Source organism: Agromyces albus (genome assembly GCF_004134825.1).
Classification (GTDB): Bacteria; Actinomycetota; Actinomycetes; order Actinomycetales; family Microbacteriaceae; genus Agromyces; species Agromyces albus.
Genome location: NZ_SDPN01000012.1, coordinates 57,672 through 100,046, shown reverse-complemented (window position 1 = coordinate 100,046; position 42,375 = coordinate 57,672). Strand labels below are relative to the sequence as shown.

Genomic DNA, 42,375 nt, shown 5'->3' with positions numbered 1-42,375 from the left:
CCGAAGCCCGCCGACGCGGCGCCGGCCGCGCGCGAATCGGCTGCAACGGCGACGACGGCCGGCGCACCCCGGCGGACGGCCGGGTCGAAACCGCCATCCGATCGCGATCGCGTCGCCACTGAGCCGATCCCGGTCGTCGCGGCATCCGGCAGCACCATGTCGCGCACTCCCGATGCCGAGCGCGGGCGACCCGGCCCGACATCCGGACTGGCCGTGCCCGGCGACCTTCCGCGTGACGTCCGCTCGACCAAGCGCGCCCTCGCGGCAGCCGCGCGAGAACGTCGCCGGTATGAGCGGCAGGAGGTGCGCCGCTTCACGAAGCGGTCGCGCCGCCGCCGGCTCGTCTGGAGCGTGGTGCTCGGCTCGATCGCGGCGCTCGTCGTGGTCGTCATCGGCGGCGCATACTCGCCCTTGATGGCTCTGCGCGACGTGCGCGTCGAAGGCGCCCAGCGTATTCCGGCCGCAGAGGTGCAAGCAGCGTTCGCCGGCACGCTCGGCACGCCGCTGCCGCTCATCGCCTCGGCCGACGTGCACGACGCGCTCTCGGCCTTCCCGCTGATCGAGACGTATTCGACCGAGACGATTCCGCCCGGCACGCTCGTCGTGCGAATCGTGGAGCGCACCCCCGTCGGCGTCATCGACACCGGCGAGGGCCTGGAGCTCGTCGACGCGGCGGGCGTGGTGATCGAACGGCCGGAGACGCGGCCCGATGGACAACCACTCATCGAGGCGGAGGGCGGCATCGCGGGCGAGGGGTTCCGCGCCGCGGCCGCCGTCGTGCGGAGCCTGCCCGCCGAGGTGCGCGGGCAGCTCATCGGCGTGCACGCGGCGACGGCAGACGATGTGCGGCTCCAGCTCGCCGCGGGTGCGACCGTCGTGTGGGGGAGCGCAGAGGAGTCCACGCAGAAGGCGGCTGTGCTCGCGAGGCTCATGGTCGCGGCGCCTCCCGACACCGTCGCGTCCTACGATGTGTCGTCTCCGCAGAGCGCCGTCACGCGCTGAGACGACGCCCCGGGTCATCCCATCGGGCCAATTTCCGGCGGCGGATCGCGACACGCGGGCCGTCCTTGCGCCGCGGCGGGCGCGTGGCCCGTACCGTCAAGTCAGGAATTGCATACTCAGCAAGACTTTAACCTTCGACTAGAGGTTCAGAGTTTCGACGGAGGCCGGACGTGTCAACAAATCAGAACTACCTCGCCGTCATCAAGGTCGTCGGTATCGGCGGCGGTGGTGTCAACGCCGTCAACCGCATGATCGAACTCGGTCTCCGCGGAGTCGAATTCATCGCCATCAACACCGATGCCCAGGCGCTGCTCATGAGCGACGCCGACGTCAAGCTCGACGTCGGCCGCGATCTCACCCGCGGACTGGGTGCCGGGGCCGACCCCGAGGTCGGTCGCCGTGCCGCCGAAGACCACGCCGAGGAGATCGAGGAGGCGCTTGCGGGCGCCGACATGGTCTTCGTCACGGCCGGCGAGGGCGGTGGCACGGGCACGGGCGGCGCGCCCGTCGTCGCGCGCATCGCGAAATCGATCGGCGCCCTGACCATCGGTGTCGTCACCAAGCCGTTCGGGTTCGAGGGCAAGCGTCGCCAGACGCAGGCCGAGCAGGGTGTGGCGCGGCTGAAAGAAGAAGTCGACACGCTCATCGTCGTGCCGAACGACCGCCTGCTCGAGATCAGCGACCGCGGCATCTCGATGCTCGAGGCATTCGCGACGGCCGACCAGGTGCTGCTCGCCGGTGTGCAGGGGATCACCGACCTCATCACCACGCCGGGCCTCATCAACCTCGACTTCGCCGACGTCAAGTCGGTCATGCAGGGCGCGGGTTCCGCGCTCATGGGCATCGGCTCCTCGCGGGGAGCCGATCGTGCGATCAAGGCGGCCGAACTCGCTGTCGCGAGCCCGCTGCTCGAGGCATCGATCGACGGTGCACATGGCGTGCTCCTCTCGATCCAGGGCGGCTCCAACCTCGGCATCTTCGAGATCAACGACGCAGCACGCCTCGTGCAGGAGGCCGTGCACCCCGAGGCGAACATCATCTTCGGCGCCGTGATCGACGACACCCTCGGCGACGAGGTTCGCGTCACGGTCATCGCCGCGGGATTCGACGGGGGAGAGCCGAGCTCGAGCGCGAAGCCCGTCGAGGCACGGCGCTCGAACTTCGCCACTGCGGCCGTCGGCGCCGGCATCGGCGGCTCCGCGCTGTCGGGTGACACCGGCGACGCCATCGGCGAGATCAACATCGACGAGCTCGTCGAGACGGCGAACTGGGGCGAGGCGTCGACCGGTACCGGCGACCAGATCGTGTCCGACCCCGCCTTCGACAGCGGCGACGACGACCTCGACATCCCCGACTTCCTGAAGTGAGCGGCGCGTTCCAGCCCGGCAGGCGGTGCGCATGAGCGCACTCGCCGACCGGCTGGCCGCCGTGCGCGCGGCCATCGCCGAGACCGCTGCCGCGGCCGGGCGATCGCCCGATGAGCTCACGACCGTGGTCGTCACGAAGTTCCAGCCCGCCTCGCTCGTGGCCGAGCTCGCCGAGCTCGGCGTGCGAGACATCGGCGAGAATCGTCACCAGGAGGCGCAGGCCAAGGCCGCCGAGCTGGCAGGGCTCGGGCTCCGCTGGCACTTCGTGGGCCAACTGCAGAGCAAGAAGGCCAGGCAGGCGCTCGCCTACGCGTCGGTGATCCACTCGGTCGACCGGCCCGGGCTCGTCGACGCACTCCGGTCGGATGCCGCATCCGTCGACTGCTTCGTCCAGGTGAACCTCACCGACGACCCGGGTCGGGGCGGCGTCGCGCCGAACGAGCTCGACGCCCTCGTCGAGCGCGTGCTGGCGACATCCGGACTCCGCCTATTGGGGCTGATGGCGGTCGCACCGCTCGGCGAACCCGCCCGCCCCGCGTTCGCCCGCATGAGGGAATACTCGGAACGCATTCGTCGAATCGCTCCGGAAGCACGAGGATTGTCCATGGGAATGTCCCACGACTACCACGACGCGATATCGGAAGGTGCGACACACCTCCGGATCGGCACCGCAATCACCGGGAATCGGCCGGTCGCCGGTTAGCCTCGAAGAGACGGAAAACAGACGGAGGCAGCGATGTCGAACCCGCTCAAGAAGACCATGGTCTATCTCGGACTCGCCGATGAGGAGTTCGACGACGAGACCCCACAGGCGCACCCGCAACCATCGGCTGCGCCGATCGTGCACGCGGCCCCGGCGCCGAAGACCGGCGCGGCGGTGACGCCGCTGCGAAAGCACCATGTACAACCGAGCACACCGCAGGCGGAGATGAACGAAATCCTGACCGTGCACCCGCGTCAGTATCGCGACGCGCAGGTGATCGCCGAGTCCTTCCGTGATGGAGTGCCGGTGATCATCAACCTCTCGCAGATGTCGGATGCCGATGCGCGACGCCTGATCGACTTCGCGAGCGGTCTCTCGCAAGGTCTCTACGGCAAGATCGAGCGCGTGACGAGCAAGGTGTTCCTGCTCTCGCCCGCACATGTGGTGGTCTCGGGGGAGACCGGCGAGGCCGAAGGCGACGTGGACGCGTCGTTCTTCACGCACGCGTAGCTGCACGTGGGCGCGTTCTCCGTCGTCTGGAGCATCCTCTACACGTTGCTCCTGATTTACTTCTTCGTGATGTGGGGGCGCTTCATACTCGACCTCGTGCGCACGTTCAACCGATCCTGGCGACCCCGGGGGGCGTCGCTCGTGATCGTCGAGGCCGTGTACAGCGTCACCGACCCCCTGGTCCGGTTCTTCCGGCGGCTCGTGCCGCCGATCCGCATCGGCCAGATCGCACTCGATCTCGGGTGGAGCCTTGCGATGCTCGTCATCATCGTGGCCATGACCGTGGTGTCATGGCTCGCTGCTGCGGGCTGATGATCTCCTGCGAGGAGTGACGCTGAGACGATCGGCGCTGCACCTCTCAGGTTCTCTTTGCTAGCGTTAGCTGAACGTGTTCGAAACAGTTCGACAGATTTGAGGGTGGAAAGCCATGGCGCTAACTCCGGAAGATGTGGTCAACAAGCGCTTCCAGGCGACGAAGTTCCGGGAAGGGTACGACCAAGACGAGGTCGATGACTTCCTCGACGAGGTGGTCGTCGAGCTTCGCCGGCTCAACCAGGAGAACGAGGAGCTGCGCCAGCGAGTGACCGCGGCAGAGGCCCGTGCCGCGGAGGCCGGCAAGGCATCCGCCGCGGCGCCGGCGCCTGCCGCGGTGTACGCCGAGCCCGCTGCGCCGCCGCCCACGGTGGCCGTGCAGACGCAGCCTCCAGCCGCCCCGCAGTCGGACTACGACGAGCAGACCAGCACGACGAACCTCCTGCAGCTGGCCCGCCGGCTGCACGAGGAGCACGTGCGCGAGGGCGTCGAGAAGCGCGACGCGCTCATCGCCGAAGGCCACGCCACGGCGGCTCGCGTCGTCGCCGAGGCCGAAGCGAAGCAGCGTGCCCAGATGGGCATCCTCGACCAGGAGCGACTCGCACTCGAGAAGCGGGTCGACGAGCTCCGGGTGTTCGAGCGTGAGTACCGCCAGAAGCTCAAGAGCTACATCGAGGGTCAGCTGCGCGATCTCGACACGGCGGCACCCGTCTCCGTGTCGGGCAACCAGGGCTTCTCCTCGCCGGTGAGCGCCGGCGTCCCGGCCGAGCAGCCTGCGCCGACCTTCCAGGGCTTTGGAGGCTGAGCGGGCCGCAAAGGTCGGCATCGCCAGTGCTCTCCTGGTCTTGGCCGGCGCCGCGATCGCGGCGTACGGCCTCGACCAGTCCAGCAAGTTCCTCGTCGTCTCGAACCTGACCGAGGGCGAGATCGTGCCGGTGCTCGGGTCGGCGCTGCAGTGGCAGTTCGTGCGCAACCCGGGCGCAGCGTTCTCACTCGCGAGCGGCATGACGTGGATCTTCACGATCCTCGCCGCCGCCGTGATCACGTTCATCGTGTGGTTCGCCCGCCGCATCCGCTCCATCGCGTGGGCGGTCGTCTTCGGGTTGCTCCTCGGCGGCGTGCTCGGCAATCTCACCGATCGGCTCCTTCGGGAGCCGAGTTTCGGCTTGGGGCACGTCGTCGACTTCATCTCGACGCCCTGGTTCATACCTGCCATCTACAACTTCGCCGACATCGCGATCGTATCGAGCATGGTGCTCTTCATGATCCTCACGATCCGTGGCGTCGGGCTCGACGGCAACCGCGAAGTGAAGGCCAAGGTCTCCACGGCGACGCCCGAGGCCGCGACGAGCGACGCGGCTGCGAGCGACGGTCGCGCGTTCTCGGCGAGCCCTGAGCTCGCGCGCGAGTCCTGAGCATGGAGCATCGCTCGTTCCCCGTTCCCGACGGGCTCGACGGCGTGCGCGTCGACGCGGGACTCGCCAAGCTCCTCGGTTTCTCGCGCACGCTCGCAGCGGAGATCGCGGGCTCCGGCGGCGTGATGCTCGACGGGACATCCGTCGACAAGTCCGACCGTCTTCGCGCCGGGGCGTGGCTCGAGGTGAGCTGGGAGCCGCCGCGCGCGCTCGCGATCGAGCCGATCGCGGTCGCCGACCTCGGCATCGTCCATGACGACGATGACCTCGTCGTGGTCGACAAGCCCGCCGGCGTCGCCGCGCATCCGTCGCTCGGCTGGAACGGGCCGACCGTGGTCGGCGCCCTTGCGGCTGCCGGCTTCCGCATCTCCACTTCGGGCGCACCCGAGCGCCAGGGCGTCGTGCACCGACTCGACGCGGGCACGAGCGGGCTCATGGTCGTCGCGAAATCCGAGCGGGCCTACACCGAGCTCAAGCGTCAGTTCCACGACCGCGAGGTGGAGAAGATCTACCACACCGTGGTGCAGGGTCGCCCCGACCCCCTGGCCGGTACGATCGACGCACCTGTTGGGCGGCATCCGCGCTCGGAGTGGAAGTTCGCGGTCCTCGCGGGCGGCAAGCACGCCGTGACGCATTACGAGACCCTCGAGGCCTTCCGCGCCGCGTCGCTGCTCGAAGTGCACCTCGAGACCGGGCGCACACACCAGATCCGGGTGCACATGGCGGCGCAGCGGCATCCGTGCGTCGGCGACACCATGTACGGCGCCGACCCCACGCTCTCGACGCGTCTCGGCCTCACCCGGCAGTGGCTGCACGCACGGCAGCTCTCGTTCACGCACCCCGCCGACGGAGAGTGGGCGACCTTCGTCTCGGAGTACCCGAGCGACCTCGCGCACGCGCTCGAGGTTCTCCGCGGCGACTGACCGGCGCGAGCACGCGCGTCCTGATGCCGCCGGGTCGCAGGGTCGCCATAGACTTTGAAGACCCCCCGGAACCGAACTTGCAGCACCCCGATTTGGAGCCCAGTGGCCACCGATTCCTTCGTCCACCTGCACGTGCACAGCGAGTACTCGATGCTCGACGGTGCAGCACGGGTCGGCGAGCTCATCCAAGCCGCGAAGGGCGAGGGGATGCCTGCCGTCGCCATCACCGACCACGGCAACGTGTTCGGTGCGTACGACTTCTGGAAACAGGCGACGGAGGCCGGCATCAAGCCGATCATCGGCACCGAGGCCTACATCACGCCGGGCACGGCCCGTGGCGACAAGACCAGGGTGCGCTGGGGCAACGGCGGCGGCGACGACGTGTCGGGTTCGGGCGCCTACACCCACATGACCCTGCTCTCGGCGTCGACGGAGGGCATGCACAACCTCTTCCGGCTCTCGAGTCGCGCGTCGATCGAGGGCTACTACTTCAAGCCGCGAATGGACCGCGAGCTCCTGCAGACCTATTCGAACGGGCTCATCGCCACCACGGGCTGTCCGAGCGGTGAGGTGCAGACCCGGCTCCGGCTCGGGCAGTACGACGAGGCCGTGAAGGCGGCATCCGACTATCGCGACATCTTCGGCCGCGAGAACTACTTCGCCGAGATCATGGACCACGGGCTCGGCATCGAGAAGCGCATCATGGACGACCTGTTGCGCCTCGCGAAGCAGCTCGATCTCCCGCTCGTCGCCACGAACGACCTGCACTACACGCACGCGCACGACGCGAAGAGCCACGCTGCACTGCTCTGCGTGCAGTCGGGCTCGACCCTCGACGACCCGAACCGATTCAAGTTCGACGCCGACGAGTTCTACCTGAAGACCGCGGCCGAGATGCGCCACCTCTTCCGCGATCACCCCGAGGCCTGCGACAACACGCTGCTCATCGCCGAGCGCTGCGACGTGAAGTTCAACACGAACGCGAACTTCATGCCCCGTTTCCCGGTGCCAGAGGGCGAGAGTGAAGAGAGCTGGTTCGTCAAGGAGGTCGAGCGCGGCCTCCACGTGCGCTATCCCAACGGCATCCCCGACGAGGTGCGCAAGCAGGCCGACTACGAGGTCGGGGTGATCCTGCAGATGGGGTTCCCCGGATACTTCCTCGTCGTCGCCGACTTCATCAACTGGTCGAAGAACAACGGCATCCGCGTCGGACCGGGGCGCGGCTCCGGTGCGGGCTCGATGGCGGCCTACGCGATGCGCATCACCGACCTCGACCCGCTCCAGCACGGCCTCATCTTCGAGCGGTTCCTGAACCCCGATCGCGTCTCGATGCCCGACTTCGACGTGGACTTCGACGAGCGTCGTCGCGGTGAGGTCATCAGGTACGTCACCGAGAAGTACGGCGACGAGCGCGTCGCGCAGATCGTCACCTACGGCACGATCAAGGCGAAGCAGGCGCTGAAAGACTCATCGCGTGTGCTGGGATTCCCGTTCGGCATGGGCGAGAAGCTCACGAAGGCCATGCCGCAGGCCATCATGGGCAAGGACATCCCGCTCACGGGCATCCTCGACAAAGATCACCCGCGCTACAAGGAAGCGGGTGACATCCGGGCGATCATCGAGACCGATCCCGAGGCGAAGACGGTCTTCGAGACGGCCCTCGGCCTCGAGAACCTCAAGCGGCAGTGGGGTGTGCACGCTGCGGGCGTCATCATGTCGAGCGATCCGCTCATCGACATCATCCCCATCATGAAGCGGGAGCAAGACGGCCAGATCGTCACGCAGTTCGACTATCCCGCGTGCGAGGCCCTCGGCCTCATCAAGATGGACTTCCTGGGCCTGCGCAACCTCACGATCATCGACGACGCCCTCGACAACATCGAGGCGAACCGCGGGTTCCGGCCGGTGCTCGAAGATCTCGCCCTCGACGATCGCGGTGCGTACGAACTGCTCAGCCGGGGCGACACGCTCGGCGTCTTCCAGCTCGACGGCGGGCCGATGCGGTCGCTCCTCCGACAGATGAAGCCTGACAACTTCGAAGACATCTCGGCCGTCATCGCGCTGTACCGCCCCGGCCCCATGGGCGCGAACTCGCACATCAACTACGCCCTGCGCAAGAACGGCCTGCAGCCGATCACGCCGATCCATCCCGAGCTCGAGGAGCCCCTGCGAGAGATCCTCGACACGAGTTACGGCCTCATCATCTACCAGGAGCAGGTGATGGCGATCGCCCAGCGCGTCGCGGGATTCTCCCTCGGCCAGGCCGACATCCTGCGCCGTGCGATGGGCAAGAAGAAGAAGTCCGAGCTCGACAAGCAGTACGAGGGCTTCCGGGGCGGCATGAAGGCCAACGGGTTCTCGGATGCCGCGATCAAGATGTTGTGGGACATCCTCCTGCCCTTCTCCGACTACGCCTTCAACAAGGCGCACTCGGCCGCCTACGGCGTGCTGAGCTACTGGACCGCCTACCTCAAGGCGCATTTCCCCGCCGAGTACATGGCGGCGCTGCTCACGAGCGTGGGCGACGCCCGCGACAAGCTCGCGCTCTACCTCAACGAGTGCCGCCGCATGGGCATCAAGGTGCTGCCGCCCGATGTGAACGAGTCGATCGGGTACTTCGCCGCCGTCGGCGACGACATCCGCTTCGGCCTCGGCGCGGTGCGGAACGTCGGCTTCAACGTCGTCGACGCGATCAGGGCTGCCCGAGAGCAGAAGGGGCGGTTCGAGTCGTTCCACGACTTCCTGAAGAAATCGCCGCTCCAGGTCGCCAACAAGCGCACGGTCGAATCGCTCATCAAGGCCGGCGCGTTCGACTCGCTCGGCGCCACGCGGCGCGCCCTCGTCGAGATCCACGAGAGTGCGGTCGAGTCCGTCGTGAAGGAGAAGCGAGCCGAGGAGGTCGGCGACTTCGGGTTCGACTTCGACAGCCTGTTCGAGGAGCACGAGAAGCACGCGGTGACGCTCGTTCCCGACCGGCCCGAATGGGCCAAGCGCGACAAGCTCGCGTTCGAGCGCGAGATGCTCGGCTTGTACGTCTCCGATCACCCGCTCGCCGGACTCGAGGCGCCGCTCGCGAAGCACGCCTCGACGACGATCACCGACCTCCTGAGCTCGGACTCCACCCAAGACGGCGACACCGTCACGGTTGCCGGGCTCGTCACGAGCGTGCAGCATCGCGTGGCGCGCCAGAGCGGCAACCAGTACGGCATGATCCAGGTCGAGGACTTCTCGGGCGACATCACGGTGATGTTCATGGGCAAGGCCTACCAGGAGTTCGCACCGGGGCTGAAGGGCGACTCGATCGTCGTGGTGCGCGGCCGAGTGAGCATGCGCGACGACGGCATGAACCTGCACGCCTACAGCGTCTTCTCACCCGAACTCGGCCAGGGCGACGAGGTCGGCCCGGTCGTCATCTCGTTGCCCGACGTGCGCGCCACGACCGACACGATCTCGGCGCTCGGCGACGTGCTCATCCGGCATCGTGGTGAGACCGAGGTGCGCTTGCGGCTCGTGAAGGGCCGCTCGGCGCGCGTGTTCGAATTGCCCTACCCCGTGCGCGTCACTGCCGACCTCTACGGCGAGCTGAAGAGCCTGCTCGGCCCGAACTGCCTCGTGTGACGGCGGGCGACCGCCCCGTCCGACGCGCTCGCTAGGCTGGATCCGCCATGCTGCGAACCATCGACCTCCGCGGAACCCGTCCGACCCAGCGAGAGCTGCTCGCGCTCGTGCCGCGTGCCGCGACGGATGTCTCCGCCGCGCTCGAGGTCGTGCGCACGCTCATCGACGACGTGCGAGAGCGGGGTGAGGCTGCGCTCCTCGACCAGGCCGAGCGACTCGACCGGGTACGACCGTCGGCGGTGCGAGTTCCCGCCGAAGAGCTCGAGGAGGCGCTCGCCGGTCTCGCCCCCGACATCCGCGACGCCATCGAGCGCACGATCGCCCGGGTGCGCGCGGCGAGTGCGGCGCAGGTGCCGCCGCCGGAGACGACCGTGCTCGGCGACGGCGCGGTGATCGAGCAGCGCTGGCAGCCCGTCACCCGCGTCGGCCTCTACGTGCCCGGCGGCAAGGCCGTCTACCCCTCGAGCGTCGTCATGAACGTCGTGCCCGCGCAGGTCGCCGGCGTCCGGTCGATCGCGCTCGCCTCGCCTCCGCAAGCCGCGTTCGGCGGGCGGGTGCACCCCACGGTCGCCGGCGTCGCCGCGCTGCTCGGCATCACCGAGGTGTACGCGATGGGCGGTGCCGGGGCGATCGGAGCGTTCGCCTACGGCGTCGACGGCATCGGGCTCGACCCCGTGCAACGGGTCACCGGCCCCGGCAACGTCTACGTGGCGGCGGCCAAGCGGCTCGTGCAGGGCGTCACCGGCATCGACGCCGAAGCCGGCCCCACCGACATCCTCGTCATCGCCGACGACTCCGCGAACGCCGACTTCGTCGCGGCCGACCTCGTGAGCCAGGCTGAGCACGACGAGCTCGCGGCAGCCGTCCTCGTCACCGATTCCGCCGCCTTCGCCGATGAGGTGCTCGAGCGGCTGGCCGAGCGCGTCGCGGCGACGAGGCACCGCGATCGCGTGCGTGAGGCGGTCATCGGCGCGCAGTCCGCGCTCGTGCTCGTCGACGACCTGGTGCAGGCGACCGACTTCGCCAACGCATTCGGACCGGAGCACCTCGAGATCCAGGTGCGCGACACCGACGATGTGCTCTCGCGCATCGAGAACGCGGGCGCGATCTTCGTGGGCGCCTACTCGCCGGTCAGCCTCGGCGACTATGCCGCGGGCTCGAACCACGTGCTGCCCACGGGAGGCCAGGCACGCTATGCCGCCGGGCTCTCGGCTGCGACGTTCCTGCGCCCGCAGCAGGTCATCCGCTACGACGAGGCGGCCCTTCGAGAGGTCGCCCCCGTCATCGCGGCGCTCTCGAACGAGGAAGACCTCCCCGCGCACGGCGAGGCCGTGACGGCGCGCTTCGACCGCCGCTGACGCCGGCGGGAGGCATCCGCCGCCCGGCTGACAGCCGCTCGGCGCGGCCGCCCGGTCGTCCACCGCCGCTAGGCTGGAAGCACCATGTACTGTCCGTTCTGCCGTCACCCCGATTCCCGTGTCATCGACTCGCGCACGAGCGACGACGGGCTCTCGATCCGTCGCCGTCGGCAGTGCCCCGAGTGCGGGCGTCGGTTCTCGACCACCGAGACGGCGAGTCTCGTCGTGATCAAGCGCAGTGGGGTGGTCGAGCCGTTCAGCCGCGAGAAGGTCGTGCTCGGCGTCAAGAAGGCCTGCCAGGGGCGGCCCGTCACCGACTCGGACCTCGCCGTGCTCGCACAGAAGGTCGAGGAGACCATCCGTTCGACGGGCGCATCGCAGATCGAGGCGAACGACATCGGTCTCGCCATCCTGCCGCCGCTCCGCGAACTCGACGAGGTGGCCTACCTGCGGTTCGCGAGCGTGTACCAGGCCTTCGAGTCGCTCGACGACTTCGACGCCGCCATCGGCCAGTTGCGCGCCGAGCACGGCCGGCTTCCGGCCCGCCCGGTCGAGTGAACGTCGGCCGCACGTTGCGGCTCCGATAGCCTGAGTCCGGCATGTATCGACTTCTCTTCTCCCTCTTCCTCTCGCGAATGGATCCCGAAGACGCCCACCACCTGGCGTTCCGGCTCATCCAGCGGCTCCCGGCGATCGGTCTCGGCCGGCTCGTCGAGCGCTTCACCGCTCCCGATCCGGCACTTCGAGTCGAGGCGCTCGGGCTTCGGTTCCCATCGCCGTTCGGCGTCGCCGCGGGCTTCGACAAAGACGGCTTCGCCGTGCGCGGGCTCGGCCAGCTCGGCTTCGGCCATGTCGAGGTCGGCACCATCACGGCGGTCGCACAGCCCGGCAATCCACGCCCGAGACTGTTCCGGCTCACCGCCGATCGTGCGCTCGTGAACCGCATGGGGTTCAACAACGGCGGTGCGGATGCCGCAGCCGGGCGGCTCTCGCGCCTGTCGCGCCGCACCGATCGACCGGTGCTCGGCGTCAACATCGGCAAGAGCCGCGTGACGCCGGTCGACGAGGCCGTCGCCGACTATGAGCGCAGCGCACGCGTGCTCGCGCCGTTCGCCGACTACCTCGTGGTCAACGTGAGCTCCCCGAACACGCCGGGACTGCGCGGGCTGCAGGAGCTCGACGCGCTCGCGCCACTGCTCGAGTCCGTGAAGCTCGCTGCGGGGCAGACCCCGTTGCTCGTGAAGATCGCGCCCGATCTCGCCGATGACGAGATCGTGCGCATCTGCGAACTCGTCGTGAGCCTGGGGCTCGACGGCATCATCGCCACGAACACCACGATCGCTCGCGATGGCCTGAAGGCGCCGGCATCCGCGGTCGAGGCGATCGGTGCGGGCGGCCTGTCGGGCGCCCCCCTCGCGGCTCGCTCGCTCGCCGTACTCCGGCTGATCCGCGACCGCGTGCCGGCCGAGCTCTGCGTCGTGTCGGTCGGCGGCGTCGAGACAGCGGCCGACGTGCAGGACCGCCTCGACGCCGGCGCCACGCTCGTGCAGGGCTATACCGCGTTCATCTACCGCGGGCCGTTCTGGGCGCGGCACGTGAATCGAGGGCTGCTTCGGTTCCGTCGCAACCGCGCCGCGATGGCGTCATCGCGGGCGGCATAGCGGCCGAAAACACCCGGCGTAACTGAGGACTTCTCGACCGTGTACCCCGATCAGAGCATGCCGACATCGGCGAGCCGGTCGGCGATGGTCGAGCCGTCGCTCGCCGAGACCCACGGCACGTCGTCTGCTCCGTGCTGCTCGGCCTTCGTTCGGCCGCCGGCGAGCACGGCCTCACCGGTCGACAGGCGGCGGATGGCGATCGCCGCGACGCGGCCCGGGTGCTCTGCCGCGAATCGCGCGTAGAGCTCTTCGTCGTGCTGGCCATCGTCGCCGATGAGCAACCACCGCACGTCGGGGAATTCCCCGGCGAGCCGCCTGAGGTTCTCCTCCTTGTGCGCACGGCCGCTGCGGAAGAGGCGATCGTGGGTCGGTCCCCAGTCGGTGAGGAGCAGCGGCCCGGCCGGATAGAGGTTTCGTGAGAGGAACCTCGTGAGCGTCGGCGCGACGTTCCAGGCGCCCGTCGAGAGGTAGATCACCGGCGCTCCCGGGTGGGATCGCACGAGGCGCTCGAAGAGCACGGCCATGCCGGGGGTCGGGATGCGTGCGTGCTCGTCGAGCACGAACGTGTTCCACGCTGCCAAGAGAGGTCGTGGCAGCGCGGTGACCATGACGGTATCGTCGATATCGGAGATGATGCCGAAGTGCACATCGGGGCCGACGATCCAGATGGGCGCCTCGACCGCCTTGGAGCCTTCTGTGTGCAGCGTCGCCTGGTGCCAGCCGGGAGCGAGCTGCACCGGTACCCGCGTGTCGACGACGCCGCCGCGGTCGGCGAGCACCTCGATGCGCTCACCGCCGACCTCGATGACGACGGAAACGTCGCCGATCGGCACGCTCGTGAAGCTGCGCCAGCCGCGGATGCCCTGCTCGCCGCGACGACGGCGGCGCTTCGATGGCTCATTCGGGTCGACCGGCCGGCTGAGCAGCACACGGCAGAAGATGCGCGCCCAATCGGTGGAGCCATACCCGGTGTACGGGACGACCGTGGGCACCTGTCCGCGACGGCGAGCCCAGCGTTCGCGCACCTCGTGCACCCAGTCTTCGAGGCGCGCGGCGCGATGCCGGACCTGGTGCTCTACGGATCCGGCCGGAGTTGGGGAGCTCGCCGGCATCCCCTCAGTCTGGCATGCAGCCACCGTGGGTTGCGAAACGCGCTCGGCGTGGTTGGTGTCGTGTACCCCGGCCATCCCGGTAGAGTGGACGCGCAACTGAGGAGGTTCCGTGCCGAATATCGACGTGATTCTGGGGGCCGAGTCCGATCGGAAGCGGCCGGTTCGCACAGAGCCCACGCAGCGTCGCAGCACGCAGCGGCTGGACGCCCTGCTCGATGCCGCTGCAGAGATCGTCGACGAGACCGGCTTCGAGCGGCTGACGACGCAGATGGTCGCCGAACGAGCCGGCGCTTCGATCGGCACCGTCTACCGATACTTCCCCGATCGTGTCGCCGTGTTGCACGCGCTCCGTGAGCGTTCGATCCGGCGCTATCGCGAGCGGGTCGCCGACGAGCTGGCGCGTGTCGAGCTCACCAACTGGTGGGATGTCGTCGACGTCGCACTCGAAGCGAGCGCGGCCTCGTATCGCGAAGAGCCGGGCTTCAGCGTCGTGTATGGGGCCGCGCGCGAGACCGCGGCCGACGACATCGAGCCCGAGTTCGCGCACCGCATCGCACGTCTCATCGAGGCGGAGTTCGGCGGCGAGGCCGAGCCGACCGAATTGCGTTTCCGGTTGGGCATCGCGATCGAGCTCGGCGACGCGCTCATCAGCCGCGCGTTCGAGCGCGAGGCATCCGGCGACGAGCGCTATCTCGCCGAAGCGAAGCGCCTCGTGCACGCCTATCTCGCCGAGCACCTCGGTGAGGCGCTGCGCGCGAGCACCGCCGCCTGACGACGCGAGGCATCGCCCGACGACTCCGTGCTGTTGTGAGGTTTGCCTCCCGGCGCGAATGGTGTTTGGCTTGAATCCGCACGTCGAATGACCGCCCGACACGGGGATTGAGGCCAGATGATCGAGTTCCGCGGCGTCACCAAGCAGTTCCCCGATGGCACCGTGGCCGTCGCCGGCGTCGACATCGTCATGCCACCGCACAAGACGACCGTGCTCGTGGGTTCCTCCGGGTCCGGCAAGACCACCCTGTTGCGCATGATCAACCGCATGGTCGACCCCACGAGCGGCCAGGTGCTCATCGACGGAGCGGATGTCGCGACCGTCGACCCGGTGCGGTTGCGTCGCGGCATCGGCTACGTGATGCAGAACTCGGGCCTGCTGCCGCACCGCAAGGTCGTCGACAACATCGCGACCGTGCCGCTCCTGCGTGGCACGAGCAAGGCAGAGGCACGCGCGCACGCGCTCGAACTGCTCGACACGGTGGGCCTCGATCGCTCCCTTGCCGATCGGTATCCGAGCCAGTTGTCGGGCGGCCAGCAGCAGCGCGTGGGCGTGGCGCGAGGCCTGGCGGTGGATCCGAACATCCTGCTGATGGACGAGCCGTTCGGGGCGGTCGATCCGATTGTGCGGGCCGAACTGCAACAGGAGTTGCTGCGCCTGCAGGGCGAGCTCGGCAAGACCGTCGTCTTCGTGACGCACGACATCGACGAGGCGTTCCTGCTCGGCGACCAGGTGGTGATCATGCAGCAGGGTGGCAAGATCTCGCAGGCGGCCTCGCCGACGGAGATCCTCGCGAACCCGGCCGACGACTTCGTCGCGGACTTCGTCGGGGCGAACCGTGGCAAGCGGGCGCTGCATCTCGCCCAGGTCGACGGCCGCAGCGTCGTCGTCGACGCCGACGGTCGCCCGGCTGGGATCCTGGCCCAGTGAACTGGCTCTGGTCGAACCTCGACCAGGTCGGCGAGCTCATCCTCGTGCACCTGGCATTGTCGGTGCCCGCGATCATACTGAGCTTCGTGTTCTCGGTTCCGATCGGATGGGTCGCCCACCGATCTCGGTGGGCGCACAGCGTGCTGCTGTCGCTCGTGGCACTCCTCTATGCCGTCCCGTCGCTCGCCCTGTTCATTGCGCTGCCCGCAGTGACCGGACTCACCCTCCGATCGCCCGTGAACCTCGTGATCGCACTCACCCTCTACGGCATGGCCGTGATGGTGCGAACGGCGGCCGACGCGTTCGACGCCGTGGAGCGCGACGTGCTCCAGTCGGCCACGGCGATGGGCTACTCGACGACCGGGCGCTTCTGGGTCGTGGAGCTTCCGCTCGCGGGCCCGGTGCTCCTTTCAGGCCTTCGGGTCGTCGCGGTGAGCACGGTGAGCCTCGCGACGGTCGGGGCGGTGATCGGGGTGCAGAGCCTCGGCAGCCTCTTCACCGACGGATTCCAGCGCGGCATCGAAGTCGAGATCATCGCCGGCATCGTCGCGACCATCGCGCTCGCGCTCGGACTCGATTGGGTGCTCGTGCACGTCGGGCGGTTGCTCATGCCTTGGTCACGGCCCGAGGTGAAGAACGTCCGCGGCGAGCCGACGCCCGTCGTCAAGCGGGTGGATGTCGCATGAACCTCTTCCTCGACGCCCTGGCGTGGCTCTTCGACCCTGCCCAGTGGAGCGGGTCCGGCAGCATCCCGCAGCGCATCGGCGAGCACGTGTGGATCTCGCTCGTCGTGCTCCTGATCGCGTCGGCCATCGCCCTGCCGGTGGGCGCGATCATCGGACACAGCGGCCGGGGCCGCGAGGTCGCCATCAGGGTCTCGGGCGGGCTCCGCGCGCTTCCCACGCTCGGCGTGCTCACGCTCTTCGGCCTCTGGATCGGCATCGGCCTGTCCGCGCCGATCCTCGCCCTCGTCATCCTCGCGATCCCACCGCTCCTCGCCGGGGCGTATGCGGGGTTCGAGTCGGTCGACCGGCACACCATCGACGCGGCGCGGGCGGTCGGCATGCGTGAGAGCCAGATCGTCGGCAAGGTCGAGCTGCCGCTCGGGATGCCGATCCTCGTCGGAGGCATCCGCTCGGCGACGCTCCAGATCATCGCCACGGCGACGCTTGCCGCATTCATCGCCGATGCAGGTCTCGGCCGGTTCATCTTCGAGGGCCTGAAGATCCGGGACTACGGCGAGATGCTCGGCGGCTCCATCCTCGTCATCATCCTCGCCCTCGTCGTCGACGGATGCTTCGCCGTCACCCAACGCCTCGTGGTGCCCGCCGGGGTGCGGGCCGCGAGATCTCCAGAGCTCCGCTCCGCGCCCGCCCGGCCACGAGCGGTCGTGGGTCACGCCATCAATGAAGGGAATCAGTAAATGATCACAGCAGGAAAAGGCCGGCTTGCTGCCCTCGCAGCCGTCGCGGTCGGGGCGACAGTGGCCCTGGCAGGGTGCGCATCCGGTGATCCACTCAACGGGGGATCGGCCAACGGGAGCACCAGCGAGACGATCGTCGTCGGTTCGCAGGACTACTACTCCAACGAGATCATCGCCGAGCTGTACGCCCTGGCGCTCGAGGAGAACGGCTACACCGTCGATCGCCAGTTCCGGATCGGCCAGCGCGAGGTCTACATCCCCGAGATCGAGGGCGGCGGCATCGACGTCTTCCCCGAGTACACGGGCAACCTCCTCCAGCACTACGTGCCCGACACCGAGGCCACGACGAGCGACGACGTGTACGCCGAGCTCGAGACGTCTCTGCCCGAGGGGCTGCGAGTGCTCGACCAGTCGCCTGCGACCGACCAGGACTCCTACAACGTCACGCGGGAGTTCTCCGAGGCGAACGGCGTCACGAGTCTCGCCGATCTCGCGAGCGTGACCACGCCGCTGACGCTCGGGGGCAACTCCGAACTGGAGACCCGACCGTACGGCCCCGATGGGCTCAAGGAGGTGTACGGCGTCGACGTCGCCTTCACTCCGATCGAAGACAGCGGCGGGCCGTTGACGATCAAGGCCCTGGAAGACGGCCAGGTGCAGCTCGTCAACATCTACAGCGCCAACCCGGCGATCGCTTCGAGCGACCTCGTGACGCTCGAGGATCCCGAGGGGCTCTTCCTCGCGTCGAACGTCGTGCCCGTCGTGAGCGAGAAGGTCACCGACGAGATCGCCGAGATCATCAACACGGTCAGTGCCGCCCTCACCGCCGAAGACCTCGTGGAGCTCAACGCCCTGAGCGTCGACGAGCAGCAGTCCGCCGAAGACATCGCCGCCGACTGGCTGGCCGAGCAGCAGCTCTTCTAACGGTTCGCGTCGAGATTCGAGGGGTCGGATGCCGCGGCATCCGGCCCCTCGTCGGCTGGTGCCGCCGCCTCTGCCATGTGCTTGGCTTCCGAGCGCATGAGGAGCTTCTTCACGCCCCAGACGCCGAAGAGGAAGATCGCGATCACCCCGACGAAGAGGTAGCCGGCCCAGTGCAGCTCACGGCTGAGCTCGCGGTAGCCGCCTGCGGCGAGCGAGCCGACACTGACGTAGGCGAATGACCAGACGACGCAAGCGGGCACGGTCCATGCGAGGAAGCGCCGGTACCGCATCGTGCTCATGCCGACCGTGAGCGGAACGAGCGAGTGCAGCACGGGCAGGAAACGCGAGATGAAGACCGCGGGACCGCCGCGCCGATCGAGGTAGCGCTGGGCCCGGTGCCAGTTGTGATCGCCGATCCGCCGGCCGAGCCGCGAGTGCAGGAGGTGGGGCCCGAACCACCTTCCGAGCCCGAAGCCGATGGTCTCGCCCGCGAGTGCGCCGAGGATGACGGTGAAGATGAGGGCGAAGTACTCGACCGGGCCCGCCACCGCCGTCGAGGCGACGAGCACAACGGTGTCGCCCGGCACGACGAGCCCGATGAGCACCGAGGTCTCGAGGAGGATGCCGACGCCCGCGAGCAGGGTACGGGCGATCGGATCGACGCTCTGCACAGTGTCGAGGATCCAGTCGAGGATCTCGTTCATACGCTCGAGCGTATCGATGCGCGTGACCGCGCGCGTCCGACTAGAGGAGGATTCCGAGCATCGCGGCGACGGGCAGAGCGATGAGGGCGGCGGATACCGCGATCACCGCCACGCGCAGGCCGAACGCCGGCTCGCCGCGACGGGATCGGAGCCGGGCGAGCCGCGCGTCGAGCATCGCGGCATCGGGACTCACCCCGCCCGCGTCGACGTAGGCGCCGAGCTCGCCTTGGCTGCCGACGCGTTCGATGGCTCGCCGGAGCGGATCGGCACCCACATCGCGCCGAGCGCGATCGTCGGCGAGCATCTCGGTGAGCCATGCCACGGAACGCTCAGCGCGATTCGCGATGGGGAACCAGGGGAGTGCGCTGTGCCAGGCACGGAACGCCAGGAGCACGAGGTGGTGGAACTGGTCGAGGTGGGCTCGCTCATGTGCGATGACCGCGGCGAGCTCGTCGTCGTCGAGCGCCTCGACGAGCCCGGCGGTGAGCACGGTGGCGGTGCGGATGCCGGGCACGCAGTACGCGAACGGCACGGAATGGGCCAGCACCCGCGTGTGCGGCTGGCCGGGCAGCGGGTCGCTCAGCACGTCGATCAGCTGGTGCTGCCGGCGCCGTTCGCGCTCGGCCCGCGCCGCGGTCGACACGAGATTCAACGCGAGGTGCACGGCGAGCAGTACCGCGAGTGCGAGCGCGGCGAGCTGTGCGAGGCCGAAACCCGGCGGGATGGGCCCGGTGACGAGACGCGGGAGGAGTTGCACGGCGGCGTCGAGCAGGGAGCCCGCCGGCGCGGCTCCGAAGGCGAGGAGGCATCCGATCATCGACAGGCCGCCCGCGAGGGCGATCGCCTGCCACAGCGCGACGGCGACCGCAGGGGAGCGGGCGGTCCACGAGGCACGGGAGAGGGCGACGGGGATCGGCCAGGCGAGGGCGAAGGCCAGCGCGCCGAGCGATGCCGCGACGACGAGCACGGTCAGCGGTGGGTGTGCTCGTCGAGCAGGCGCCGAAGGATGGCGGCCTCGCCGTCGCTCACCGAGCCGACGAAGCGGGCGAGCGCTGCGTCGCGGTCGCTCGCGCGGTCGAGCACCTCGTGCATGAGCTCGGCCGTGTGCTCTTCGCGGCTGAGCAGCGCACGGTAGCGGTGGGGACGCACGTCGCGTGCGCGGGAGACGAAGCCCTTTCGCTCGAGTCGTGAGAGCACGGTGAGCACCGTCGTGGTCGCGACGGCCCGGGCCGGCCCCTCGCCGCGCTCGGCGAGACGGTCGCGCAGCTCGTTGGCGGTGAGGGCGGCGTCGCTGTTCCACAAGAGCTCCATCACGGAGCGCTCCAATTCACCGAGACTCGCCATGCCACCAGACTACCGTCGGCGCGCCAAATGTTCTACGCTCTGTAGAAGAATGTTCTACACGCTGTAGAACAGCGAGGCCGCGAGGCGATCGTGAGAAGGGGCATCCGTGAACGAACTGCTCGACCCCCTGCTGCTGTCGAGATGGCAGTTCGGCCTCACCACCATCTACCACTTCCTCTTCGTCCCGCTCACGATCGGCCTCGCGAGCACCGCCGCCGTCTTCCAGACCGCCTGGTACCGCACCGGCAAGGCTGAATACCTCCGCATCACGCGGTTCTTCGGCTCGATCTTCCTCATCAACTTCGCGATGGGCGTCGTCACGGGCATCGTGCAGGAGTTCCAGTTCGGCATGAACTGGTCGGAGTACTCGCGCTTCGTCGGCGACGTCTTCGGCGCACCGCTCGCGCTCGAGGGCCTGCTGGCGTTCTTCTTCGAGGCGACGTTCATCGGCCTCTGGATCTTCGGCTGGGACAAGCTGCCCCGCGGACTCCATCTCGCGACGATCTGGGCGACCGCGATCGGCAGCATCATGTCGGCGTACTTCATCATCGCGGCGAACGCGTTCATGCAGAACCCCGTCGGCTACGAGCTGAATACCGAGAAGGGGCGCGCTGAACTCGTCGACATCTGGGCGCTGCTCACGAACCCGGTCGCCGTCGCCGCGTTCCCGCACACGATCGCGGCGAGCTTCATGGTCGCCGCGGGGCTCATCATCAGCGCCGCGGCCTGGCACCTCGCCCGCAACCAGCACCTCGACACGATGCGCACCGCACTGAAGTTCGGCTTGTGGACGATGGTCGTCGCGGGCGCGCTCACGACGCTGTTCGGCGACCAGTTGAGCCTCGCCATGGTCGAGACCCAGCCCATGAAGATGGCTGCCGCCGAAGCCACGTACGACACGGTGTGCGGCGCGGATGCCTCGTTCTCGCTCTTCACCCTCGGCACGCCCGACGGCTCCACCGAGCTGTTCTCGATCCGGGTGCCCTACTTGCTCTCGTTCCTCTCGACGCACACGTTCGACGGATGCGTCGAGGGCATCAACGACCTCCAGGCGCAGTACACCGAGCTCTACGGACCGGGCGACTACGCGCCGATCATCTGGGTCACCTACTGGGCGTTCCGGTGGATGATCGGGCTCGGAATGCTGCACGTCTTCATCGCTGTGGTCGGCCTCTGGCTCACCCGCAGGGGGCGGATGCCGCGGCATCCGCTGGTCTGGAAGGCCGCGATCTGGAGCTTCCCGCTCTCGCTCGCCGCGATGATCGTCGGCTGGGTCTTCACCGAGATGGGGCGGCAGCCGTGGATCGTGTTCAGCCTGATGCCGACGGAGTCGGCGGTCTCGCCGAACGTGAGCGGGCTCGAGGTGCTCATCTCGCTCGTCGCTTTCACCCTGATCTACGGTGTGCTCGCGGTCGTCGAGGTGCGGCTCGTCATCCGCGCGATCAGGAGCGGGCCGCCCGAGGTGGGCGAACCCGATCCCGAGACCGGCCGCGTCGAGCCGGCCACGACGGTGTACTAGGAGGAGTCGGACATGGATCTGCCTGTGCTGTGGTTCTGGATCGTCGCGTTCCTCTTCGTCGGCTACTTCGTGCTCGACGGGTTCGACTTCGGCGTCGGGATGTCGCTGCCGCTGCTCGGTCGCGACGAGACCGACCGACGCGTGCTCATCAACACGATCGGCCCGGTGTGGGACCTCAACGAGACGTGGGTCATCGTCGCGGGCGCCTCGCTGTTCGCGGCGTTCCCGGAGTGGTACGCGACGCTGTTCTCGGGGTTCTACCTCCCATTGCTGCTCATCCTGCTCGCGCTCATCGCTCGCGGCGTCTCGTTCGAGTACCGTCACCAGCGCCCGGAGGCAGCGTGGAAGCGCCGGTTCGACGGCATGATCACCGTGGGCTCGGCGGTACCTGCGCTGCTGTGGGGGGTCGCCTTCGCGAACATCGTCCAGGGCGTGCCCCTTGATGCCGGGCACAACTACACCGGTTCCGTCGTCGACCTGCTGAATCCCTATGCCCTCCTCGGCGGGGTGACGACACTGCTCCTCTTCCTCACGCACGGCGCGGTGTTCGTCTCGCTGAAAACGGAGGGGGAGCTGCGGCAGCGGGCGCGGCTCCTCGCCACCCGAGCCGGCGCGGTGACCGTCGTCGTCGCTGCGACGTTCCTCCTCTGGACGGGGCTCGCCTTCGGCACTGCGTGGTTCTGGGTCTTCGCCCTCGTCGCCGCGGTCGCCCTCGTCGGCGGCTGGCTCGCGAACGCGCGCGCGGCGGAGCGCACAGCCTTCACCCTGCTCACGATCACCGTCGCGTCCGTCGTGCTCGCGCTGTTCTCCGCGCTGTTCCCCGAGGTCATGCCGGCATCGAACGACTCCGCGAACAGCCTCACGATCGCGAACGCGTCGAGCTCGACGTACACGCTCACCGTCATGAGCTGGACGGCGCTCATCTTCCTGCCCCTCGTGCTCGTCTACCAGGGCTGGACCTACTGGGTGTTCCGCAAGCGGGTCAGCCGGGCCTCGATCGACGCTGCTGCGCACTGACCGTGAAGCCCCTCGACCCGCGACTCGTGCTGCGCTCCCGCGCCGCTCGCGGCTTCCTCCTGTCGGGTGCCGCGCTCGCCCTCCTGCAGGCCGCAGCCACGATCGCATTCGCGTGGGCGCTCACCGCCCTCGTCACGGGATTCATCGGCGGCGAATCGCCCGCGGGCAGCGGTGGTGCGCTCGTGGTGCTGCTCGCCGCGGCATCCGTGCGCGCCATCGCGGGGTGGCTCTGGGAGTGGGTCGGCTCCGCCGGGGCGATGCGGGTGAAGTCGGAACTGCGCGACGACCTGCTCGCAGCGCTCGAACGGCGGCCCGGCGGCATCCGGAGCCTCACGACGGCAGGCGCCGCGACGCTGCTGGGCCCGGGGCTCGACGCGCTCGACGAGTACTTCGGACGCTACCTGCCGCAACTCGTGCTCACCGTGGTCGCGACTCCCGTGCTCGTCGTCTCCGTCTGGGTGGCCGACTGGCTCTCGGGGCTCATCCTGGTCATCGTGCTGCCGCTCATCCCGGTGTTCATGGCGCTCATCGGCATGGCGACGGGCGCGGTGCAGCGGCGGCAGTGGCGGCGGCTGGAATCGCTGTCGAAGGGATTCCTCGAGGTGGTCGGCGGACTGTCGACGCTCATGGTGTTCGGCCGGGCCGAACGCCAGGTCGGCCGCATTCGCGACGTCACCGACGCGTACCGGTCGAGCACGATGAAGGTGCTGCGCGTGACGTTCCTCTCCGGCTTCACCCTCGAGCTCGCCGGCAGCCTCTCGGTCGCGCTCGTGGCGGTGTCGATCGGGCTCCGCCTCGTGGCAGGGGACTTCACGCTCGCGCCTGGTCTCTTCGTGCTCGTGCTCGCGCCCGAGGTCTTCCTCCCGATCCGCAACGTCGGAGCCGCCTTCCATGCCTCGACGGCCGGCCTCGAGGCCTCGCGCGACGCGCTCGACGCGCTCGAGCAGGCGGATGAAGCGGACATGCCTTCGACTGTGCTGGCGGCTGATGCGGCGGGAGCCGCGGATGCCGCGGGCCTCCGGGTCCGCGACCTGCGGGTGATCCGCGACGGCGCCGTCGTGCTCGAGGGCCTGAACCTCGACGTCGCGCCGGGTGAGTTCGTCGTCGTGACCGGTGACAGCGGCTCGGGCAAGTCGAGTCTCCTCTCGGCGATCCTCGGGTTCGCCGATTTCGAGGGCGAAGTGACCATCGATTGCATGCCGGTCGGTGCAGCGACGCGCTCGAACACCGCGTGGGCCGGCCAGGCACCACACCTGCTCGGGGGCACCATCGCCGAGAACGTGCGGTTGGGGCATCCGGATGCCGCGCCGCAACTGCTCGAACGGGCCCTCCGCCTCGGCGGCGTCGACCTGCCGGGCCGTCGCACACTCGGACCGAGCGGCGCGGGGCTGTCGGGCGGCCAGGCGCAACGCGTCGCGACGGCACGCGCCGTGCACCGCCTGCTCGCCGCCGACGCTCGCGTCCTCCTGCTCGACGAACCGAGCTCCGCGCTCGATGCCGATCGCGAGCAGGAGCTCGGCCGATGCCTCCGGGAGATCTCCCGCGACGGGCGGGCCGTGCTCGTGACGACGCACCGACCGGGACTCGCGGAGGCGGCGGACCGTACCGTGGCGTTGTCGGAGGTGGCCCGTGTCTGATCGTTCAACGGCCGTGCTGCGGCAAGCCGTGCCGCCATTCCGCCGGCTCGTGCCGCCGGTGCTGCTCGGCATCGCCGCGGGGCTCTCGAGCGTCGCACTGCTCGCCGCGAGCGCGTGGCTCATCGTGCGGGCTGCCGAACAGCCGCCGGTGCTGTACCTCTCACTCGGCGTCGTCGGCGTGCGCGCCTTCGCGCTGAGCCGGGCGGTGTTCCGGTACCTGGAGCGCCTCGCCGGGCATGACGCGGCGTTCCAGCAGCTCGCGGCGATCCGCGCGGGCGTGTTCGAGCGGCTGCTGCCGATCGCGCCCGACGGGCTCGCCGCCACGCGTCGCGGCGACCTGCTCGCGCGCTTCGTCGGCGATGTCGATGAACTCCAGAGCGTCTCGCTCCGCATCGTGCAGCCCGTCGCGAGCGCCTCGGTGGTAATGGTCGCCGCCGTCGCGGGCCTCGCATGGCTCGCCCCGGCATCTGCCCTCGCGGCGGCAGGATGCCTCGTCGCGGGCATCATCGTCGCGATCGTCGCGCAGCAGGTCATCGCGGTGCGCGCCGACCCGCACATCGCGCCCCTTCGAGGCGAATTGCAGGCGGCTGTGGTCGAGCACGTGCAGGCGCTCGACGTGCTCGTCGCGTTCGATGCCGCTGCGACCGGGCGGGCACGCATCCGACGGCTGGGGAAACGGCTCGAGCGGGCGACCCGCAGACGGGCGTCGGCCGTCGGCATCACGACGGCGGCGATGAGTGCGGTGGGCGGATTCGCTGCGGCGGCGAGCATGTGGGCGGCAGAGCCGCAGCTCGCGGGCGGCCGGATCGACGCGCCGACGTTCGCCGTGCTGTGTCTCGTGCCGCTCGCGATCGCCGAGGTCTCTTCGGCCCTGCCGATCGCGGTGGGGTTCCTTCGCACTGCGCAGTCGAGCGCCGAACGGGTCGCCGATGCCGTGCCCGACATCGTTCCCGACGGCGTGCCGATCCCGCCGAGTGCCCCGGCCGAATCGCCCAGAGGAACCGGGGCGCCGGCGCTGCACTTACGTGGGGTCCGCGCCCGGTGGCCGCGCGTGGCGGGAGCCGACGATCCGCACACGGGCGTCTCGCGCGTCGATGAGATGAGTCTGGCACCGTCTGATCTCGGTCCCCTCGACCTCGACGTCGAACCCGGGGAGCGGGTGCTCGTCGAGGGAACGTCGGGCTCGGGCAAGACGACACTCGCCCACGTGCTCGTGCGGTTCCTCGAGTACGACGGATCGTACCGACTGGACGGTGCCGAGGTCTGTGACCTCGATCCGATGGAGGTTCGGCGCATCGTCGGTCTCGTCGAACAGCGCCCATGGCTCTTCGATGAGGACATTCGCCAGAATCTCCTCTTCGCCAGAGACACCGCGAGCGACGCGGAACTGGTCGCCATGCTCGCCCGAGTGGGACTCGCGGACTGGGTGGCCGAGCGCGGCGGACTCGGTGCACCCGTCGGCGAACGTGGTGCACTCGTCTCGGGAGGGCAGGCCCAGCGCATCGCCCTCGCTCGCGCGATGCTCGCCGACTTCCCGGTGCTCGTGCTCGACGAACCGACGGCGAGCGTGGATCCCGACCGCGCCGACGCGCTGCTGCGCGACCTCCTCACCGCAGCAGGATCCGACCGATCGGTCGTGCTCATCTCGCACACCGGCGCCCCGCGAGAGCTCATCGACCGGGCGATCTCCGTGAAGCCGGCCGCAGCGTCGCCTGTGCGCCACAGCGACGCTTAAGGGATCGAGAGCTCCGATCGGCCGTCGAATCCGAGCGCATCGCGCACGCCTGTTGCGTATCGCTCCCGAGATGTGGCGCGTTGTAGCGGCCATCTGGTTGACTCTGGTCGACATCGGCCATGCGACACCAGATGCTGAGGAGCATTTCGCCATGAGAGCCACGATCACCGGTACCACCTTCGCCGTCACCGCCGCGCTCCTGCTGGGTGCTGCACCCGCCCACGCACACGATGAAGTGTGGGTCGACGACAGCACCATGGACTCCGGCAAGGAGACGCATAACCATCACGCCCAGCACAGCGAAGAGGAGGGCCATCTGCCCGCCTCGAGTGAGAACGTCGACCTCATCGGCAACCTCGACCTCTTCGGCGATGAAGAGCAGCCGGGGCGTGTCGCCGACGTCTCGGCCTACGGCAACTACGCCTACCTGACCGCATTCTGGGAGCCCGAGTGCGACCGCGGCGGGGTGTACATCGCCGACATCTCCGACCCGGCCTCGCCCGAGTTCGTCTCCCTGGTCCCGAGCCACCGCGGCACGTTCAGCGGCGAGGGCTCGCAAGTCATCCATCTCGAGACGAAGTACTTCAGCGGTGAGGTGCTCGCCTTCCAGAACGAGATCTGCCCGGGCGAGACGAAGGGCATCGGCGGCATCACGCTCGTCGACGTCACCGACCCGACGAAGCCGAAGAAGCTCGTCGAGGGATTCGGCGACTTCACCGTGAACGGCAAGGCGCAGACCACGTCGAACGAGACCCACTCGGTGCGCATGTGGACCGACGGCGACAAGGCGTACGCCGTGCTCGTCGACGACGAGGAGGACACCGACGTCGACATCCTCGACATCACGAACCCGTCGAAGCCGAAGCTCATCTCAGAGACCTCGCTCGACGCCGACACGGCGCAGGCGCCCGGTGCGGTGCACGGCGACGCGGTGTTCCTCCACGACATGGTCGTCGAGGAGATCGACGGCGTGCAGACGATGCTCGCCTCGTACTGGGACGGCGGCTACGCCAAACTCAACGTCGACGACCCGGCCAACCCCGTGTTCATCGCCGACACCGACTTCGCGGCGGCCGATCCGGTCCGTGCCGAGTTCGGTGAGACGATCTCGCCTGAGGGGAATGCCCACCAGGCCGAGTTCACGAACGACAAAGAGTTCTTCATCGCCACCGACGAGGACTTCGATCCGTACCGAGTCACGGCCACCATGGAGGACGGCACCGAGTTCACCGCAGTCCAGGGTTCCGACGTGACGCAGATCGACGCCGACACGAGCCTTGCCGGGGGCACTCGCTACCTGGGCCTCGCGTGCGACGCCGCGTCGATACCGCCCGCAGACGACACGGCGAGCGTCGCGGTCATCGAGCGTGGTGTGTGCGACTTCGTCGTCAAGGTGCAGAATGCCGAGGCGGCCGGATACGCCGGTGTGATCGTGTTCAACCGCACCGGAGTCGACGGGTGCGACTCGCTCGTGTCGATGCTCGTCGACGCCGACATCCCCGCGGTGTTCGTCTCGCGCACCGACGGATTCCGCATCCTGACGGGCGAGGTTCCGGCCGACTACACCTGCGACGCATCGGGTGCCGGCACCCTGATCCCGACGGCGGTCGGCGCTTCCGGCCAGGACGTCGACATCTCGGCGGTCTTCGACGGATGGGGCTACGTGCACCTCTACGACGCCAGCACGATGCAGGACCTCGACCAGTACTACGTGCCCGAGAGTCAGGACCCGGCGCACGCGTCGGGCTCCGGTGACCTCTCGGTGCACGAGGTCGCGACCGATCCCGATGAGAACCTCGTCTACATCTCGTACTACGCGGCGGGATTCCGGGTCGTGAGCTACGGGCCTGACGGCATGGAGGAAGTCGGGCACTTCATCGACGAGGGCGGGAACAACTTCTGGGGCGTCGAGGTGCATGAGCACCCGAACGGCCAGAAGTACGTGCTCGCCTCCGACCGTGACAGCGGCGTGTACATCTTCCAGTACAACGCGCCGTGATCGGCTGAAGGGCTGAACGGATGACGGTGGGTCGGCGCGGAAGCGCCGGCCCATCGTCATGTCGCCACGCCTTCTTCGCAACCGCCCGGCGCGCACACCTAGGCTGAGAGGATGCCGCGCCGCGTCCGAACCCGCTCGTTGCCCGAGTGGCGCGACCCCGAGGCCGTGTTCCGGGCGTGGTTCGCGAATGCCCCCTACGCGGTGTGGCTCGACGGCGGTGCCGAAGCTGCATCCGGGGTGAGCGTCCTCGCCGCGGCCCATGAGGGCAGCGAGTTCGTGACCGCCGACGTGACGAGTGGCACCGTGACCCGCTCGACGCCGATGCGCGGCGACGACGGCGCGACGACGGTCGAGGCATCCGTGTTCGAGGTGCTGGCCGAGCGGCTGCACGGCATGACCGCCGGGCTTGGCCAGGACGCCGGGGTCGGCGGCCCACTCGGCTGGTTCGGCTGGTTCGGCTATGAGTTGGGCGCCAGGCTGAACGGCGTGCCCGTCGAGCCGGCCGAGACACCGGATGCCGCCTTCCTCTTCGTCGACCGCGCGATCGCCTTCGATCACGCCGCGCGGTCGATGCGCCTCGTGTGGCTCGAGCCCGACCCCGTCGACGAGGCCGGGGAGCCCGAGGTCGCCGACGTTCGGGCGTGGGCCGACGCCATGAGTGCCGCTCTGCAGTCGCCGCTCGAGGCGCCCCCGGCGACGGCGACGGCGGCGGCCCCGGCCACAGCGGCACCCGCAGTGCGGTGGCGCCACGACCCGCGCGCCTACGCGTCGCTCATCGCCGAGTGCAAGGCCGCGATCCTGCGCGGCGACGCCTACCAGCTCTGCCTCACCAACCGCATCGACGTCGACGTGCGGCCCGACCCCGCCGAGACCTACCTCGCCCTGAGGGCCTCGAGTCCGAGCCACCATGCCGGCTACCTCAGGTTCGGGGCGTTCGCGCTGCTGAGCGCGTCGCCCGAGCAGTTCCTGCACGTCGACCCCGATGGGCTCGTCTCGACGAAGCCGATGAAGGGCACTCGCCCGCGCAGCGCCGACCCCGCGCGCGATGCGGCGCTGCGACGCGAGCTCCTCGAGAGCGAGAAGGAACAGGCCGAGAACCTCATGATCGTCGATCTCATGCGCAACGACCTCGGTCGCATCGCCGAGCTCGGCAGCGTGTCGGTGCCGAGCCTCCTCGACGTCGAGGAGTATGCCCACGTGCACCAACTCGTCTCGACGGTGACCGCGCGGCTGCGGCATCCGCTCACGGCCCTCGACGTCGTGCAGGCGGCGTTCCCCGCCGGGTCGATGACCGGGGCACCGAAGCACAGCGCCATGACGATCCTGCACGAGCTCGAGCGCGGCCCCCGCGGCGTGTATTCGGGGGCGTTCGGGTACCTCGGCATCGACGGGAGCGCCGACCTGGCGATGGTGATCCGTTCGATCGTTCTGACCCCCGACGGCGCGAGCATCGGCACGGGCGGTGGCATCACGGCGCTCTCCGTCGCCCCCGAGGAGATCGAGGAGACGCGAGTGAAGGCGCGGGCCCTGCTGGCCGTGCTCGGCGCGGCGATGCCCCCGGCAGAGTGAGTAGTCTTGATGTTCGAGCGCGCCGCGATCTTGCGCGCCCGGAACCCGGAGCCCGCCCGGGGCAGCGACACACGATTGAGAGTCACGTGGCACACGATCAGGACCCAGCACACGCCGACGCCGGCGCGTACGACTTCGCCTCGATCCAGGCGAAGTGGCTTCCCGTCTGGGAAGAGCTGCAGCCCTTCCGTGCCGGCCGGCCCGGCGACATGAGGCCGCGCAAGTACATCCTCGACATGTTCCCCTACCCGTCGGGCGATCTGCACATGGGGCACGCCGAGGCCTTCGGCTACGGCGACACCGTCGCTCGCTACTGGCGCCAGCAGGGCTTCGATGTGTTGCATCCCGTCGGTTGGGACTCCTTCGGCCTGCCTGCCGAGAACGCGGCGATCAAGCGGGGCATCGACCCGCGGCCGTGGACCTACGACAACATCGAGCAGCAGAAGCGCTCGTTCCGCCAGTATGCGCCGTCGTTCGACTGGTCGCGCGAGCTGCACACGAGCGACCCCGAGTACTACAAGTGGAACCAGTGGCTCTTCCTGAAGCTCTACGAGAAGGGCATCGCCTACCGCAAGGCCGGGCAGGTGAACTGGTGCCCGAACGACCAGACCGTGCTCGCGAACGAGCAGGTCATCGACGGGCATTGCGAGCGCTGCGGCGCCGTCGTGACGAAGAAGGCGCTCACGCAGTGGTACTTCCGGGTCACCGACTACGCCGACCGGCTGCTCGACGACCTCAACCAGCTCGAGGGGGCGTGGCCGTCGAAGGTCCTCTCCATGCAGCGCAACTGGATCGGCCGCTCCGCCGGTGCCGACGTCGAGTTCGAGATTGAGGGGCGCGATGAGCGCGTGTCCGTGTTCACGACACGGCCCGACACGCTCTATGGCGCAACCTTCATGGTCGTCGCGCCCGACTCCGAACTCGCCGCCGAACTGGCCGCCGAGGCATCCGACGAGGTGCGCTCGCGGTTCCAGGGCTACCTCGATTCCGTGCGCGCCGAGAGCGACATCGACCGACTGAGCACCGAACGCCCGAAGACCGGTATCTTCCTCGAGCGCTACGCGGTGAACCCCGTGAACGGCGAGCGGTTGCCGATCTGGGCGGCCGATTACGTGCTCGCCGACTACGGGCACGGCGCGATCATGGCGGTGCCGGCCCACGACCAGCGCGACCTCGACTTCGCCCGGGCCTTCGGGCTGCCGGTGCGGGTCGTGGTCGACACGAACGCGCCCGTCACGGGCGTGATCCCCGTGATCCCGCTCGACGAACACGGCGACCCAGTGTTGCCCGACGACTACGAGCCGGTCGATCCGGCAACGACGGGAATTGCCCTCGCGGGGGAGGGCCGGCTCATCAACTCCGGCCCGCTCGACGGCCTGAGCAAGTCGAACGCGATCCGCCGGGTCATCGAGCTGCTCGCCGAGCGCGGCCTCGGCAGGGCCTCGAAGAACTTCCGGTTGCGCGACTGGCTCATCTCGCGCCAGCGCTACTGGGGCACACCGATCCCGATCATCCACTGCGTCGAGTGCGGCGAGGTGCCCGTGCCCGAGAGCGAGCTCCCGGTCAGGTTGCCGGATGCCGCCGGGCTCGACTTGAAGCCGAAGGGCGCGAGCCCGCTCGGCGCCGCCGAAGAGTGGTCGAAGGTGGCGTGCCCGAACTGTGGCGGCGACGCTCGCCGCGACTCCGACACCATGGACACGTTCGTCGACAGCTCCTGGTACTACCTGCGGTACCTGAACCCGAACGACGACACCATCGCGTTCGACCCGGCCGAGGCCGAGAAGTGGATGCCCGTCGACCAGTACGTGGGCGGCGTCGAGCACGCCATCCTGCACCTGCTCTACTCCCGATTCATCACCAAGGTGCTCTTCGACCTCGGCTACCTGAGCTTCACCGAGCCGTTCACGTCGCTCCTGAACCAGGGCATGGTCATCATGGACGGCGCCAAGATGTCGAAGTCGAAGGGCAACCTCGTCGAGTTCGCGAGCGAGCTGTCGGCCCATGGCGCCGATGCGCTTCGGGTGACGCTCGCGTTCGCCGGGCCGCCCGAAGACGACATCGACTGGGCGGATGTCTCGCCGGTCGGCGCCGCGAAGTTCCTCGCGCGCGCGTGGCGGATCTCGGGCGAGGTCACCTCGAGCCCCGACATCGAATGGAAGTCCGGAAACCCTGCGCTGCGCCGCATCACGCACCGGTTGCTCGCCGATGCTCCGAGCCTCATCGAGGCCTTCAAGTTCAATGTCGTCGTGGCGCGGCTCATGGAACTCGTGAACGCGACGCGCAAGGCGATCGACTCGGGCGCCGGAGCAGCGGATGCCGCCGTGCGGGAGGCATCCGAGGTCACGGCCATGATCCTGAACCTCTTCGCGCCATATACCGCCGAAGACATGTGGGAGCGCCTCGGGTACGAGCCCACCGTGGCACTCGTGCCGTGGCGCAAGCCCGATCCGGCGCTCCTCGTCGAGGAGTCGGTCACCGCGATCGTGCAGGTCGACGGCAAGGTGCGCGATCGACTGGAGGTCTCGCCCAAGGTGTCGGGCGATGAGCTCGAGGCGCTCGCCCGTTCCTCGGCGGGCGTCGCCCGCGCGATCGGCGAACGCGAGATCGTGAACGTCATCGTTCGTCCTCCCCGACTCGTGAACATCGCCACGCGCGCCTGACCGGCAGGCACCGACTCGCCCTCGACAGCGGCTCGAGGGTCCGAGGTGTCCGCTGACCTGATCGAGCGCGTGATCCGGTCGGTCTGGCTCGCGTAGCGTGCGGGCATGCCCGCGAGCCCCGACCCCCAACTGCTCGATGCGCTCGACCCGGTCGCTCGGCGCGCCGGCCCGCGCGTTCGCATCGCGGTCGGTGCCGCCGTCGTGCTCTTCGTCGTCGCGGTCGCCGTGGCGGCGATGCTCTCGTTCGCGGCGAGCGGCGGGGGTGGCCAGGAACGCATCGACGCTGTCGAGGTCGAGGCGACGGATGCCGCGGGGCATCACGCTTCGGTCGAGGAGGTGGCCACGACCCCGCTGCTCGTGCACGTGCTCGGTGCCGTGGCGAAGCCGGGGCTCGTCGAGCTCGCGGCCGGCTCGCGCGTCGTCGACGCCGTGGCCGCTGCCGGCGGCTTCACGGCCGAGGCCGATCCGGCCGGCGTCAACCTGGCGCGACCCGTGGTCGACGGCGAGCAGCTCGTGGTGCTCGCGATCGGGCAGGTGCCGCCGCCCGGCCCCGCCGCCGGTTCGGGCGCCGATTCGAGTGGATCGGCCACCTCCGGCGACGGCGTCGTGCACCTGAACACGGCCGACGTCGCGGCGCTCGACACGTTGCCCCGCATCGGACCGGCGCTCGCGCAGCGCATCATCGACTGGCGTGACGCGAACGGGCCGTTCACGAGCGTCGAGCAATTGCTCGAGGTCACGGGCATCGGCGATGCCGTCTTCGCCGGGCTCGTCGATCGCGTGAGTCTCTGAATGCGCGACCTTCGATTGCTCGTTCCCGCCGCAGCGGCCTGGGTGGCCGCCTGGGGTGCGGTCGCCGCCCCCGACGCCGGCATCGCGCCCTGGCTGTTCGCCGCTGCCTGCTGGGCAGTCGCCGGCCTCACGACCGCCGTGCTGGCCGGCATCCTACTGGTGCGAAGGCGCGACGCGATCGAGATCCCGAGGCAGGCTCGGGCGCGCCTGATCATGCCCTTCGCCGCGACGGCGCTCGTGTCGCTCGCCGCGTGCGGGCTCGTCTCGACGTCGGCGGCTGTCGGGCTCGACGCTCGGGAACGATCGCCCCTGCAGAGCGTCGCCGCAGAGCACAGCACGGCCGCCGTCGTGATCGAGCTCACGACGGCGCCACGCCCTGCCCCCGCTCTCTGGTTCGATCCGGCGGCGGACCCACCGGTGCGCCTCGAGGGGCGCCTCATCGCCGTCGATGGTCGTACCGTACCGGCGGTGCCGGTCACGGCAATGGGCTCAGCCCCGGGCGACGGACTCGATCTCGGTGCACACGTGGCGTTCGATGCCCGTGTCGCGGCGCTTCCTGCAGCGGAGGGTGCGGCGTTCCGATTGCGACCGGTCACCGAGCTCGAGGTCACGGCTGCTCCGCCACCCTGGCTCGGCTGGTCGGCAGGGCTTCGCAGCGGATTCGCCGCGGCCGCGAGCGCGCTCGGCGGCGATGGCGGCGCGCTCGTGCCCGGACTCGCGATCGGCGACACCGGTGCGGTCGGCGCCGAGCTCGACGCCGCCATGAAGTCGAGTTCGCTCAGCCACCTGACGGCGGTGTCGGGCGCGAACTGCGCGATCGTCACGGCAGCCGCCTTCGCCCTCGCGGCGGCCCTCGGCCTCGCCCGATGGATCCGCGTCGGGATAGCACTCGTCGCCCTGATCGGCTTCATCGTGCTCGTGACACCGGAGTCGAGCGTCGTCCGGGCCGGCGCCATGGCCGTCGTCGTGCTGGCCTCGATCGCGTCGGGCCGCCAGGGCGGTGGCATCGCAGCCCTGGCGCTCGCGGTCGTGGCCCTGCTCACGTTCGACCCGTGGTTCTCGCGCGACTACGGATTCGCCCTCTCGGTGTGTGCGACCGCCGGGTTGCTGCTCCTCGCCGCGCCGCTCACGAGCGCGCTCGCGCGGGTGATGCCCGTGCCGATCGCCGCGCTCCTGGGCGTGCCACTCGCCGCTCAGCTCGCGTGCCAGCCCGTGCTCGTATTGCTCGATCCCGGGCTCGCGCTCTACGGCGTGCCGGCGAACCTGCTCGCGGCACCGGCGGCGCCGCTCGGCACGGTCGTCGGCCTCGTCGGCTGTCTCCTCCTGCCGGTGCTGCCCTCCGTCGGATTCGCCTGCCTTCAACTCGCGTGGCTGCCCGCGAGCTGGATCGCGCTCGTCGCGCACGGCGCCTCCGCGATGCCGCTGGGGCGCTGGCCATGGCTGCCCGACGCGCCGGGCGCAGTGCTCCTGGCGACGTGCACGGCCCTGGCGCTCTGGCTCGCGTTCTCACGCCGGCGTCGACCGAGGGTTCGCGCGTCGGCGTGGGCAGCCCTCATCCTCGCCGTGGCGATCCCGTTCGGGATGCTCGTCGGCGCACCGGCCGTCAGCTTCGTCACCAAGCCCGGTGAGTGGGATGTCGCGGCCTGCGACATCGGGCAGGGCGACGCCGTGCTCCTGCGGTCCGCAGGTGAGACGGCGCTCATCGACACCGGCCCCGAGCCCGCCGCGCTGCAGCGATGCCTCGCGCTCCTCGGTATCGACCACATCGACCTGCTCGTCGTCACGCACTGGGACGCCGACCACGCCGGGGGAGTGGCGGCCGTCGTCGGACGAGTCGGAACAGTGATCCACGGCCCACTCGACGGCGAGCGTTCCAGCCGCGTGCTGGGTCCGCTCACGAGCGGGGGAGCCGCTGTGATCGAAGTCGTCACCGGACATCGGGGCGCGCTCGGCGATGCGCGCTGGAGGGTGGTGTGGCCCAAGCCCGGTGCGATTCCGGGCAATGACGCGAGCATCGTGCTCGACGTCGACGCGCCGGGCTACCGCGGGGTGTTCCTCGGCGACCTCGGCGAGGGCGCGCAATCGCGGATGTTGTCGTCGGCCGACCTCGGCGTCGTCGATCTCGTGAAGGTCGCGCACCACGGGTCGGCTGATCAGAGCGAGTCGTTGTACGACGAGCTCGGCGCCACGGTCGGGCTCATCGGCGTCGGTGCCGACAACGGCTACGGACATCCGACCGACCGGCTCCTCGACCTCCTCGCCGACGCCGGCACCGCCGTCGTGCGCACCGACCGCGCGGGCACCGCTGTGCTCACGGCGAACGACGGCGGCTTCGAGCTGTGGACGGAACGCGGCGCGGGCGGCGTCGGTGCCCGACCGTAGACTTGACGCGGAACGGGAGGTGCTGTGGCGGCACGCGCGAGTGGATCGGTCAAGGCGAAGGCGGCGATCCCGCAATTGCCGTGGCACGCCATCCGCCCTGCATCGGTCGTGCTCGTCACGGGCGGCGAAGAGGTCCTCGCCGAGCGTGCCACGGCGATGCTCCGAGACTTCCTCCGCGCAGAAGATCCCGCACTCGAGGTGAGCGATCTCGAGGCCGACGGGTATCGCCGCGGCGAGCTCCTCACCCTTGCGAGCCCCTCGCTGTTCGGCGAACCACGGCTCATCCGCGTGCAGGCCGTCGAACGGGCGAGCGACGACTTCCTGCTTGATGCGCTCGACTATCTCGGCCAGGTCGCCGATTCGACCACGCTCGTGCTCCGGCACAAGGGAGGCGTGCGGGGCAAGAAACTCCTCGACGCGATTCGCGCCGGCACGGGCGGCGGCATCGAGATCGTCTGCACCGAGCTCAAGAAAGACGCCGAGAAGCAGGATTTCGCCGCCACCGAGTTCCGCGCCGCCGGTCGCAAGATCAGCCCGGGGGCGCTGCGTGCGCTCGTGGCGGCCTTCAGCGATGACCTCGCCGAGCTCGCCGCCGCGTGCCGGCAGCTCATCGCCGACGCTCCAGGCGACATCTCCGAGGCCGTCGTGGCGCGGTACTACGGAGGCCGCGTCGAGACCAGTTCATTCGCCGTCGCCGATGCGGCGATCGCTGGCCGCCGTGGAGATGCGCTCATCGCCCTGCGTCACGCGCTCGACAGCGGCGCAGACCCCGTGCCGATGGTGGCAGCGTTCGCCATGAAGGTACGCACAATGGCCAAGGTGTCGGGGGTGCGCGGCGGCGGAGCGCAGGTCGCCTCGTCGCTCGGGCTCGCGCCGTGGCAGGTCGACCGGGCGCGTCGCGATCTCGCCGGCTGGAACGATGAAGGGCTCGCTCGTGCGATCGAGGCGCTCGCGGCGACCGATGCAGCGGTCAAGGGCGCCGAGCGCGATCCGGTGTTCGCCCTCGAACGACTCGTCGGCGTCATCGCCTCCCGCGGGCGCGATCCTCGCTGAAGTCGCCTCGGCAGAGGTCACCCCGGAGAGGTCGCCCGGCCGCGGTCGCCCGCCAGTGTGCCGGGAATGACGAAGGCCCCGCACTCTCGTGCAGGGCCTTCGAGCTGAGTGGCTCGCGTCAGAGCGAAGCGACCTGCTTCGCGATCGACGACTTGCGGTTCGCAGCCTGGTTCTTGTGGATGACGCCCTTGCTGGCCGCCTTGTCGAGCTTGCGCGTCGCGACGCGGAGGGCGCTGGCCGCCTTCTCCTTGTCGCCCGAGGCGATGGCGTCGCGCGTCGCGCGAACGGCGCTCTTCACTTCGCTCTTGACGGCCTTGTTGCGCTCCTGCGCCTTGAGGTTGGTGCGGATGCGCTTGATCTGCGACTTGATGTTTGCCACGTGGTTCGTCTTTCCTTCTATGCGGGTACCGGATGTGCCGAGCGAAGGTAGAGGGGCCTCGCCGGCGAATCGTGCGGGGTGGGACCCACACGGAAGCCAACAGGCAACGATACCAGCTACTCCCCGGCCACACCAATGCGGCCCGTCGACGTCGCACCGGAGGCGGTGCCATCCTGAGCGGATCCCGATTCGCGTGCGATCCGCCGACGTCGTGCGGCGACTGCGGCGCGTCGTTCGAGTTCGGCCACGGCCCCTGCCACGACGGCCGCGAAGTCGTCGGGGCGCACGAGACTCACGAGGTGGGTGGCGCCGGGCACGATGACGAGGCGAGCGTCGCGTGCAGCACGGAGCATCCGTCGTTCATCGAAGCGGAAGTGATCGAATCGGCCGTTCACGAGCCACACGGGAACCTCGATGCGGGCGAGCGCCGCCTCGGGGTCCATCGACGCCGCCGCCTCGAGCACGGGCGCCATGACGTCGAGGGCGACGCCGCCGGCGAGCACGTCCTCTGCAGCGCCGGGCGAGAGGAAGAGGCGCGTCGTCAGATCGTGCAGTGCTCGGCCGCGGTCGGGCATCCTCCCGATCAGGGCCGCGAGCCGGCGGTACCCGGCAAGTGCCGGCCCCCGGGGCCGAGTGCCGCACGACGCCGCCACGAGCCCGTCGAGGCGATCGGGATGCGTCGCCGCGAACTCCATCGCGAGGTAGCCGCCGAGGCTCAGCCCCACGAGCAGTCGCGGCACCGGGAGCGCATCGGGCGGGTTCAGCCCCTCGTCGATGAGGCGCATCGCCTCGTCGAACGAGAATGGCTCGCCGAGCCGGGTTCCGTGTCCGGGCAAGTCGATCGCGACCACGTCGAGGTCGTGGCGTCCGAGCATGGCGCACTGCTTCCGCCACATCGTCGCCGAGGTGCGGAGACCGTGCACGAGCACGACACGGGCGCGCGGCATCCGTCAGCCCGCCTCGGTCGCGTTCGCGACGCGCTTCGCGACGCGCTTCACGACGTGAACACCGGCAATCACGATGACGGTCATGGTGATGCCAGCCTAGCCAGCGGGCCTCTCGGGCGACAGCCGTCGAAAGCAGGGCCGGAACTCATGGGAGAATCGACAGGATGTCCCCTCGAGCCGCCAATCCTCCGGTGCCCGCCGCCACCGACCCAGCGCTGATCCGCAACTTCTGCATCATCGCGCACATCGACCACGGCAAGTCGACCCTCGCCGACCGCATGCTCGGCATCACCGGCGTCGTCTCCGACCGCGACATGCGCGCCCAGTACCTCGACCGCATGGACATCGAGCGTGAGCGCGGCATCACGATCAAGAGCCAGGCCGTGCGCATGCCGTGGCAGGTCGGCGACACGTCGTACGCGCTCAACATGATCGACACGCCGGGTCACGTCGACTTCAGCTATGAGGTCTCCCGCTCGCTCGCGGCGTGCGAGGGAGCGATCCTCCTCGTCGACGCAGCGCAGGGCATCGAGGCGCAGACCCTCGCGAACCTCTACCTCGCGCTCGAGAACGACCTCGAGATCATCCCCGTGCTCAACAAGATCGATCTCCCGGCCGCCGAGCCCGAGAAGTACGCGCGCGAGCTCGCCGACCTCATCGGCGGCTCGCCCGACGACGTCATGAAGGTCTCGGGCAAGACGGGTGTCGGCGTCGAGGAACTGCTCGACCGCGTCGTCGAGCGCATCCCTGCGCCGGTCGGCAACGCGGATGCCCCGGCTCGGGCCATGATCTTCGACTCCGTCTACGACAGCTACCGCGGCGTCGTCACCTACGTGCGCATGATCGACGGTCATCTCGCGCCGCGCGAGCGCATCCAGATGATGTCCACGCGCGCCACGCACGAGATCCTCGAGATCGGCGTGAGCGCGCCCGAGCCGACGCCCGGCAAAGGACTCGGCATCGGCGAGGTCGGCTACCTCATCACGGGCGTGAAAGACGTGCGCCAGTCGAAGGTCGGCGACACCGTCACGACGGCTGCGAAGCCCGCGACCCAAGCGTTGCCCGGCTACACCGAGCCGCTTCCCATGGTGTTCTCGGGCATCTATCCCATCGACGGCGGCGACTACCCCGAGCTTCGCGAGGCGCTCGACAAGCTGAAGCTGTCGGATGCCGCGCTCGTCTACGAGCCCGAGACCTCGGTCGCCCTCGGCTTCGGCTTCCGTTGCGGCTTCCTCGGACTCCTCCACCTCGAGATCGTCACCGAGCGGTTGCGCCGCGAGTGGGGTCTCGACCTCATCGCGACGGCTCCGTCGGTCGTCTACGAGGTGACCACGGAAGACAAGAAGACGGCCACCGTCACGAACCCGAGCGAGTTCCCGACGGGCGCGAAGATCGTCGAGGTGCGTGAGCCGATGGTGCGCGCGGCGATCCTCGCCCCGAAAGACTACGTGGGCACGATCATGGAGCTCTGCCAGAGCCGCCGCGGTGCGCTGCTCGGCATGGAGTACCTCGGTGAAGACCGCGTCGAGATCCGCTACAACATGCCCCTCGGCGAGATCGTCTTCGACTTCTTCGACCAGTTGAAGTCGAAGACCGCAGGCTACGCCTCGCTCGACTACGAGCCCACGGGCGATCAGGCGGCCGACCTCGTGAAGGTCGACATCCTGTTGCAGGGTGAGCAGGTCGACGCGTTCAGCGCCATCGTGCATCGCGACAAGGCCTACGCCTATGGCGTGCTCATGACGGGGCGCCTGCGCGAGCTGATCCCGCGGCAGCAGTTCGAGGTGCCGATCCAGGCCGCGATCGGCGCGCGCATCATCGCGCGCGAGTCGATCCGCGCCATGCGCAAAGACGTGCTCGCCAAGTGCTACGGCGGTGACATCAGCCGCAAGCGCAAGCTCCTCGAGAAGCAGAAAGAGGGCAAGAAGCGCATGAAGATGGTCGGCCGGGTAGAGGTGCCGCAAGAGGCGTTCATCGCTGCCCTGAGCGGCGACACCGAGAAGAAAGACGCGAAGAAGTAGGAGGCGACGGATGACTCGCCGAAGCACGTTCACCGACCAGTCGGTCACCTATGGCGCGATCGGGGCGACCCTCGCGCCCGATCTCCTGCGCTATCCGCCGGCGGGCTATCGTCCCGCTGAGGACGCGGTGCGAATCGGCAGCGGCATCGAGCGATTCGAGCGGGCCGCGGAATCGCTCATGACGTGGGGCATCCAGCGGGGCGCCGGCTTCACGGTCGACGACGTCTCCACGGGCACCGGCGCGCAGTACCCGGGCATCGTCTACGACGCCGACGGCTCGCCGCTCGCCGACCAGCCGCCACCGCGCGCCGAGGAGCGATTCGGCCCCGACGGAACGCCCTACATCGCGGCCGGCATGACGGCGACGCTCCGCCGCAAGGGCCGCTTCCGCACGCAGTCCACGCCCGTGCTCGTCGTCTACGTGCTCGACGAGCCCGACCGCATCGGCTTCGCCTACGGCACGACCGCCGACGGACCCGAGAGCGGCGAGGAGTCCTTCATCCTCGAACGACGCGACGACGACACCGTGTGGCTCACCATCCGGTCGATCCTCGCGACTCGCGGCGGCATCCGTGGCCTGTTCGCGCCCGGCCAGCGGCGGAAGCGGCGCGAACTCACTCGCGTCGAGCTCCGCGCCCTGCATCCTGCGGGTGGCGTGTAGGCGTGGGCTCCGCCCTCCCGCTCGGCGACTCGGCTCCGGCCGACGGCGTGCTGCCGCCGTCCGCGGCCGCAGGGGCCGCTGAGCGCGCGTTCGGCGTCTACGTGCACGTGCCCTTTTGCCGGGTGCGCTGCGGCTACTGCGACTTCAACACGTACACGGCCGGTGAGCTGCGCGGTGCAAGGCAAGCCGATTACGCCGACCACGCCATCGGCGAGATCCGGATGTCGCGGCGAATGCTCGAGGCATCCGGAGTGCCTGATCGCACCGCCCAGACGGTGTTCTTCGGCGGCGGAACGCCGACCCTGCTCCCCGCTGACGACCTCGTGCGCATGCTCGGCGCCGTTCGCGACGAGTTCGGCTTCGCAGCCGGCGTCGAGGTGACGACCGAGGCCAATCCCGATTCGGTGGGGCCGGCTGACTTGCAGCGCCTCGCCGACGGCGGATTCACCCGTGTCTCGTTCGGCATGCAGTCCGCCGTGCCGCACGTGCTCGCGGCGCTCGATCGCACCCACGACCCCGCACGCGTTCCGCTCGTGGTCGGTTGGGCGCGAGATGCCGGGCTCGACGTGAGCCTCGACCTCATCTACGGCACGCCGGGGGAGTCGCTCGACGATTGGCGGCGAAGTTTGGAGTTCGCCGTCGGGCAACGCCCAGACCATCTGAGTGCGTATGCGCTCATCGTCGAGCAGGGTACGAAGCTAGCGAGGCAGATCCGCCGCGGAGAACTCGAGACGCCCGACGACGACCTCGAGGCCGACATGTACGAGCTCGCCGAAGATCTGCTCGGCGCTGCGGGCTATGAGTGGTACGAGGTGAGCAACTGGGCGACCGCGCCCGCGCACCGCTCACGGCACAACCTCGGCTACTGGCGCAGTGACGACTGGTGGGGCGTCGGCCCCGGTGCCCACAGTCACGTGGGCGGCGTGCGCTGGTGGAACGCGAAGCATCCGGCGGCGTATGCAGAACGTGTTGCCGCCGGGGTGTCGCCGGCTGTCGGCCGCGAGGTGCTCGACGCGTCGACCCGAGAGACCGAGCGGGTTCTGCTCGGCACTCGTATCCGCGAGGGGATCGACCTCGGCTCACTGCGCCCCGAAGGACGCACGGCGGTCGCCGGTCTCGTCGCCGACGGGCTCGTGGATGCCAAAACCGCCCTCTCAGGTGGGCTCGTGCTCACCATGAGAGGGCGGCTGCTCGCCGACGCCGTGGTCAGGCGCCTGCTCGAGGTGTGATGCCGTTCAGCTCACGAACTTGATCGAGAGCGGGTACGAGTACGGCTGGCCCTGGTTCGCCTTCACCGCGGCGATGATGCTGAAGACGATGATCAGGACGCCGATCGCCGCCATCAGCAGGAAGCCGATGAGGATGATCGTGAGGATCGAGCTGACGATCATCGCGATGGTCATCGTGATCTGGAAGTTCAGCGCCGTCGCAGTGTGTGCGCGCACGAACGGTCCGCGATCCTTCAGCACGAGGTAGCCGACGAGTGCGGGGATGAACCCGAAGAAGATGCCGCCGAGGTGGATGAGCATCGACCACAGCTTCTCGTCGGCTGGGCTCAGCTGGTTGGTCTGCTCGTAGGGGCTCGAGGGCGGCGGCGGCGGTGTTGCGTCGGACATGTAGTGCGTCTCCTAGGTCGGGGCGCCGAACGGCGGTACTCGGTCGATCTCATGCTGGCACAGACAAGCGCGCCGGGGGCGGATTTCGCCTTCCCCGGCGCGCTCGTCGGCCGCGTGGTGGCGGGCGTCTACTTGATGAGACGCACGGAGAACGGGTAGCGGTAGTGCTTGCCGTCCTTCGCCTGGAGGAACGCGATGATCGAGAACACGACGCCCAGGATCCAGACGACCCAGGCGAGCAGCGACAGCACGCTGCCGAGGCCGAAGGTGACGACGGTCACGAGCGCCGTGACGATCCAGACCGCGATGT

General features: G+C 69.2%; 38 protein-coding genes (1 of these 38 cut by a window edge). 30 read left to right on the top strand and 8 right to left on the bottom strand.

Going from position 1 to position 42,375, the window contains the following annotated elements; all coding sequences use genetic code 11:
* The 12 genes from ESP51_RS08705 to ESP51_RS08650 all read left to right on the top strand — a co-directional run.
* The coding region (locus ESP51_RS08705; protein WP_129520515.1) for a cell division protein FtsQ/DivIB at positions 1-1,002 on the top strand (1,002 nt) is incomplete at its 5' end.
* Between the two features lie 170 nt (positions 1,003-1,172).
* On the top strand, positions 1,173-2,369 hold the full coding sequence (gene ftsZ / locus ESP51_RS08700) for a cell division protein FtsZ (RefSeq protein WP_129520514.1): 1,197 nt from the start codon (positions 1,173-1,175) through the stop codon (positions 2,367-2,369).
* Between the two features lie 31 nt (positions 2,370-2,400).
* Positions 2,401-3,072 (top strand): YggS family pyridoxal phosphate-dependent enzyme, encoded by a 672-nt coding sequence (locus ESP51_RS08695; protein WP_129520513.1) that lies wholly within the window; start codon positions 2,401-2,403, stop codon positions 3,070-3,072.
* A gap of 33 nt (positions 3,073-3,105) precedes the next feature.
* Positions 3,106-3,582 carry a cell division protein SepF gene (locus ESP51_RS08690; protein WP_129520512.1) on the top strand — a complete coding sequence of 159 codons (477 nt, stop codon included), beginning with the start codon at positions 3,106-3,108 and terminating at the stop codon, positions 3,580-3,582.
* Between the two features lie 6 nt (positions 3,583-3,588).
* Positions 3,589-3,894, top strand: a complete 306-nt coding sequence (locus ESP51_RS08685; protein WP_129520511.1) for a YggT family protein — start codon at positions 3,589-3,591, stop codon at positions 3,892-3,894.
* A 115-nt stretch (positions 3,895-4,009) separates the two neighbouring features.
* Positions 4,010-4,699: a DivIVA domain-containing protein gene (locus tag ESP51_RS08680; RefSeq protein ID WP_129520510.1), complete on the top strand. Its 690-nt coding sequence runs from the start codon at positions 4,010-4,012 to the stop codon at positions 4,697-4,699.
* On the top strand, positions 4,689-5,309 hold the full coding sequence (gene lspA / locus ESP51_RS08675) for a signal peptidase II (RefSeq protein WP_338420341.1): 621 nt from the start codon (positions 4,689-4,691) through the stop codon (positions 5,307-5,309). Before ESP51_RS08680 ends, lspA begins: the two co-directional genes overlap by 11 nt.
* A 2-nt stretch (positions 5,310-5,311) precedes the next feature.
* Positions 5,312-6,232 carry an RluA family pseudouridine synthase gene (locus ESP51_RS08670; protein WP_129520509.1) on the top strand — a complete coding sequence of 307 codons (921 nt, stop codon included), beginning with the start codon at positions 5,312-5,314 and terminating at the stop codon, positions 6,230-6,232.
* 150 nt (positions 6,233-6,382) lie between these two features.
* Complete coding sequence (gene dnaE, locus ESP51_RS08665; RefSeq protein ID WP_241843073.1) at positions 6,383-9,850, top strand: DNA polymerase III subunit alpha; 3,468 nt, start codon at positions 6,383-6,385, stop codon at positions 9,848-9,850.
* A gap of 47 nt (positions 9,851-9,897) precedes the next feature.
* Entirely contained in the window at positions 9,898-11,208 is a 1,311-nt protein-coding gene (hisD, locus tag ESP51_RS08660) for a histidinol dehydrogenase (RefSeq protein ID WP_129520507.1), read from the top strand.
* A gap of 84 nt (positions 11,209-11,292) precedes the next feature.
* Positions 11,293-11,766, top strand: a complete 474-nt coding sequence (gene nrdR, locus ESP51_RS08655; protein WP_129520506.1) for a transcriptional regulator NrdR — start codon at positions 11,293-11,295, stop codon at positions 11,764-11,766.
* Positions 11,767-11,807: 41 nt separating this feature from the next.
* Positions 11,808-12,869, top strand: coding sequence for a quinone-dependent dihydroorotate dehydrogenase (locus ESP51_RS08650; protein ID WP_129520505.1), 1,062 nt, complete (start codon positions 11,808-11,810; stop codon positions 12,867-12,869).
* 50 nt (positions 12,870-12,919) lie between these two features.
* On the opposite strand, the gene ESP51_RS08645 is transcribed toward ESP51_RS08650, so the two are convergent.
* Positions 12,920-13,981, bottom strand: coding sequence for an App1 family protein (locus tag ESP51_RS08645; protein WP_129520504.1), 1,062 nt, complete (start codon positions 13,979-13,981; stop codon positions 12,920-12,922).
* Between the two features lie 109 nt (positions 13,982-14,090).
* On the opposite strand from ESP51_RS08645, the gene ESP51_RS08640 reads away from it, so the two are divergent.
* The 5 genes from ESP51_RS08640 to ESP51_RS08620 all read left to right on the top strand — a co-directional run bounded on the left by ESP51_RS08640 (position 14,091) and on the right by ESP51_RS08620 (position 18,030).
* Positions 14,091-14,753 carry a TetR/AcrR family transcriptional regulator gene (locus tag ESP51_RS08640; RefSeq protein WP_129520503.1) on the top strand — a complete coding sequence of 221 codons (663 nt, stop codon included), beginning with the start codon at positions 14,091-14,093 and terminating at the stop codon, positions 14,751-14,753.
* Positions 14,754-14,870: 117 nt separating this feature from the next.
* A complete protein-coding gene (locus tag ESP51_RS08635) occupies positions 14,871-15,683 on the top strand; it encodes an ABC transporter ATP-binding protein (protein ID WP_129520502.1) in 813 nt (270 codons plus the stop codon).
* Positions 15,680-16,369 (top strand): ABC transporter permease, encoded by a 690-nt coding sequence (locus ESP51_RS08630; protein WP_129520501.1) that lies wholly within the window; start codon positions 15,680-15,682, stop codon positions 16,367-16,369. The genes ESP51_RS08635 and ESP51_RS08630 overlap by 4 nt, the downstream gene beginning before the upstream one ends.
* Positions 16,366-17,106: an ABC transporter permease gene (locus ESP51_RS08625; RefSeq protein ID WP_129520500.1), complete on the top strand. Its 741-nt coding sequence runs from the start codon at positions 16,366-16,368 to the stop codon at positions 17,104-17,106. The genes ESP51_RS08630 and ESP51_RS08625 overlap by 4 nt, the downstream gene beginning before the upstream one ends.
* A complete protein-coding gene (locus ESP51_RS08620; protein ID WP_129520499.1) occupies positions 17,107-18,030 on the top strand; it encodes an ABC transporter substrate-binding protein in 924 nt (307 codons plus the stop codon).
* On the opposite strand, the gene ESP51_RS08615 is transcribed toward ESP51_RS08620, so the two are convergent.
* Genes ESP51_RS08615 through ESP51_RS08605 form a run of 3 tightly spaced genes read right to left on the bottom strand, consistent with a single transcriptional unit; the run spans position 18,027 to position 20,078 of the window.
* Positions 18,027-18,734, bottom strand: a complete 708-nt coding sequence (locus tag ESP51_RS08615) for a DedA family protein (protein WP_129520498.1) — start codon at positions 18,732-18,734, stop codon at positions 18,027-18,029. The genes ESP51_RS08620 and ESP51_RS08615 overlap by 4 nt on opposite strands.
* A gap of 40 nt (positions 18,735-18,774) precedes the next feature.
* Positions 18,775-19,701 (bottom strand): M56 family metallopeptidase, encoded by a 927-nt coding sequence (locus ESP51_RS08610; RefSeq protein WP_129520497.1) that lies wholly within the window; start codon positions 19,699-19,701, stop codon positions 18,775-18,777.
* Between the two features lie 2 nt (positions 19,702-19,703).
* Positions 19,704-20,078, bottom strand: a complete 375-nt coding sequence (locus tag ESP51_RS08605) for a BlaI/MecI/CopY family transcriptional regulator (protein ID WP_129520496.1) — start codon at positions 20,076-20,078, stop codon at positions 19,704-19,706.
* A gap of 106 nt (positions 20,079-20,184) precedes the next feature.
* On the opposite strand from ESP51_RS08605, the gene ESP51_RS08600 reads away from it, so the two are divergent.
* The 10 genes from ESP51_RS08600 (at position 20,185) to holA (ending at position 36,441) form a co-directional block, all read left to right on the top strand.
* Positions 20,185-21,597: a cytochrome ubiquinol oxidase subunit I gene (locus ESP51_RS08600; protein WP_129520495.1), complete on the top strand. Its 1,413-nt coding sequence runs from the start codon at positions 20,185-20,187 to the stop codon at positions 21,595-21,597.
* Positions 21,598-21,609: 12 nt separating this feature from the next.
* Complete coding sequence (cydB, locus tag ESP51_RS08595; RefSeq protein ID WP_129520494.1) at positions 21,610-22,614, top strand: cytochrome d ubiquinol oxidase subunit II; 1,005 nt, start codon at positions 21,610-21,612, stop codon at positions 22,612-22,614.
* Positions 22,615-22,616: 2 nt separating this feature from the next.
* Positions 22,617-24,251 carry a thiol reductant ABC exporter subunit CydD gene (gene cydD / locus ESP51_RS08590; protein ID WP_129520493.1) on the top strand — a complete coding sequence of 545 codons (1,635 nt, stop codon included), beginning with the start codon at positions 22,617-22,619 and terminating at the stop codon, positions 24,249-24,251.
* On the top strand, positions 24,244-25,986 hold the full coding sequence (cydC, locus tag ESP51_RS08585) for a thiol reductant ABC exporter subunit CydC (protein ID WP_129520492.1): 1,743 nt from the start codon (positions 24,244-24,246) through the stop codon (positions 25,984-25,986). Before cydD ends, cydC begins: the two co-directional genes overlap by 8 nt.
* 151 nt (positions 25,987-26,137) lie before the next feature.
* Positions 26,138-27,985: a PA domain-containing protein gene (locus ESP51_RS08580; protein WP_164990467.1), complete on the top strand. Its 1,848-nt coding sequence runs from the start codon at positions 26,138-26,140 to the stop codon at positions 27,983-27,985.
* 111 nt (positions 27,986-28,096) lie between these two features.
* The gene (gene pabB, locus ESP51_RS08575; RefSeq protein ID WP_129520490.1) at positions 28,097-29,554 is read left to right on the top strand and encodes an aminodeoxychorismate synthase component I; all 1,458 of its coding nucleotides are present in this window, start codon (positions 28,097-28,099) and stop codon (positions 29,552-29,554) included.
* Between the two features lie 86 nt (positions 29,555-29,640).
* Positions 29,641-32,214, top strand: coding sequence for a leucine--tRNA ligase (gene leuS / locus ESP51_RS08570; RefSeq protein WP_129520489.1), 2,574 nt, complete (start codon positions 29,641-29,643; stop codon positions 32,212-32,214).
* Positions 32,215-32,319: 105 nt separating this feature from the next.
* Positions 32,320-33,006, top strand: a complete 687-nt coding sequence (locus tag ESP51_RS08565) for a ComEA family DNA-binding protein (protein WP_129520488.1) — start codon at positions 32,320-32,322, stop codon at positions 33,004-33,006.
* Positions 33,007-35,388, top strand: coding sequence for a ComEC/Rec2 family competence protein (locus ESP51_RS08560; protein WP_129520487.1), 2,382 nt, complete (start codon positions 33,007-33,009; stop codon positions 35,386-35,388).
* Between the two features lie 24 nt (positions 35,389-35,412).
* Positions 35,413-36,441 carry a DNA polymerase III subunit delta gene (gene holA / locus ESP51_RS08555; protein ID WP_129520486.1) on the top strand — a complete coding sequence of 343 codons (1,029 nt, stop codon included), beginning with the start codon at positions 35,413-35,415 and terminating at the stop codon, positions 36,439-36,441.
* A 118-nt stretch (positions 36,442-36,559) separates the two neighbouring features.
* On the opposite strand, the gene rpsT is transcribed toward holA, so the two are convergent.
* Together rpsT and ESP51_RS08545 are read right to left on the bottom strand one after the other, a co-directional pair.
* Positions 36,560-36,820 carry a 30S ribosomal protein S20 gene (gene rpsT / locus ESP51_RS08550; protein WP_129520485.1) on the bottom strand — a complete coding sequence of 87 codons (261 nt, stop codon included), beginning with the start codon at positions 36,818-36,820 and terminating at the stop codon, positions 36,560-36,562.
* A gap of 116 nt (positions 36,821-36,936) precedes the next feature.
* The gene (locus tag ESP51_RS08545; protein WP_129520484.1) at positions 36,937-37,767 is read right to left on the bottom strand and encodes an alpha/beta fold hydrolase; all 831 of its coding nucleotides are present in this window, start codon (positions 37,765-37,767) and stop codon (positions 36,937-36,939) included.
* A gap of 164 nt (positions 37,768-37,931) precedes the next feature.
* Between ESP51_RS08545 and lepA the strand changes: the two genes are divergently transcribed.
* From lepA to hemW, 3 genes are read left to right on the top strand one after another with little or no spacing between them, the layout of a single operon-like run.
* Positions 37,932-39,788: a translation elongation factor 4 gene (lepA, locus tag ESP51_RS08540; RefSeq protein WP_129520483.1), complete on the top strand. Its 1,857-nt coding sequence runs from the start codon at positions 37,932-37,934 to the stop codon at positions 39,786-39,788.
* 10 nt (positions 39,789-39,798) lie between these two features.
* Positions 39,799-40,449 carry a DUF1990 family protein gene (locus tag ESP51_RS08535; RefSeq protein WP_129520482.1) on the top strand — a complete coding sequence of 217 codons (651 nt, stop codon included), beginning with the start codon at positions 39,799-39,801 and terminating at the stop codon, positions 40,447-40,449.
* A gap of 2 nt (positions 40,450-40,451) precedes the next feature.
* The gene (gene hemW, locus ESP51_RS08530) at positions 40,452-41,678 is read left to right on the top strand and encodes a radical SAM family heme chaperone HemW (protein ID WP_129520481.1); all 1,227 of its coding nucleotides are present in this window, start codon (positions 40,452-40,454) and stop codon (positions 41,676-41,678) included.
* Positions 41,679-41,684: 6 nt separating this feature from the next.
* On the opposite strand, the gene ESP51_RS08525 is transcribed toward hemW, so the two are convergent.
* Together ESP51_RS08525 and ESP51_RS08520 are read right to left on the bottom strand one after the other, a co-directional pair.
* Positions 41,685-42,065 (bottom strand): DUF4870 domain-containing protein, encoded by a 381-nt coding sequence (locus tag ESP51_RS08525; RefSeq protein WP_129520480.1) that lies wholly within the window; start codon positions 42,063-42,065, stop codon positions 41,685-41,687.
* Positions 42,066-42,193: 128 nt separating this feature from the next.
* Positions 42,194-42,375, bottom strand: partial view of a DUF4870 domain-containing protein gene (locus ESP51_RS08520; RefSeq protein WP_129520479.1) — the end only. The gene runs 253 nt beyond the window's last position; the window shows 182 of its 435 coding nt (coding positions 254-435); the start codon falls outside the window, past its right edge; its stop codon occupies positions 42,194-42,196.

Bases quoted from the DNA above. Each gene is read 5' to 3' on its own strand.
- cydB (WP_129520494.1), top strand. From the start codon at position 21,610: ATGGATCTGCCTGTGCTGTGGTTCTGGATCGTCGCGTTCCTCTTCGTC.
- ESP51_RS08525 (WP_129520480.1), bottom strand. From the start codon at position 42,065: ATGTCCGACGCAACACCGCCGCCGCCGCCCTCGAGCCCCTACGAGCAG.
- pabB (WP_129520490.1), top strand. From the start codon at position 28,097: ATGCCGCGCCGCGTCCGAACCCGCTCGTTGCCCGAGTGGCGCGACCCC.
- ESP51_RS08690 (WP_129520512.1), top strand. From the start codon at position 3,106: ATGTCGAACCCGCTCAAGAAGACCATGGTCTATCTCGGACTCGCCGAT.
- ESP51_RS08605 (WP_129520496.1), bottom strand. From the start codon at position 20,078: ATGGCGAGTCTCGGTGAATTGGAGCGCTCCGTGATGGAGCTCTTGTGG.
- ESP51_RS08635 (WP_129520502.1), top strand. From the start codon at position 14,871: ATGATCGAGTTCCGCGGCGTCACCAAGCAGTTCCCCGATGGCACCGTG.
- ESP51_RS08650 (WP_129520505.1), top strand. From the start codon at position 11,808: ATGTATCGACTTCTCTTCTCCCTCTTCCTCTCGCGAATGGATCCCGAA.
- ESP51_RS08695 (WP_129520513.1), top strand. From the start codon at position 2,401: ATGAGCGCACTCGCCGACCGGCTGGCCGCCGTGCGCGCGGCCATCGCC.
- ESP51_RS08625 (WP_129520500.1), top strand. From the start codon at position 16,366: ATGAACCTCTTCCTCGACGCCCTGGCGTGGCTCTTCGACCCTGCCCAG.
- ESP51_RS08620 (WP_129520499.1), top strand. From the start codon at position 17,107: ATGATCACAGCAGGAAAAGGCCGGCTTGCTGCCCTCGCAGCCGTCGCG.
- hisD (WP_129520507.1), top strand. From the start codon at position 9,898: ATGCTGCGAACCATCGACCTCCGCGGAACCCGTCCGACCCAGCGAGAG.
- ESP51_RS08670 (WP_129520509.1), top strand. From the start codon at position 5,312: ATGGAGCATCGCTCGTTCCCCGTTCCCGACGGGCTCGACGGCGTGCGC.
- nrdR (WP_129520506.1), top strand. From the start codon at position 11,293: ATGTACTGTCCGTTCTGCCGTCACCCCGATTCCCGTGTCATCGACTCG.
- dnaE (WP_241843073.1), top strand. From the start codon at position 6,383: ATGCTCGACGGTGCAGCACGGGTCGGCGAGCTCATCCAAGCCGCGAAG.
- ESP51_RS08565 (WP_129520488.1), top strand. From the start codon at position 32,320: ATGCCCGCGAGCCCCGACCCCCAACTGCTCGATGCGCTCGACCCGGTC.
- ESP51_RS08580 (WP_164990467.1), top strand. From the start codon at position 26,138: ATGAGAGCCACGATCACCGGTACCACCTTCGCCGTCACCGCCGCGCTC.
- ESP51_RS08535 (WP_129520482.1), top strand. From the start codon at position 39,799: ATGACTCGCCGAAGCACGTTCACCGACCAGTCGGTCACCTATGGCGCG.
- ESP51_RS08545 (WP_129520484.1), bottom strand. From the start codon at position 37,767: ATGCCGCGCGCCCGTGTCGTGCTCGTGCACGGTCTCCGCACCTCGGCG.
- ESP51_RS08615 (WP_129520498.1), bottom strand. From the start codon at position 18,734: ATGAACGAGATCCTCGACTGGATCCTCGACACTGTGCAGAGCGTCGAT.
- ESP51_RS08680 (WP_129520510.1), top strand. From the start codon at position 4,010: ATGGCGCTAACTCCGGAAGATGTGGTCAACAAGCGCTTCCAGGCGACG.
- ESP51_RS08645 (WP_129520504.1), bottom strand. From the start codon at position 13,981: ATGCCGGCGAGCTCCCCAACTCCGGCCGGATCCGTAGAGCACCAGGTC.
- lepA (WP_129520483.1), top strand. From the start codon at position 37,932: ATGTCCCCTCGAGCCGCCAATCCTCCGGTGCCCGCCGCCACCGACCCA.
- ESP51_RS08560 (WP_129520487.1), top strand. From the start codon at position 33,007: ATGCGCGACCTTCGATTGCTCGTTCCCGCCGCAGCGGCCTGGGTGGCC.